The sequence below is a fragment of the Bradyrhizobium sp. SZCCHNRI1009 genome (assembly GCF_032487575.1).
GTDB lineage: Bacteria > Pseudomonadota > Alphaproteobacteria > Rhizobiales > Xanthobacteraceae > Bradyrhizobium.
In genome coordinates this window covers 1-56,909 of sequence record NZ_JAUEUL010000025.1, presented here as the reverse complement: position 1 = coordinate 56,909, position 56,909 = coordinate 1, and the positions used below count along the sequence as shown (strand labels likewise).

Annotated in this window: 54 protein-coding genes (1 of these 54 running past the window's edge); 22 read left to right on the top strand and 32 right to left on the bottom strand. The window is 65.3% G+C overall.

Features of this window, described 5'->3' with window-relative positions; genetic code table 11:
• Nucleotides 1-674, top strand: the 3' portion of a protein-coding gene (locus QX010_RS28565) for a threonine aldolase family protein (protein ID WP_316183083.1). Its footprint begins 394 nt before the window's first position; the window shows 674 of its 1,068 coding nt (coding positions 395-1,068); its start codon lies beyond the left edge, outside the window; the stop codon is at nt 672-674.
• 52 nt (nt 675-726) lie between these two features.
• Here QX010_RS28565 and QX010_RS28560 read toward each other — a convergent pair whose 3' ends face one another.
• Together QX010_RS28560 and grxD are read right to left on the bottom strand one after the other, a co-directional pair.
• Nucleotides 727-1,296 carry an O-acetyl-ADP-ribose deacetylase gene (locus QX010_RS28560; RefSeq protein WP_316183112.1) on the bottom strand — a complete coding sequence of 190 codons (570 nt, stop codon included), beginning with the start codon at nt 1,294-1,296 and terminating at the stop codon, nt 727-729.
• A complete protein-coding gene (grxD, locus tag QX010_RS28555; RefSeq protein ID WP_006609190.1) occupies nt 1,293-1,631 on the bottom strand; it encodes a Grx4 family monothiol glutaredoxin in 339 nt (112 codons plus the stop codon). Before grxD ends, QX010_RS28560 begins: the two co-directional genes overlap by 4 nt.
• Nucleotides 1,632-1,936: 305 nt before the next feature.
• On the opposite strand from grxD, the gene egtB reads away from it, so the two are divergent.
• Together egtB and egtD are read left to right on the top strand one after the other, a co-directional pair.
• A complete protein-coding gene (gene egtB / locus QX010_RS28550; protein WP_315801198.1) occupies nt 1,937-3,187 on the top strand; it encodes an ergothioneine biosynthesis protein EgtB in 1,251 nt (416 codons plus the stop codon).
• Between the two features lie 54 nt (nt 3,188-3,241).
• A complete protein-coding gene (gene egtD, locus QX010_RS28545) occupies nt 3,242-4,213 on the top strand; it encodes an L-histidine N(alpha)-methyltransferase (protein ID WP_315801199.1) in 972 nt (323 codons plus the stop codon).
• On the opposite strand, the gene QX010_RS28540 is transcribed toward egtD, so the two are convergent.
• Complete coding sequence (locus QX010_RS28540; protein WP_316183082.1) at nt 4,189-5,391, bottom strand: low temperature requirement protein A; 1,203 nt, start codon at nt 5,389-5,391, stop codon at nt 4,189-4,191. The two genes, egtD and QX010_RS28540, sit on opposite strands and share 25 nt — an antisense overlap.
• Before the next feature lie 39 nt (nt 5,392-5,430).
• Nucleotides 5,431-5,670 (bottom strand): BolA family transcriptional regulator, encoded by a 240-nt coding sequence (locus tag QX010_RS28535; protein WP_315714834.1) that lies wholly within the window; start codon nt 5,668-5,670, stop codon nt 5,431-5,433.
• 255 nt (nt 5,671-5,925) lie between these two features.
• Between QX010_RS28535 and QX010_RS28530 the strand changes: the two genes are divergently transcribed.
• Nucleotides 5,926-6,291 (top strand): DUF427 domain-containing protein, encoded by a 366-nt coding sequence (locus QX010_RS28530; protein ID WP_316183081.1) that lies wholly within the window; start codon nt 5,926-5,928, stop codon nt 6,289-6,291.
• 80 nt (nt 6,292-6,371) lie between these two features.
• Here the strand turns inward: QX010_RS28530 and QX010_RS28525 are convergent, their stop codons facing one another.
• Nucleotides 6,372-6,545 (bottom strand): DUF1328 domain-containing protein, encoded by a 174-nt coding sequence (locus QX010_RS28525; RefSeq protein WP_009031962.1) that lies wholly within the window; start codon nt 6,543-6,545, stop codon nt 6,372-6,374.
• Nucleotides 6,546-6,974: 429 nt separating this feature from the next.
• Here QX010_RS28525 and QX010_RS28520 point away from each other — a divergent pair, with 429 nt between their 5' ends.
• On the top strand, nt 6,975-8,171 hold the full coding sequence (locus QX010_RS28520; RefSeq protein ID WP_316183080.1) for an acyltransferase: 1,197 nt from the start codon (nt 6,975-6,977) through the stop codon (nt 8,169-8,171).
• Between the two features lie 293 nt (nt 8,172-8,464).
• Here the strand turns inward: QX010_RS28520 and purL are convergent, their stop codons facing one another.
• Nucleotides 8,465-10,675: a phosphoribosylformylglycinamidine synthase subunit PurL gene (gene purL, locus QX010_RS28515; protein ID WP_316183079.1), complete on the bottom strand. Its 2,211-nt coding sequence runs from the start codon at nt 10,673-10,675 to the stop codon at nt 8,465-8,467.
• 198 nt (nt 10,676-10,873) lie between these two features.
• Here purL and QX010_RS28510 point away from each other — a divergent pair, with 198 nt between their 5' ends.
• Nucleotides 10,874-11,356, top strand: coding sequence for a PaaI family thioesterase (locus tag QX010_RS28510; protein ID WP_315801205.1), 483 nt, complete (start codon nt 10,874-10,876; stop codon nt 11,354-11,356).
• Nucleotides 11,357-11,456: 100 nt separating this feature from the next.
• Here QX010_RS28510 and QX010_RS28505 read toward each other — a convergent pair whose 3' ends face one another.
• From QX010_RS28505 to purC, 6 genes are all read right to left on the bottom strand, one after another.
• Nucleotides 11,457-12,194 (bottom strand): tetratricopeptide repeat protein, encoded by a 738-nt coding sequence (locus QX010_RS28505; RefSeq protein ID WP_316183111.1) that lies wholly within the window; start codon nt 12,192-12,194, stop codon nt 11,457-11,459.
• 236 nt (nt 12,195-12,430) lie between these two features.
• Nucleotides 12,431-13,678: a DUF1236 domain-containing protein gene (locus QX010_RS28500; protein WP_316183110.1), complete on the bottom strand. Its 1,248-nt coding sequence runs from the start codon at nt 13,676-13,678 to the stop codon at nt 12,431-12,433.
• A 196-nt stretch (nt 13,679-13,874) separates the two neighbouring features.
• On the bottom strand, nt 13,875-14,576 hold the full coding sequence (gene purQ / locus QX010_RS28495; RefSeq protein WP_315801206.1) for a phosphoribosylformylglycinamidine synthase subunit PurQ: 702 nt from the start codon (nt 14,574-14,576) through the stop codon (nt 13,875-13,877).
• Between the two features lie 9 nt (nt 14,577-14,585).
• The gene (locus QX010_RS28490) at nt 14,586-15,002 is read right to left on the bottom strand and encodes a hypothetical protein (protein WP_315801207.1); all 417 of its coding nucleotides are present in this window, start codon (nt 15,000-15,002) and stop codon (nt 14,586-14,588) included.
• Nucleotides 15,003-15,019: 17 nt separating this feature from the next.
• Nucleotides 15,020-15,262 carry a phosphoribosylformylglycinamidine synthase subunit PurS gene (gene purS / locus QX010_RS28485; protein ID WP_315801208.1) on the bottom strand — a complete coding sequence of 81 codons (243 nt, stop codon included), beginning with the start codon at nt 15,260-15,262 and terminating at the stop codon, nt 15,020-15,022.
• Between the two features lie 13 nt (nt 15,263-15,275).
• Nucleotides 15,276-16,043, bottom strand: a complete 768-nt coding sequence (gene purC, locus QX010_RS28480; RefSeq protein WP_016843454.1) for a phosphoribosylaminoimidazolesuccinocarboxamide synthase — start codon at nt 16,041-16,043, stop codon at nt 15,276-15,278.
• 310 nt (nt 16,044-16,353) lie between these two features.
• Here purC and QX010_RS28475 point away from each other — a divergent pair, with 310 nt between their 5' ends.
• Nucleotides 16,354-16,677, top strand: a complete 324-nt coding sequence (locus QX010_RS28475; RefSeq protein ID WP_316183078.1) for a DUF1476 domain-containing protein — start codon at nt 16,354-16,356, stop codon at nt 16,675-16,677.
• 67 nt (nt 16,678-16,744) lie between these two features.
• Here the strand turns inward: QX010_RS28475 and cynS are convergent, their stop codons facing one another.
• The 7 genes from cynS to QX010_RS28440 all read right to left on the bottom strand — a co-directional run bounded on the left by cynS (nt 16,745) and on the right by QX010_RS28440 (nt 23,557).
• On the bottom strand, nt 16,745-17,233 hold the full coding sequence (gene cynS / locus QX010_RS28470; RefSeq protein ID WP_315779742.1) for a cyanase: 489 nt from the start codon (nt 17,231-17,233) through the stop codon (nt 16,745-16,747).
• 51 nt (nt 17,234-17,284) lie between these two features.
• Nucleotides 17,285-18,190, bottom strand: a complete 906-nt coding sequence (locus QX010_RS28465) for an ABC transporter ATP-binding protein (protein WP_316183077.1) — start codon at nt 18,188-18,190, stop codon at nt 17,285-17,287.
• Nucleotides 18,191-18,436: 246 nt separating this feature from the next.
• Nucleotides 18,437-19,276, bottom strand: coding sequence for a nitrate ABC transporter permease (gene ntrB, locus QX010_RS28460; RefSeq protein ID WP_316183076.1), 840 nt, complete (start codon nt 19,274-19,276; stop codon nt 18,437-18,439).
• A 178-nt stretch (nt 19,277-19,454) separates the two neighbouring features.
• Nucleotides 19,455-20,840 (bottom strand): CmpA/NrtA family ABC transporter substrate-binding protein, encoded by a 1,386-nt coding sequence (locus tag QX010_RS28455; RefSeq protein ID WP_316183075.1) that lies wholly within the window; start codon nt 20,838-20,840, stop codon nt 19,455-19,457.
• Nucleotides 20,841-20,936: 96 nt separating this feature from the next.
• Entirely contained in the window at nt 20,937-21,812 is an 876-nt protein-coding gene (locus tag QX010_RS28450; RefSeq protein WP_315801214.1) for a sulfurtransferase, read from the bottom strand.
• A gap of 47 nt (nt 21,813-21,859) precedes the next feature.
• On the bottom strand, nt 21,860-22,981 hold the full coding sequence (locus tag QX010_RS28445; RefSeq protein WP_316183074.1) for an acyl-CoA dehydrogenase family protein: 1,122 nt from the start codon (nt 22,979-22,981) through the stop codon (nt 21,860-21,862).
• 33 nt (nt 22,982-23,014) lie between these two features.
• Nucleotides 23,015-23,557: an OsmC family protein gene (locus tag QX010_RS28440; protein WP_315801216.1), complete on the bottom strand. Its 543-nt coding sequence runs from the start codon at nt 23,555-23,557 to the stop codon at nt 23,015-23,017.
• Nucleotides 23,558-23,813: 256 nt separating this feature from the next.
• Between QX010_RS28440 and QX010_RS28435 the strand changes: the two genes are divergently transcribed.
• Nucleotides 23,814-24,494 (top strand): TetR/AcrR family transcriptional regulator, encoded by a 681-nt coding sequence (locus tag QX010_RS28435; RefSeq protein WP_315801217.1) that lies wholly within the window; start codon nt 23,814-23,816, stop codon nt 24,492-24,494.
• Nucleotides 24,495-24,524: 30 nt separating this feature from the next.
• Here the strand turns inward: QX010_RS28435 and QX010_RS28430 are convergent, their stop codons facing one another.
• The 4 genes from QX010_RS28430 to QX010_RS28415 form a co-directional block, all read right to left on the bottom strand.
• Nucleotides 24,525-24,749, bottom strand: coding sequence for a hypothetical protein (locus QX010_RS28430; protein ID WP_316183073.1), 225 nt, complete (start codon nt 24,747-24,749; stop codon nt 24,525-24,527).
• A gap of 30 nt (nt 24,750-24,779) precedes the next feature.
• Nucleotides 24,780-25,898 (bottom strand): DUF2336 domain-containing protein, encoded by a 1,119-nt coding sequence (locus QX010_RS28425; RefSeq protein ID WP_316183072.1) that lies wholly within the window; start codon nt 25,896-25,898, stop codon nt 24,780-24,782.
• 155 nt (nt 25,899-26,053) lie between these two features.
• Nucleotides 26,054-26,899 carry a hypothetical protein gene (locus QX010_RS28420; protein WP_316183071.1) on the bottom strand — a complete coding sequence of 282 codons (846 nt, stop codon included), beginning with the start codon at nt 26,897-26,899 and terminating at the stop codon, nt 26,054-26,056.
• A gap of 253 nt (nt 26,900-27,152) precedes the next feature.
• Entirely contained in the window at nt 27,153-28,352 is a 1,200-nt protein-coding gene (locus QX010_RS28415; RefSeq protein ID WP_316183070.1) for a TrmJ/YjtD family RNA methyltransferase, read from the bottom strand.
• 302 nt (nt 28,353-28,654) lie between these two features.
• Here QX010_RS28415 and QX010_RS28410 point away from each other — a divergent pair, with 302 nt between their 5' ends.
• Both QX010_RS28410 and QX010_RS28405 read left to right on the top strand, forming a co-directional pair.
• Nucleotides 28,655-29,869 carry an NADP-dependent isocitrate dehydrogenase gene (locus tag QX010_RS28410; RefSeq protein ID WP_316183069.1) on the top strand — a complete coding sequence of 405 codons (1,215 nt, stop codon included), beginning with the start codon at nt 28,655-28,657 and terminating at the stop codon, nt 29,867-29,869.
• A gap of 99 nt (nt 29,870-29,968) precedes the next feature.
• Complete coding sequence (locus QX010_RS28405; RefSeq protein ID WP_316183068.1) at nt 29,969-30,475, top strand: DUF3455 domain-containing protein; 507 nt, start codon at nt 29,969-29,971, stop codon at nt 30,473-30,475.
• A gap of 6 nt (nt 30,476-30,481) precedes the next feature.
• Here QX010_RS28405 and QX010_RS28400 read toward each other — a convergent pair whose 3' ends face one another.
• The gene (locus QX010_RS28400) at nt 30,482-32,140 is read right to left on the bottom strand and encodes a copper resistance D family protein (RefSeq protein ID WP_316183067.1); all 1,659 of its coding nucleotides are present in this window, start codon (nt 32,138-32,140) and stop codon (nt 30,482-30,484) included.
• A gap of 2 nt (nt 32,141-32,142) precedes the next feature.
• The gene (locus tag QX010_RS28395; RefSeq protein ID WP_316183066.1) at nt 32,143-32,508 is read right to left on the bottom strand and encodes a copper resistance protein CopC; all 366 of its coding nucleotides are present in this window, start codon (nt 32,506-32,508) and stop codon (nt 32,143-32,145) included.
• A gap of 312 nt (nt 32,509-32,820) precedes the next feature.
• Between QX010_RS28395 and ilvD the strand changes: the two genes are divergently transcribed.
• On the top strand, nt 32,821-34,662 hold the full coding sequence (ilvD, locus tag QX010_RS28390) for a dihydroxy-acid dehydratase (RefSeq protein WP_316183065.1): 1,842 nt from the start codon (nt 32,821-32,823) through the stop codon (nt 34,660-34,662).
• 286 nt (nt 34,663-34,948) lie between these two features.
• A complete protein-coding gene (locus QX010_RS28385; RefSeq protein WP_316183064.1) occupies nt 34,949-35,452 on the top strand; it encodes a hypothetical protein in 504 nt (167 codons plus the stop codon).
• A 102-nt stretch (nt 35,453-35,554) separates the two neighbouring features.
• On the opposite strand, the gene QX010_RS28380 is transcribed toward QX010_RS28385, so the two are convergent.
• From QX010_RS28380 to QX010_RS28360, 5 genes are all read right to left on the bottom strand, one after another.
• Complete coding sequence (locus QX010_RS28380) at nt 35,555-36,583, bottom strand: fatty acid desaturase (protein WP_316183109.1); 1,029 nt, start codon at nt 36,581-36,583, stop codon at nt 35,555-35,557.
• 623 nt (nt 36,584-37,206) lie between these two features.
• Nucleotides 37,207-38,289 (bottom strand): AI-2E family transporter, encoded by a 1,083-nt coding sequence (locus QX010_RS28375; protein ID WP_315801229.1) that lies wholly within the window; start codon nt 38,287-38,289, stop codon nt 37,207-37,209.
• A 481-nt stretch (nt 38,290-38,770) separates the two neighbouring features.
• Nucleotides 38,771-39,544, bottom strand: coding sequence for a hypothetical protein (locus tag QX010_RS28370; RefSeq protein ID WP_316183063.1), 774 nt, complete (start codon nt 39,542-39,544; stop codon nt 38,771-38,773).
• 94 nt (nt 39,545-39,638) lie between these two features.
• Nucleotides 39,639-40,037, bottom strand: coding sequence for a hypothetical protein (locus QX010_RS28365; protein WP_316183062.1), 399 nt, complete (start codon nt 40,035-40,037; stop codon nt 39,639-39,641).
• Between the two features lie 50 nt (nt 40,038-40,087).
• Nucleotides 40,088-40,843: a hypothetical protein gene (locus tag QX010_RS28360; protein ID WP_316183061.1), complete on the bottom strand. Its 756-nt coding sequence runs from the start codon at nt 40,841-40,843 to the stop codon at nt 40,088-40,090.
• Nucleotides 40,844-41,045: 202 nt separating this feature from the next.
• Between QX010_RS28360 and QX010_RS28355 the strand changes: the two genes are divergently transcribed.
• From QX010_RS28355 to QX010_RS28310, 10 genes are all read left to right on the top strand, one after another.
• Nucleotides 41,046-41,375 (top strand): PepSY domain-containing protein, encoded by a 330-nt coding sequence (locus tag QX010_RS28355; RefSeq protein WP_316183060.1) that lies wholly within the window; start codon nt 41,046-41,048, stop codon nt 41,373-41,375.
• 58 nt (nt 41,376-41,433) lie between these two features.
• Nucleotides 41,434-42,096 carry a response regulator transcription factor gene (locus QX010_RS28350; RefSeq protein ID WP_316183059.1) on the top strand — a complete coding sequence of 221 codons (663 nt, stop codon included), beginning with the start codon at nt 41,434-41,436 and terminating at the stop codon, nt 42,094-42,096.
• Nucleotides 42,093-43,406: an ATP-binding protein gene (locus QX010_RS28345; protein WP_316183058.1), complete on the top strand. Its 1,314-nt coding sequence runs from the start codon at nt 42,093-42,095 to the stop codon at nt 43,404-43,406. Before QX010_RS28350 ends, QX010_RS28345 begins: the two co-directional genes overlap by 4 nt.
• A gap of 918 nt (nt 43,407-44,324) precedes the next feature.
• Nucleotides 44,325-45,500, top strand: coding sequence for a transporter substrate-binding domain-containing protein (locus tag QX010_RS28340; RefSeq protein ID WP_316183057.1), 1,176 nt, complete (start codon nt 44,325-44,327; stop codon nt 45,498-45,500).
• A gap of 14 nt (nt 45,501-45,514) precedes the next feature.
• Nucleotides 45,515-46,138, top strand: coding sequence for an ANTAR domain-containing response regulator (locus tag QX010_RS28335; RefSeq protein WP_316183108.1), 624 nt, complete (start codon nt 45,515-45,517; stop codon nt 46,136-46,138).
• A 240-nt stretch (nt 46,139-46,378) separates the two neighbouring features.
• Entirely contained in the window at nt 46,379-47,254 is an 876-nt protein-coding gene (locus tag QX010_RS28330; protein ID WP_316183056.1) for a nitrilase family protein, read from the top strand.
• Between the two features lie 46 nt (nt 47,255-47,300).
• Complete coding sequence (locus QX010_RS28325) at nt 47,301-48,464, top strand: substrate-binding protein (protein ID WP_316183055.1); 1,164 nt, start codon at nt 47,301-47,303, stop codon at nt 48,462-48,464.
• Between the two features lie 62 nt (nt 48,465-48,526).
• On the top strand, nt 48,527-49,363 hold the full coding sequence (locus QX010_RS28320) for a branched-chain amino acid ABC transporter permease (protein ID WP_315801235.1): 837 nt from the start codon (nt 48,527-48,529) through the stop codon (nt 49,361-49,363).
• A gap of 43 nt (nt 49,364-49,406) precedes the next feature.
• Nucleotides 49,407-51,170 (top strand): branched-chain amino acid ABC transporter ATP-binding protein/permease, encoded by a 1,764-nt coding sequence (locus QX010_RS28315; protein WP_316183054.1) that lies wholly within the window; start codon nt 49,407-49,409, stop codon nt 51,168-51,170.
• The gene (locus QX010_RS28310) at nt 51,167-51,868 is read left to right on the top strand and encodes an ABC transporter ATP-binding protein (protein ID WP_315801237.1); all 702 of its coding nucleotides are present in this window, start codon (nt 51,167-51,169) and stop codon (nt 51,866-51,868) included. The genes QX010_RS28315 and QX010_RS28310 overlap by 4 nt, the downstream gene beginning before the upstream one ends.
• Here QX010_RS28310 and QX010_RS28305 read toward each other — a convergent pair.
• Complete coding sequence (locus QX010_RS28305) at nt 51,865-54,987, bottom strand: CusA/CzcA family heavy metal efflux RND transporter (protein WP_316183053.1); 3,123 nt, start codon at nt 54,985-54,987, stop codon at nt 51,865-51,867. The genes QX010_RS28310 and QX010_RS28305 overlap by 4 nt on opposite strands.
• A gap of 42 nt (nt 54,988-55,029) precedes the next feature.
• Entirely contained in the window at nt 55,030-56,268 is a 1,239-nt protein-coding gene (locus tag QX010_RS28300) for an efflux RND transporter periplasmic adaptor subunit (protein ID WP_410051987.1), read from the bottom strand.
• Nucleotides 56,269-56,909 lie beyond the last annotated feature (641 nt).

Below are 56,909 nucleotides of genomic sequence, written 5' to 3'. Positions count from 1 at the left end.
CCGCGCTGCATCCGCGCAGCCGCTACCAGCCGCCGCAGACCGTGGTCAGCGTCGAGCAGACCGCCAATATCGGCGGCGGCACGATCTGGAAGAAGGCTGATCTCGACGAGATCGTCGAGATCGCCAAGGCGAATGCAATGGCGACGCATATGGACGGCGCGCGGCTGCTCAACGCGACCGTCGCCACCGGCATTCCCGCGGCCGAGATGACCGCGGGCTGGGACTCGGCCTGGATCGATTTCTCCAAGGGACTGGGCGCGCCGATCGGCGGCGTGCTCGCCGGCAGCGCCGCCTTCATCGACGAGGTCTGGCGCTGGAAACAGCGGCTCGGCGGCGCGATGCGCCAGGCCGGCGTCGTCGCGGCGGCCTGCATCTACGCGCTCGATCATCACGTCGGCCGGCTCGCCGAGGATCACGCCAATGCGCGGGCGCTGGCGCGCGGGCTGTCGCAGATCCAGGGCGTCGAGGTGCAGGAGCCCGAGACCAATCTGGTGTTCTTCAAGCCGGATGGCGCCGGCGTGTCAGGCGACAAGATGGTGAGTGAACTACGCAAGCGCGGCGTGCTGCTGGCGATGATGGACGGCCGCATCCGTGCCTGCACGCATCTCGACGTGTCAGCCGCTATGATTGAGGAAGCGGTCGGCCATGTCAGGGAGATCGTGCGCGGCGCATGACGATCATGACGCGAGGGCTGCGTAAACCAGCCGGCCACACAGGCGGCCGCCGTTATCGCGGCGCCTCCTTGCGAGCGCGGCTCTCGATCGCCTTACTCAACGCCTCGTCGTGCAGCTCGGCGCTCGCCTCGGAGAAGCAGCAGAACACGATCTGCGACAGCGAGGTTTCGCCGCTGATGGCCTCGATCGTTGTGGCGACCGCAATCGAGGCGGCGCGATCAGCGGGAAAGCGAAAGATGCCGGTCGAGATTGCGGGAAAGGCGACGGAACACAGCAGGTGGTTGTGACACAGCTCAATCGAGCGGCGGTAGCACGAGGCCAGCAGCTCCGGCTCACCGCGGTCGCCGCCCTGCCAGACCGGGCCGACCGTGTGGATCACATGACGGGCGGGCAACCGGTAGCCCTTGGTGATCTTGGCCTCGCCAGTCTTGCAGCCATGGAGCATGCGGCATTCCATGACGAGGTCGGGTCCCGCCGCACGGTGGATCGCGCCGTCGACGCCACCACCGCCGAGCAGAGACGTGTTCGCGGCGTTGACGATGGCGTCAACGCCGAGCTTGGTGATGTCGGTGACGACGACCTCGAATCGGGTCGTGCCGATCTTTCGGACCGGATAGCTCAGGCGGAGGCCGCCGTGCCGACCGGGATGCCCTTGTCGGTGAACAGCTGCTGCAGCTCGCCGCTCTGGAACATCTCGCGGACGATGTCGCAGCCGCCGACGAACTCGCCCTTCACATAGAGCTGCGGAATCGTCGGCCAGTTCGAGAACGTCTTGATGCCGTTGCGCAGCTCGGCGGATTCGAGAACGTTGAGGCCCTTATAGCCGACGCCGACGTGGTCCAGGATCTGCACGACCTGGCCCGAAAATCCGCACTGCGGAAACTGCGGCGTCCCCTTCATGAACAGGACGACGTCGTTCGACTTCACTTCATTGTCAATGAATTGCTCAATGCTCATCTTCGCTTCCTCTAGGGCGCCTCAAGGAACGCCTGGGGCTCGGTCCGCGCTGATCGCCATCGGACGGATTTCGCCCGCAGCCGATCGCCACTCTTCTATATGTAGCGCAAACCGTTGTTCAGCCAAAGTAAAATGCCGAGGATCGGCCCGCGACCCAGGCCCCCCGGCCGGACCATAGGCTGACGGCAGCAATATTATAGCCGCCACGAGGGTTTCATCCCGTAACCAAGCCCCTATTTAGGACGAACTGTCGAAAGGAACTTGTTCCGTCGAACATCGTTTTCTGCTGGCAAACGGAGACCCTCGTGACCAGTTCTGCCTCCGCTACGGCCTCCATCCCCGACACTGATACGCTTCAGACCGGGTCCGGCTCCCTCGCCGGGCGCCTGACCGAGGCGTACCTCGCCGTTCGGGGCGAGACCGAGCGGCGTGCGGCGCCGCTGAGCCCGGAAGATCAGGTCATCCAGTCGATGCCGGACGCCAGTCCGGCCAAATGGCATCGCGCCCATACGACCTGGTTTTTCGAGCAGTTCGTGCTGGGCGAGCACTGCCGGGGATATATCCCTTTTCACGCCGATTACGCGTTCCTGTTCAATTCCTATTACGTCAGTGCCGGCCCGCGCCACACGCGGGGCGAGCGCGGCCTGATCACCCGGCCGGGCGTGGCCGACATCACGGCATATCGGCAACACGTCGACGCGGCGATGGCGGACTTCCTGGGCAGCGCCGAGCCTGCCACATTGGCCGCTGTGGCGCCGCTGGTGGAGGTCGGCCTCAATCACGAGCAGCAGCACCAGGAGCTGATGCTGACCGACATCCTGCACGCATTCGCGCAGAACCCGACGGCCCCGGCCTATGATCCATCCTGGACCTTTCCTGCCCCGGCAGGCCGGGGCGCGGATTGGATTCACCTCCCCGAGGGCATCCATACCGTCGGACACGCCGGTGATGGTTACCATTTCGACAATGAGGAGCCAGCCCATCGCGCACTCGTCGGGCCGGTGGGCATCGCGCGCAATCTCGTCACCAATGCCGAGTGGCTCGCTTTCATGGATGACGGCGGCTACCGGACCGCCACGCTCTGGCTCATGGACGGCTTCGCCGCCGCCAGTCGCGAGGGCTGGCAGGCGCCCGGCCATTGGTACAAGGTCGAGGGCGAATGGCGCATCATGACGCTGGGAGGGCTGCGGCCGGTCGATCCGGATGCACCCGTGTGCCACGTCAGCTACTATGAGGCCGACGCATTCGCACGCTGGCGCGGCAAGCATCTGCCGACCGAGATGGAGTGGGAGGTCGCCGCGCGCGGCAACCAGCTCAGCGACGCCTTCGGCATTGTCTGGCAGTGGACCCGCAGCGCCTACAGCCCCTATCCCGGCTATCGTGCCACGGAAGGCGCGCTCGGCGAGTACAACGGCAAGTTCATGGTCAATCAGCTGGTGCTGCGCGGCTCATCGCTCGCGACGCCGGCGGGCCACAGCCGCGTCACCTATCGCAACTTCTTCTATCCACATCATCGCTGGCAATTCACCGGGCTCCGGCTCGCGGACTACGCCTGAGCTATCAGCATTCGTTGCCCGACAGTCGCGCGTGTGCGCGTCCAGGAGAGTATCATGAACGTGCACGTCAACGCGCTGCTCGATGCCCATCTCCCCGACGACAAGACGTCGGCCTTTGCGACAGACGCAGTCGCAGGCCTCACCCAGCAGCCCAAGCAGCTATCGCCGAAATATTTCTACGACGCCGCCGGATCAGACCTGTTCGAGCAGATCACGCGCCTGCCGGAGTACTACCCGACGCGCACCGAGCTCGGCATCCTCAGGGATCGCGGCGCCGAGATCGCGGCGGTCATTCCCGACGATGCTGCGCTGATCGAGTTCGGCGCCGGCGCCACCACCAAGGTGCGGCTGCTGCTGGAGAGCTGCCGCTTCGCGGCCTACGTGCCGGTCGATATTTCCGGCGAGTTCCTGACCGCACAGGCCGACAGCCTGCGCCGCGACTTCCCGCAGCTGGCCGTGCACCCGGTCATCGCGGATTTCACCACCGCATTCAAACTGCCTGATGCCATCGAAGGCAAGCCGAAGGTCGGCTTCTTTCCGGGATCGACGATCGGCAATTTCGAGCCGCATGAGGCGTGCCGGTTCCTGCGCTCGGCACGCGAGATCCTGGGGACCGGCGCGCTGATGATCGTCGGGGTCGACCTGGAGAAGGACGAGCGCGTCCTGCATGCCGCCTACAACGACGCCGCCGGCGTGACCGCGCGTTTCAATCTCAATCTGCTGTTGCGGATCAACCGGGAGCTCGGTGGCAATTTCGACCTGTCCGCCTTCGTTCACCGCGCGATCTACAATCGCGAGCAGCACCGCATCGAGATGCATCTGGTTGCACGAAAGCCGCAGACCGTGCGGCTGCTCGGCACCACCCTCTCGTTCCGGGCCGGCGAGAGCATCCACACCGAGAACAGCTATAAATACAGCATCGAGCGCTTCGGCGCGCTGGCCCGCGGCTCCGGCTGGAAAGTCCAGACCGTGTGGACGGATGCGGAAAAAATGTTCTCGGTTCAGGCGCTCGTCGCCGAGGCGTGAGGCTCCGGCTTCGACCGCAGCGACAGCGTCTCCCACAGCGCGACGATCGCCAGCAGCGCGCTCGTCAGCGCTGATAGCACGAGCGGCGACAGTTCGGTCGCGAACCAGCCGAGCCCGATCAGCGCCAGCAGGCCAGCGCCGTGCGACAGCTGCAGGAAGCCGCGGATGTTGAACTTGAAGAGGATGGTCCCGAGCAGAAACACGAACGGACCGCCGATCGTTGTCGCCGCCGTATTCAGGTCGGTATGCCCGAGGGGGTGCTTCAGGATGATCTCGTCCGATACCGCCGAAACGATGATGCCGGCGACGATCGGCATGTGCAGGTAGGTGTAGGCCGAGCGCGCCATAAGCCCGGATTGCGCCGACTGCGAAATCACCTCCGATCCCGCCTCAGCGCCGCGGTTGAAATACACCGCCCACATCGCCACCGTGCCGATGAAGGCACTGGCAAAGGCGGCAATGTTGGCTCCGGTCCAGTCGAGCTCGGCAAAGGTCGCGCCGGTGACGACGATGGATTCGCCGAGCGCGATGATGATGAACAGCGCACAGCGCTCCGCCATGTGGCCGCCTTCGACCATCCAGTCCTCGACGGTGGATGCACCCAGCCCGGGGACCCAGAAGCGGACGGCCGGCGACACATATTCCAGGGTGAGCGCCGCCCCCCATAGCCCCATCCGCGCCGGGCCCTCGGCAAGGCCGCCGAGCAGCCAGAGCACGGCGGAGGCACTGAGCCAGGAGAGAATGCGGGCGGCGTTGCGACGGACGGCCAATCGCTGCGGCGGCGTCGCGGTCAGCCAGAACGCGGTCCGGCCGACCTGCATGGCGGCGTAGGCCATGGCGAACCACAGGCCGCGGTCCTCGAACGCCCGCGGGATCGACATCGACAGAACGAGGCCCGCCAGCATCAGCGCGAACAAGAGACCTCGGACGAGCGCCTTCTCGGGATCGAGCCAGTTGGTCACCCAGGCGGTGTAGACCCACACCCACCAGACCGCGAGAAACAGAACGGCCGTCTGGGCGGCGCCGAGCGGCGAGAAATGGCCGATCAGATAGTGCGAGATCTGCGTGACCGCGTAGACGAAGACGAGATCGAAGAACAGCTCGACGAAGGTGACCCGACTGTGCCGGTTCGGCTCGATGACGCGAAACAGCGCACCACGCGGATTGTCCACCGCCATCTCCCCCGGATGCGTGCTGCGCGATCTGCCCCTGAATGGTCAGCGCTGGTCCGGCACCCCGGTCTGCAGCGCCAGAGCATGCAGCACGTCACCCATCTGGCCGCGCAGCGATTGATAGACGAGCTGGTGCTGCTGCACGCGGGATTTGCCGCGGAACGATTCCGAGATCACCGTCGCGGCGTAGTGGTCGCCGTCGCCAGCGAGATCGCGAATCGTCACCTGGGCGTCAGGGATGGCAGACTTGATCATCTGCTCGATATCGTGGGCATCCATGGGCATCCCGGTGCATCTCCTTGTGTCGGGCCGGCGCCGCATCCCGTAGACGATGTAGCCCGCAGGGCCCGCGGCTTGGCTGCAGCTCCCATCAGTGGCCCGCCGAGCACGGCGAATCAAGGCATTCTCGCGGGACCGTGATAGTGAAATCTAGCGCGAACCGCTTTCGAGGTCACGCGCGGAACCACTATATACCGGGATCAGACGAGATACGTCGGACTGGGTGACGCACCCAAAAGGCCGAATCGGGAGGACGACGACATGAAGCTTCCAGGACCGGATCATCCGATCACCGTCACCCCCAACCCAAAACGCGTACGGGTGATCGCCGACGGCGTCGTGATTGCCGACACGACCCGCGCGTTGACGCTGAAGGAAGCGAGCTACCCCGCGGTTCAATACGTGCCGCGGGCCGACGCCAACATGGCGGCCTTGCAGAAGACTGATCGTGTCACCCATTGTCCGTACAAGGGGGATGCGAGCTATTTCAGCGTCGTCGCCAACGGCAAGACATTGGACAATGCGATCTGGAGCTACGAGGCGCCCTTCCCGGCGATGACCGAGATCTCGGGCCACCTGGCGTTCTATCCGGACAAGGTGCGGATCGAGGAGGTCGCAGCTGATTGAACCCGGTGACAGCCCGCCGCGCGGCGGGCGCGAGGCGATACCGGCGCGGCGGTTGTTTCGATCACTGACCTGATGGCGTGCTACACTCTGAAAATCGTAAGCCCGAGAATCAGGAGCACGAGGAAGATCACCAGGAAGATATAGAACAGGATCCGCGCAATGTCGGCGGAAGCTGCCGAGATGCCGGTGAAGCCGAGAATACCGGCCACCACCGAGATCACGAAGAACAGCAGCGCCCATTTGAGAAGTGTCACGGTATGGTCCTCCGGTTCTGCGCCGTGCCGGCGCGGCGCCTCACTAACGATGAGGCGGGGAACCGGTTCCTTCGGCCATCGGTCCCGGCGCCGAAGAAATGCGCAACCCACGACCGTCCCGGCCGTAACTTCATAGGTCGTCGGTTCGTAAGGATATCGGGAGCGGAAATCGGCATGTGTGAGAAACCGGCTTGCGGACCGCGGCACTTGCTGATTTGCAGCACCAAAGACGACATCTGGTAGTCCGGCGCCGTCATTCGCCCGCTTGCGGGCGACTCCAGCGAATGACGGTGCCATAGGTCACACGAGCTCATCCACTCATTCCGGCTCGCGCAGCCTTGGACGACGTTTGCATGACGCCCCGCGGCGAGGGGGATGCGAACGTCCCATCCGCTGCACGGGCCGGGCAGCAGCGACGCCGGGGGGCGTATGGTCATATCGGTTACACAATCGGCGGCGGCCGCGAAGATCGAGCTTCAGGCCCGCCCGCGCGCCCGGGCGCGCAACGCCGCGCTCGATCACGCCCGGACATTCCTGACGCTGGTGGTGCTGCTCCACCACGCCGTGATTCCCTATACCTATTTCGGGCACACCGATCCGACGTTCTTCCTCGGCTTCGATGCCATCGTGCTGGCCACCGACAGCTTCTTCATGGCCATGTTCTTCTTTCTGTCGGGCCTGTTCGTGTGGTCGGGCCTTGCTCACAAGTCGACGCTGCAGTTCCTGCGTGACCGGCTATTGCGCCTTGGCCTGCCGTTCGCCATCGCAGCCCTGACCGTCATTCCGCTTGCCTATTACGCGATCGAGCTGCGCGCCAATCCGGACGCCACCTTCGCTGCCTTCTGGTGGAAGACGGTCACGGTCGGTCCATGGCCGAGCGGGCCGATCTGGTTCATCTGGGTGCTGCTGGCGTTCGACACCTCGGCAGCCCTTTTGTACCGCGTCTCGCCACGCCTGCTGGATCCGATCAATCGGCTGTCGCAGCGCGCCTTCGAGCATCCGCGCGACTTCTTCTTTGCCTTCCTGCTGATCACAGGCGGACTCTACATCCCGTCCCGGCTCTATTTCGGCCCGACGTTCTGGTTTGAAGCCGGACCGCTCTCGGTGCAGGCCAGCCGCGTCCTGCTCTACGCCGCCTATTTCTACGTCGGGGCTGGCATCGGCTCGGCCAATGTCGAACGTGGCCTGCTGGCCGCAGAAGGGCAGATGTCGCAGCGCGGACTCGGGGCCTGGATCGTGGTTACGCTGGTGCCCTATGCGCTGCTCTGGGTGCTCATCACGATCAAGCGCCAGGTGCTGGGCAATCCCCCCGTGTTGCCGCAATGGTACGAGGCAGCCTATGGCTTCCTGTTCGTCATCTTCAGCGCCGCGATCCTGTTTGCGATCCTGTCCTATTTCCTCAACAACCGCCGCTCGGAATTCTCCGTGCTCGATCGCATGCAGGCCGACGCCTATGGCATGTTCCTGGTGCACTATCCGATCGTGCTGTGGATCCAGTACTGGCTGTTCGACTTCGGCCTGCCGGCCATCGCCAAGGCCACGATCGCCTTTGTCGGCAGCATGCTGCTGAGCTGGGGCGCGACCTGGGTGCTCAGGCAGATTCCGGGGGCGAAGAACGTGTTGTAGGACGGTCCTGCCTCCTCCGTCATTGCAAGGAGCGCAGCGACGACGCAATCCAACCTCCCGCCGGAGCTCTGGATTGCGTCGCTGCGCTCGCAATGAGCGCGTGGAAAGGCACCGCGCTGACAACGTACTCCGCTGTCGTCCTGCGAACGCAGGGACCCATAACCGCAAGATCTTGTTGTTGGCGCAGGTCAACGACCAGTCCCGCCGACTACTCCGTACACCGAGTGGGTCCCGGATCGGCGCCACGTCGGCGCGGTGCGCCGCCGTGGCTTGTCCGGGACGACAACGGTGTGTCAGGCAGCCGCCCCGCCCATATATTCTGGTAGCCAGCTCTCGAACCGGCTCTTCAGCGTATCCACTTCCACCGAGGCCTCGCCGGCGATCGCCAGCGCAGTGCCGCCTGTCGTGCCGATGCGCGTGCACGGCACGCCGGCGCCGCGCATCTTGGCGAGCACGCGGCCAGCCTCGGTCTCCGGCACCGTCACGAGATAGCGCGCCTGGTCCTCGCCGAACCAATAGGCATGTGGCACGATCGAGGCAGGCGCGGCCAGCAGCCGCGCGCCGATGCCGGAGGCCATCGCCATCTCGGCGAGCGCGACGAGCAGACCACCGTCGGCCAGATCATGCGCAGCCGTCGCCGTGCCCGCATGGATCATGCCGCGCACGACATCGCCGATGCGCTTCTCCGCGGCCAGGTCGACCGGCGGCGGAGCGCCCTCCTCGCGGCCGCAGACGTCGCGCAGGTAGACCGACTGGCCGAGCCAGCCATGGGTCTCGCCGATCAGCAGGATCGCCTCGCCCTCGGCCTTGAAGGCGATGCTCGCCGACTTGGTGAAATCATCGAGCAGGCCGACGCCGCCGATCGAGGGCGTCGGCAGGATCGCGCGGCCGTTGGTCTCGTTGTAGAGCGAGACGTTCCCGGAGACGACGGGGAAGTCGAGCGCGCGACAGGCCTCCGAAATGCCCTTCAGGCAGCCAACGAACTGGCCCATGATCTCGGGCCGTTCCGGGTTGCCGAAATTGAGATTGTCGGTGATCGCAAGCGGCCGGCCACCGACCGCGGTGATGTTGCGCCAGGCTTCGGCGACGGCCTGCTTGCCCCCCTCGAACGGGTCGGCCTCGCAATAGCGCGGCGTGACGTCGACGGTGAGCGCCAGCCCCTTCGGCCCGTCCTGCACGCGCACCACGGCGGCATCGCCGCCCGGGCGCTGCACGGTGTTGCCGAGGATCACATGGTCGTACTGCTCCCAGATCCAACGCTTGGAGCACAGATCGGGCGTTGCGACGAGCTTCTCCAACGCCGGGATGATGGCCAGGGGCGCCTTGACCTCGCGGGCGTGGATCACCGGCAGCGCCGATGAGGCCACGTGCGGGCGATCATACAGCGGCGCCTCGTCGCCGAGCTCCTTGATCGGCAGGTCGGCCATGACGTCGCCGCCATGCTTCACCACGAACCGCTTGCTCGGCGTGGTGTAGCCGACCACCGCGAAATCGAGCCCCCACTTGCGGAAGATCGCTTCCGCCTCCTTCTCCTTCTCGGGCTTCAGCACCATGAGCATGCGTTCCTGACTCTCGGAGAGCATCATCTCGTAGGCGCTCATGCCGATCTCGCGGGTCGGCACGGCATCGAGATCGAGATCGACGCCGAGGTCGCCCTTGGCGCCCATCTCGACCGCCGAGCAGGTCAGCCCGGCCGCGCCCATGTCCTGGATCGCGATCACGCAGTCGGCGGCCATGATCTCGAGGCACGCTTCGAGCAGCAGCTTCTCGGCGAAGGGATCCCCGACCTGCACCGTCGGGCGCTTCTCCTCCGAGGAGTCGTCGAATTCGGCCGAGGCCATCGAGGCGCCGTGGATGCCGTCGCGGCCGGTCTTGGAGCCGAGATAGACGATCGGCATGTTCACGCCGGAGGCGGCCGCATAGAAGATCTTGTCGGCGTCGGCGAGGCCGACCGCCATCGCGTTGACCAGGATGTTGCCGTCATAGCGGGTGTGGAAGCGGGTCTGGCCGCCGACCGTCGGAACGCCAAACGAGTTGCCATAGCCGCCGATGCCGGCCACCACCCCGGACACCAGATGCCGCGTCTTCGGATGCTCCGGCGCGCCGAACGACAGCGCGTTCAGGCAGGCGATCGGGCGTGCGCCCATGGTGAACACGTCGCGCAGGATGCCGCCGACGCCGGTCGTGGCACCCTGGTACGGCTCGATGTAGCTCGGATGATTGTGGCTCTCCATCTTGAACACGACCGCCTGGCCGTCGCCGATGTCGATCACGCCAGCATTCTCACCCGGGCCCTGGATCACCCAGGGCGCCTTGGTCGGCAGGCCCTTGAGATGGATGCGGGACGATTTGTACGAACAGTGCTCGTTCCACATCGCCGAGAAGATGCCGAGCTCGGTGAAGGTCGGGACCCGCCCGATCAGCTTCAGGATGCGCTCATATTCGTCGGGCTTCAGGCCGTGGGCGGCGACGAGCTCGGGGGTGATCTGCGGTTCATTGCGCATGGAGAAATGCCTTTGCCCCGTGGGCCGCTGGTCCCTTAAACCCTGCTTCATAGATACAGAGGCAGAAGCGGAAAAGGCCTTTTACGGCCCTATTCCGCCCTGTCCAGAGCTTTGGCCCGGACCCGCCAAGCGGGATATTTGCAGATTGGCGGCCAATCGGATTTAAGACGGTAAATCAACAGTTAAAGGCCCTTGCACGTGCACGATCTGACCCGTTCCGCCTTCGAGAACCGCCCCGGCATCCATATCGCGACCGACGGCGAGTTCGCCGGCTGGCGCACCTGGATGCGCGACAGCTACGAATCCCATACCGGGCCGTTCTGGCACCGGATGGAGGACGACGGTTCGATCCGCTGCGCCTTCCGGGTCGAGAAGAAGCATTTGAACGGCGGCGGCAACGTCCATGGCGGCTGCCTGATGACCTTCGCGGATTACTGCCTGTTCGCCTTCGCCGCGCCGATCATGCAGGGCCCGGGCGTCACGGTCTCGTTTTCGTCCGAATTCCTCGACGCCGCGCGCGAGGGTGAATTGATCGAGGCCACCGGCGAGGTCACCCGCGCCGGCGCGTCGCTGATCTTCCTGCGCGGCATGCTGCATTCCGGCACCAAGCCGCTGTTCTCGTTCTCAGGGACCATCAAGCGCGTCAAGCGGCGGACGCCGGAGGCGGCGAACTCGCCGTAGCCTGATTTGATTTGTAGCTCGGATGAGCGCAGCGACATCCGGGATCTCACGCGCTCCCTCGGTGAACCCGGATGTCGCTGCGCTCATCCAGGCTACGGCCTCACCCCGCCAGCTGCTTCTCGGCGATCGAAATCCACTCGGCCTGCGCCTTGCGCACATGGCGCGGCGCGCGCTTCATCTGGATCAGCAGTTCGGTGAACACGACCTTGGCTTCATCGATCCGGCCGACCAGCTTGAGCAAGCTGCCGTAGCGGACCTTCGCCTCACTGCCCGGCGCATAGTCCAGCAGCGCCTGGTACTCCTCGATGGCCTCATCGGTGCGGCCAGCTTCCTGCAAAGCCCGTGCATAAAGCAGATGCGCCTCGGCCGAATTGTAGTCCGGCCAGGCCTTCTGCAGCTCGTCGAGCGTCGCCAGCGCATCCGCGGGGCGGCGGCGCGCGAACTGCGCCTTGGCCTTGCCGAGCGCGAACAGCGGCTCGTGGCCCATCGGCAGGCTCAGGATGTGATCGTAATGCTGCTCGGCCTCGTCATAGCGACCGACGGCGACGCATTCCTCGGCGAGCGCGGCGCGGTTGGCAATCGTATCCGTCACGGCGACGCGATCCGACAACTCACGATAGTATTTCTCAGGGTCCAGCTTGTTGGCGACGCGCTTGCGCGCCTTCTGGACGTCGTGGCTGCCCAGCCATTCCGGCACCAGCTCGACGACGATGTAGGCGAGCGCGCCGATCAAGGGGACCAACAAGATGATGAACGCCCAGGGCTGCATCCGCCCGGTCCGCGACGCATGATAGATCAGCGAGATCTGAAGAACTATAATGACGAGTGCAACCGGCACGGCGGTCCCCACGGCCAATCCCTACACGCCAACGTTGATAGCGTGGCCGCGCGCGGCCGACAATCCCGTCCGCGCCAGCTCAATTGACGATGCCGGTTTGACGCATGAGGACAACGGCCGGTTCGAGCAGCGGAGCAAGGCTCGTTCGATGGCCGTACGGAAGGCGATCCTGTCGCGAAAAAGGGCGGAAGCGCGTCGCGCCCCCGCCCTCGAGCCGCCGTCGTATCGCCACGCCGCTATTGCTGCTGGTCGATGACCTGCACCACCTTCTGATCGCGCGGGTCGACCAGCACGACCTGCTCGCCGATCGCCAGATACTGGTAGTTGGCGAGCTCCGGATTGCTGCGCGCGAGCTCATCGGGCACCCGGCGCAGGCTCAGGCAGCTCGTTCCGGACGAGGTCGATGACGATGTCGTCGATCCGACGGTGCCGGTCTCGGTCGCGGCGCGGCGCAGGATCTGGCGCTGATCGTCGGACAGCACGATGCGGGTCGAGCTCACGCCGTAGCCGCCGCGCTCATAGCCGCGATCGGCGCGCATGCCGTCCTGGGGGATGACATCGACGATCTCGCGGCTGCGCGGATCGACGATGGCGATCTCGTCATGCACGACGGTGTACTCGTAGCCGCGATATTCCGGAACGATGGTGACGATGTCCGACGGCAGCGGACGCGGCCGCACGCGCTCGGGCAGGCGCTCGCCGACGTTGATGCGGATGTCGATGTCGGTGCGGGCACGGTCGAAGTCGTGATCACGCTTGAGCTGGTCGACCACGCGGGTCTTCTGTTGCTCGTTGACCGAAACCTGCGTGCTGGAGCGGGTGTTGTTGGTCTGGGTCTGGTTGCTGGCCTGCCCGGTCGCGTCCGGCTTGCCCGCAGCGGCACCGGCCGGACCGGTCTGCTGGTTCTGCTGCGCGGTCGTGCTCTTGCTGTCCGTTGCGCCCGGCTGATTGGCCTGCTTGCTGCGGCCGGTCTGCTTGTCGGCCGCCTGGTCCGACGTGCCGGCCTTGCGCTCGTCCTGGCTTTGCCGGCTCTTGTCGCTGCCGCTGCGCTCGGCCTCGCGGTCGGACTTGCGATCCGTGGCGCCCGACTTGGTTTCGGCGGCGCGATCCTCGCCCTTGCGCGGCTCGTCGGCGCGTCCCTGCTGTTGCTTCGACTCAGCCTTGCTCTTGCTGTCAGACTGCTTGTCGGCCTGCTTGCTGTCGGCCTGCGACTTGGTCTCGGCGCTCTCCTTGGCGTCGCGCTCGCGCTGTGCCGAGGCCGGCCCGCGCTCGCCCTTGCTCTGCTCCGCGCTCTGTTTCGCATCGTGCGCCGGGCGCTCCTGCGCCTGCTCGCGCGCGGCCGATGACGGCTCGCTGCGACCCTGCGCGCTCTGCTTCGCCTCCGACGCGCCGTGTTCCACGGCCGCGCCAACGCTCTTGGCCTCGCTGCCGGGCCGGATCGCTTCGCGTGCGGTCGGGGCAGCGGCGCCACCCTCGCGCTTCATCTCGGACTGCGCCGATGCGGCACCTGATGCCGTGCCGATCGCCAGAATGATCGCGGCCGTTCCCAGCCAATGTTTCGTCGTCATATGAGAACCTCCTTGGTTCCTGTCCCGTGGAATCGGGCGGACAACGCAAACAGCCGCCGGGCGTTGCCGGACGGCGCGAGAAAAAACTACGGAACGATTTCGATGAACGGCGTCAGGCCGCGCGGTCGAGATGGGCGACGAGGCCGGCAAACAGGCCACGGCCGTCGGTGCAGCCCATGATGTCTTCGACGTGATTCTCGGGATGCGGCATCATGCCGAGCACATTCCCGTTCTCGTTGACGATGCCGGCGATCGAATGCGCAGCGCCGTTGATGTTGCTGAGGTCGCCAACCTCGCCATCGGCCGAGCAGTAACGATAGAGCACGCGCCCATCGCCATTGAGCCGCTTCAAGGTCTCCTCGTCGGCCGCATAATTGCCCTCGCCGTGAGCGACGGGCACGCGGATGACCTGTCCCGCATTGTAGCCGCGGGTGAACGGAGAATCCGAGCGCTCGACCCGCAGATGCACGTCCTTGCAGATGAATTTCAGCTTATCGTTGCGCATCAGCACGCCCGGCAGCAGGCCGGACTCGCACAGGATCTGGAAGCCGTTGCAGACGCCGAGCACGAGGCCGCCCTTGGCGGCGTGATCGCGCACCGCGTCCATGACCGGCGCCCGCGCCGCGATCGCGCCACAGCGTAAGTAATCGCCATAGGAGAAGCCGCCGGGGACGACGACGAGATCGGTGCCCTTCGGCAGCGACGTCTCGGCGTGCCAGACCATCGCCGGCTCATGGCCGGAGATCATGCGCAGCGCGCGCGCCATGTCGCGCTCGCGATTGATGCCGGGGAAGACGAGGATGGCGGATTTCATGCTTGCGACCTATTTGCTGGCTTCCTGCAGAGCCTTCTCGAATCGCGCGAGATTGGCTCGGCTGGCGTATTCGTCGTTCGACGAACTGATCAAAACGTATTGTGATGTAGCGCTGTCGACGATACCGGAGAGTCTGTGGCTCGTCGTTCGCACCTCGGGCGGCTCGCCCGAGAGCTCAGCGGCCATCTCATCCCACTTGCGCAGGATGCCCGGAAGCAGCGCCGAATGGGGCGGCTTGCTTTGGCAAACAAGCCGAGACCCAGGCACACAGTCGACACGTGCGCATACGAAGACATGCAGGCCGTTCGGTCCAGCGGTGTAGCGCCATCCGTCCATAGTGACCGGAGCCGCTGCGCTCGCCATCGATACCGATAGAAGGAGACCGACTGCCGCGACGCCCAGTCTGACTTCGTTTCGGCGGATCATGTCTCCCCCTCAGCGCCCTACCCCAGCAGCTCCACCCGGTAATTCTCGATCACCGTGTTGGCGAGCAGCTTGTCAGCGGCGGCCTTCAGGGCCGCCTCCGCCTGGGCCTTGTCTGCGCCGGCGAGCTCGATGTCGAACACCTTGCCCTGGCGCACGGACGCGACGCCGTTGACGCCGAGCGACTTGAGGGCGCCCTCGATCGCCTTGCCCTGCGGATCGAGGATGCCGGATTTCAGCGTCACCGTGACACGCGCTTTCACGTCTTTATCCCTTTTAGCTCTTGACCAGGACCGGGCCGGAGCCCGCCGGACGCTCGTTCTCGATGAGGATGCCGAGCCGCTTGGCGACCTCGGTATAGGCCTCCAGAAGGCCGCCAAGATCACGGCGGAAGCGGTCCTTGTCGAGCTTCTCGTTCGACTTGATGTCCCACAGCCGGCAGGAATCGGGGGAAATCTCGTCGGCGACGATGATCCGCATCATCTCGTTCTCGAACAGCCGGCCGCACTCCATCTTGAAGTCGACCAGACGAATGCCGATGCCGAGGAAAAGGCCGGTCAGGAAGTCGTTGACGCGGATGGCCAGCGCCATGATGTCGTCGATCTCCTGGGGGGTCGCCCAGCCGAACGCGGTGATGTGCTCCTCCGACACCATGGGGTCGTTGAGCTGGTCGTTCTTGTAATAGAATTCGATGATCGAACGCGGCAGCTGGGTGCCTTCCTCGATGCCGAGGCGCTGCGACAGCGAGCCCGCCGCCACGTTGCGCACGACGACCTCGAGCGGGACGATCTCGACCTCGCGAATCAACTGCTCGCGCATGTTGAGCCGGCGGATGAAGTGAGTCGGGACCCCGATGTCGTTGAGGTGCTGAAACAGGTACTCCGAGATCCGGTTGTTGAGGACGCCCTTGCCTTCGATCACCTGATGCTTCTTGGCATTGAAGGCGGTGGCGTCGTCCTTGAAGTGCTGGATCAGGGTGCCCGGCTCGGGGCCTTCGTACAGGACCTTGGCCTTGCCTTCATAAATGCGACGCCGACGGCTCATTGGGATGTACCGTGTTTTGTTGAAATCCATGAAATGGTGGGCTCCGGATGACTTTGGACAGGACCACGACGGAGCTGCCGCGAGGGCCCGGACGGACGGAAACAGAACAGGAACCGGGCCTGTGGGAAACCTATCTCATTGGTGTCCCGAGCACAATCGATCCAGACCTCGGGGGCGGAGTTTTACCGCCCTTCCCTGCGGCCTCGTACCCGTTGTATTGGCAAGATGTTCCAATTATTTAGGCGTGCGGCCACCGCCCCGCAACCGCCTGCGCGGTTAACCCTCTTCGGCAACACTGGAAGTTCCGACCATGACCACGTTCGACAAGCGCGAGGACGCCTTCGAGAAGCAATTCGCCCATGACGAGGAATTGAAGTTCAAGGCAGAAGCCCGCCGCAACAAGCTCCTCGGCCTGTGGGCCGCCGAAAAGCTCGGCAAGTCCGGCGCTGACGCCGACGCCTACGCCAAGGAGGTCGTCGCGGCCGATTTCGAGGAAGCGGGCGATGCCGACGTGCTGCGCAAGGTGCTGGGAGACCTCAACGCCAAGGGCGCCGCCGTCACCGAGGCGGACGTGCGCGCGAAGATGAGCGAGCTGCTGTCGACCGCCGTGGCGCAGGTCAAGGCGGGACAATAACGGGCGAGTTGCGAATGGCGAGTAGCGAATAGGGCAAGAAGATCCCTATTCGCCACTCCCTATTCGCCTATTCTTCCTTGAAACCGTACTCCGGCACGTTGCCGCTGGCGCCGTAATATTTGTACGGCAGGAACTTGCCCGACATCGTGATCTTGACGCGGTCGCCCTTGGCATTGGGCAGGCGCTCCATCACCATGTCGAAATCGATCGCCGACATGATGCCGTCGCCGAACTCCTCCTGGATCAGCTCCTTCCAGGCCGGGCCGTTGATCATCACCAGCTCGTAGAAGCGATAGATCAGGGGATCGGTCGGCGGCATCTGCACGCCCTCGCCGCGCATCGGCGTCTCGTTCAGCATCGCGATCTCGGACTTCGACAGGCCGAACAGCTCGCCCGCATTGGCGGCCTGCGGCTTGGTCAGCTTCATCTGGCCGAGAATGGCGCCGACGATCAGCACCTCGGAATAGCCACCGATCGTCTCGCAGATGTACTTCCAGCTCCAGCCCTTCTCGCGCTTGATGTCGAGCAGCTTTTCGGTGAGGTCGGATCGCTTCATGCTTGGTCTCCCTTGATGGGTCTTCGTTGATGGGTTTGTTCCGGCTGGCCGTCAGCGGGCGACCGCCAGCGGCGTATCGCTCTCGACCGGTTTGGACGCGACGATCGCCGGCTCGGTGCGCCCGATCTTCACCACCGGCACCTTGCGCGGATCGTGATCCGGCACCTCCGCGGTGAAGGTCCTGCTGCGGCTGACCAGGAAATCGATGATGTGGTTGCGTAGCGCGTAGTACAGCGGATGACGATGCAGGTCGCCGCGCAGCCGGTCCTTCGGCAGCGGGTTCTCGACGATCTCCGCCAGCACCGCGCCGGGACCGTTGGTCATCAGCACGATCTTGTCGGCGAGATAGATCGCTTCGTCCACGTCGTGGGTGATCATGAACACGGTCTGCCCGGTCTCGACGCAGATGCGGCGGACCTCGTCCTGCAGGGTGCCGCGCGTCAGCGCATCGAGCGCGGAGAACGGCTCGTCCATCAGCATGATCTTCGGCGTGATCGACAGCGCCCGGGCGATGCCGACGCGCTGCTTCATGCCGCCGGACAGCTCCGAGGGACGCTTGTGCTCGGAGCCGGCAAGCCCGACCAGCTCGATATATTTCAGCGCATGCGCCTTGACCTTGGCGCGATCCCATTTGCGCCATTTCGACGAGACGGCATAGGTGACATTGCCGAGCACCGTCCGCCATGGCAGCAACGCATGACTCTGGAAGATGACCGCGCGGTCGAGGCTCGGGCCTTCGATGGCCTGGCCGTCGACGATGACGGCGCCTTCGCTCGGTGCGTCGAGGCCGGCAAGAACATTCAGCACCGTGGTCTTGCCGCAGCCGGAATGCCCGATCACGCAGACGAACTCGCCGCGCGCCATCGCGAGCCACAGGTTCTCGAAGATCGTCGTGCTCCGCGCCCCGTCGTAGCGCTTGGCGATGCCCTCGATGGAGATGAACTTGTCTGAGGTCATCGAGCAGACTCCGCGAGGACGGTGCGCTCCCTCTCCCCGTTCTTCACGGGGAGAGGGTTGGGGTGAGGGGCAGCCGCACGAAAGGTGCCTATGGAAAGAGATGATTCGGGGCACACGCGCCGGGAGTGTCCGTGGATGGACCTGTACCCCCTCACCCGGATTGCATCTACGATGCAATCCGACCTCTCCCCGCAAGCGGGGAGAGGTAAGACGGCCGCTCTGCTTGGGATCACGACCGTCATCCCCCTACTCCGGAAACGTCACAAGCCGCGCGACACGGGCCAGGATCTGATCGAGCATCATGCCGACCAAACCGATCATCAGGATCGCAATGATCACGTTGGTGATCGAGAGGTTGTTCCACTCGTTCCAGACGAAGTAGCCGATGCCGGTGCCGCCGACGAGCATCTCGGCGGCGACGATGACGAGCCAGGCGATGCCGATCGAGATCCGCATGCCGGTGAGGATCGTCGGCGCCGCGGCCGGCAGGATGACGGTGAAGGCGCGGCGGAAATTCCCGACCTCGAGCGTGCGGGCGACGTTGATCCATTCCTTGCGCACGCCGGCGACGCCGAAGGCGGTGTTGATGAGCATCGGCCACACCGAGCAGATGAAGATCACGAAGATCGCCGACAGGCTGGAATCCTTGATGGTGTAGAGCGCCAGCGGCATCCAGGCGAGCGGCGAGATCGGCTTCAGGATCTGGATGAACGGATCGAGCGCCTTGCTCATCAAGGGCGACATGCCGATCAGGAAGCCGAGCGGGATCGCGACCGCGACCGCGATCAGGTAGCCGAGCATCACCCGCCCGAGCGAGAAGGCGAGCTGGATGCCGAGCCCCTTGTCGTTCGGCCCATTGTCGTAGAACGGCCGCCGGAGATGCTCCCACAGCTTGGCGCCGACATCGAGCGGCCCGGGCATCGCCGACTTGCCTTGCGTCGCGGTCATGCCCATCAGCTTGGCGTATTCCGGGCTCATGTTGGCAGCCGTGCCGGTGCTGCGCGTGGCGATGTGCCAGGCGCCGAGGAAGACGGCGAGCAGCACGATTGAGACGACGGCGGCGCGCAGACGAAGTGAGGCGGTCATGCCGTCGCTCCACCACCGGCGTCATCCCTGCGAACGCAGGGACCCATAACCACCGAAATCAATGGATGGATAAGATTGTCGCTACTGCTCCTGCCACAAGCCAGGTTACGGCGTATGGGTCCCCGCGTTCGCGAGGACGACACCGGTGGTGTGGCCGGCAGCGTGCCCATCGCTCCCATCACGACGCCTTCTTGATCTTGAAGCTGGCAACGTAGTCGTCCGGCTTGGTCGGATCGAACGGCTTGCCCATCACCGAGAACGATTTGTAGGAGTCCTTCGGCGGCGTCAGGCCCATGTCGATCATGACCTTGCGGGTGTCGGTGGCGAGATAGATCTGCTCGGCGACCGCCTTGTAGTCGACGTCGCCCTTGATCTGCCCCCAGCGCTTCATCTGCGTCAGCATCCACACCGCGAAGGACTGCCACGGGAACGGATCGAAATCGACGCGTTTCGGATCGGTCTTCACGCCGCCGAGGCCATCGGCGTAGGTGCCGGTCAAGACCTGCTCCATGACGGTCACCGGCGCATTGATATAATTCGCCGGAGCGATCGCCTCCGCGATCTGCTTGCGGTTCTCGGCCTTCGACGCGTACGCGGTGGCATCGACGATGGCGCGGGTGAGCGCCGCGAAGCTGTTCGGCGCCGTCGTGATGAACTCGCGGCTCGCCGCGAAGCTGCAGCAGGGGTGACCGTCCCAGATCTCCTTCGACAGCACGTGCAGGAAGCCGACGCCGTCGAAGATCGCCCGCTGGCAGATGTTGTCAGGCGCGAGAAAACCGTCGATGTTGTCGGCGCGCAGGTTCGCGACCATCTCCGGCGGCGGCACCGAGCGCAGCTGCACGTCGGTGTCGGGATCGATGCCGTGCTCGGCGAGATAGTAACGCAGCAGATAATTGTGCATCGAATAGTCGAACGGAATGGCGAACTTCATGCCCTTCCAGTCCTTCGGGTCACGCTTGTCCTTGTGCTTCATCGCCAGCACGATGCCCTGCCCGTTGATGTTCTCGATCGCGGGCACGGTGAACGGGATCGGCTGTGCACCGAGGCCGAGCGAGATCGCGATCGGCATCGGCGCCAGCATGTGCGAGGCGTCGTATTCCTTGTTGATGGTCTTGTCGCGGATCACGGCCCAGCCGGCGGTCTTGACGACCTCGACGTTCAGCCCAGCCTTAGCATAGAAGCCGAGCGGCGCTGCCATGATGATCGGCGTGGCGCAGGTGATCGGGATGAAGCCGACCTTGAGATCCTTCTTCTCCGGCGCGCCCGCTTCGGCGAAAGCTTCAGTCGCCGTCTTCAGCGGAAAGAATTGCGAGACGGCAGCGAGCGCGGTGGCGGCGCCGACCGACTTCAGGAACGCGCGGCGGGTGGCAGCTTGCGGAAACACCGCGCGCAGCACGGCGGACGCGACCACGTTCTCGTAGCGCTTCTCGGTGGACTCCGCCACGGGCTCGCAGCGCAGCGCCAGCATGGCGTGCTCATGTTCGGCCGGGCTGCGATGCTGGCCGCAGATACAACCAGCATTCACGCGTGAATCGGCATCGAACGGATCATCGAAAATCGACATGTGCTGCGCCCCTTTGTCACACCTGCGCTATCAGCGCCTTCGAACTGCTCATCCGGCCGCGTTTTTCAGCGGCCGGACGTGCTCAACATGCAGCTTCTATGCCGCCTTGCTGGTCATCGCCGGCATCGGAAGACCTTCCTCGATCGGCAGCGACGGATCGCGCGACCATTCGTTCCACGAGCCGAAGTACATCCGCACATCCTTCACGCCGGCGTTCTTCAGCGCCAGGAAGGTGTTCGAGGCCCGCGCGCCCTTGAAACAGTAGAGATACACCGGCGTGTCGACGGTGATGCCGACGGTGGCGCATTCGGCGAGGATCTCGTCCTTCGACTTGAAGCGCGGCCCCTCTCCGGTCGGCTTCATCATGCGGTACCATTCGAGCCAGACGGCACCGGGGATGCGGCCCTTGCGCGGACAGAAATCCTTGCCATAGGGCGAGGAGGAATCGCCGATCCATTCGTCGACATCGCGGACGTCGAGGATCGCGATCGCGGGATTGCCGACGGCGGCCAGCATCGCCTTGGCGTCGATCAGGATGCTCCCCGCCTCCGGAACGATGCTGAACGATGCCTTCGCCGGCGACGGCACGTCGGTCGTCACGGGCAGGCCGGCGGCGACCCAGGCGTCGTAGCCGCCATGCAGCACCTTGATCTTGGGATAGCCGAGCATTGTGAGCAGGAAATAGCCGCGGCACGACTGGCCGAAGCCGGAGTTCATCGACTGCTCGTAGACCACGGCGGTCTCCGCACCCGACAGGCCGGCGGCGCCGAACGCATCGGCAAACTTCGTCTTCAGCTCCGTGATGCCTTCCGGCGTGGAGGTCGCGAGATAGGTGAAGATCTCGTGGACGTTGACCGCGCCGGGAAGATGTCCCGCGGCATAGGCATCGGGATTGCGGGTGTCGATCACGACACACGGCTCGGTCTTGATGAACTCGGCGAGTTCACCGGCAGTAATCAGAACGTCCGTCATGGCAGGCCTCTCCTGGTGGGATTTGTTGGTTGCCGTTCTCGCCGGCGTCAGCCGTCGGCGAGCATCTTGCGGAGCTGCTTGGTCGCGGGGGTCACGATCGCGACGAAATAGGCCTCGCGCAGGCGACGTTCGGCGCGATTGCCCTTGAGGTAGCCGCGGGCTCCGCAATGGAGCATCGCGGCATGAGCCGCAGCGACGCTGGCCTCGCCGGCCCGCAGGCGCAGCGCGACGACCTTGCGCCAATAGGTCTCGTCGGCGTTGAACGGATCGCTGGCGAGCTCCGAAGTTTCCTTTGCGAGCTCGTCGGCGAGCGCGCTGAAATCGACCGGCTGCTGCGGCAGATAGCGGTTGACGTGACCGAGCGGCGCCTCGACCTCCTGCATGATCTTGATGCAGTCCTTGATCAGGCCGAGCGCCATGCCGGCCTGCAGCAGGATGAATCCGGCGCGGATCTTCTTGACGAAAGGACCGGCGGGATCGGCCAGGATCAGCTCGTCCGGCACGAACAGGTCGCGAAACTGGATGCCATAGGTGCCGGTGCCGTCCATCGCCAGGAACGGCTGGCATGGCTGCAGGGTCACCGCCGGATCGGAACAGTCGGCGATGAACATCACGATCTCGCCCGGCGCGTCCTCTCGCTCGAAGATGGTGCCGAACATGTGGTCCGGTCCGAGGTTCGAGACCCAGGGCAGCACGCCGCGCACGACGTAGCCGCCCTCGACCTTGCGGCCCTTCAGCTTGAGCTTCTCGATGCCGAAGAAGCTCTTCATCGGGTTCGACAAGCCGGTGCCGCCGAGCAACCGGCCGCTCGCGGCGTCGTCGAGCAGACGGTCGACGAGCGCCTTGTTGGGCGAGTTGGCGATGTACCAGACCAGCGTGTTCTGGCACCACGCCATGAAGGCAGAGGCGCCGCAGACCTCGCCGATCGCGCCGATGGAGTCGATCGCGCAGTTGAGATCCGCCGCGCCATTGTCCGGCACGTGGCTGCTCCACGCGCCGACCTCGCCGAAGCGGCGGAGCACGTCGGCCGGGTACACCGTCCCGGCGTCGATGCCAGAGGCCAGCGGCGCGAGCTCCTTGCGCGCGATCGCCGTGACCTGCTCCACGGTCGACGGCACGGGCATCACGCCCGCGCTGTCGACTGCCAGATGCTGTCCGAGTGAACCCATGACGTCCTCCGCTACTCGCAGGCCCTCGGCCGATCAGATTCCGACTTCGAGATTGACGGGGCGGGTAAACGTGTTGGCGACCGGCGACCACTTCTTGACGTGATCGATCAGCGCCTTGACCTCCTCCTGCGGAATGCCCTCGCACTCCATGTCGACCTTGACGCGGACGTCGGTGAAGCCGACCGGCTTCTCGCTGACGTCGCCGGTGCCCCAGACTGCGGTGATGTTGAGATCGCCCTCGAGCTCCAGCTCGAGCTTGTTGACGATCCAGCCGCGATGCACCGCATTGGCGTGCAGGCCGACGGCCAGGCACGAGCCGAGCGCGGCGAGCGAGGCTTCCGACGGATTGGGCGCGGTGTCGTCACCGAGCAGCCCCGGCGGCTCGTCGACGATGTAGGGCGCGAGGTTGCGGATGTAGTTGGCGTGGCGGAACTTGCCCTCGGCGACGGTCTTGCACTTCAGGGTCTTGATGACCTTGGGGTTGGCCTTGCCGTTGACGATGAGCTGCTCGAGCCCACCTCTGTCGATGGGCGCGAGGCAGCCCGTCAGCGCCGTCTTCTGAACCACAGCGGTCATCTCATTTCTCTCCCTGGGATGAGGATACCGAACGGTCTGTATCCTGCACGAAGCGTGCCAGAGAGGCCGAAAATCAAAAGCCGGAGTGATCCTCGCGGCTTACGCGATCATCGCGGCAAGCGGCGACCGCTGCGTCCCCTCCGTTGCCCAAGCGCGGTGCAGAATGCCGCCCTCGGAGATCAAATTGCGCGCAACGCTGCCTCGCGCACGTCAGCGGTCTTGCTGACTCACGCGCACAGCGATTAAGCTTGCAGGCATGGCAAAGTCAGTTGCGGGCAAACAAACCGGCAAGAAGCAGGCGATCGCGAGGACGATCGCGGCCGGCGATGACGAATCCGCGCGCGGCCGTCTGCTCGGCGCCGCCACGCGGCTGTTCTGCAAGAACGGCATCAATGCCACCGGCATCGATGCGATCATCAGCGAGGCCGGCACCGCGAAGACCACGCTCTACAAGCTGTTCGGCTCGAAGACCGCGCTGGTCACCGCCGTGCTCGAAAGCGAAGGCAAACAGTGGCGCGAATGGTTCATCGCGGAAATGGAGAGCGGCGGCGGTGACGCCGAGACCAAGCTGGCACGCATCTTTCCGGCGCTGAAGAGCTGGTTCGGCGAGGAGCGCTTCTACGGCTGCCCCTTCATCAATGCGGTCGGCGAGCACGACAAGGATCAGAAGCAGTTTCGCACCATCGCGATGCGCCACAAGAAGGTGGTGCTGGCGCATATCGAGAGGCTCGCCCGCGAGATGGGCGCCGCCGAGCCGGAGAGCTTCTCGCATCAGCTCGCATTGCTGATCGACGGCGCGATCGTGGCGGCCATGGTGTCACGCAATCCCGAGGTCGCGGACACGGCCGGCCTGGCCGCGAAGGCGCTGATCGAGCCGGCGAAGCTGAAGGCGGCACAGCGCAACAGCAAGGCGAACCCGCAGCTCGCGACGGCGTGAGCCGCCCTGCTCCGCGACCGAGCGTCTGGATTAGCGGAAATACTCCGTCACCAGCTTCAGGTCGGCCTGGTCTGCGCACGCGCCGTTGAGGCTGGCATCGATGACGCGGCGGCAGGCGGCGACCGCAGCCTCATCGCCGAGCTCGTTGGCCGCTTCGAGCACGTGCCAGGCCGCATCGGCCGCCGCGCGGTCCGCACGCGCCTCGCGATGGCCGAGCCGTTGCTCTCTGCGAAGAGGGAGTTCCGTGCCGTTCATCCGCGATCACCTCCGTCCATCGCTGCAGGTTCAATACGCCGCCGCGCGCGGCGTGGACGCCTTGCCGCCTTTGCCCGGATTCTTGCGGGACTGATAGAATTCGAGCACGCTGCGCGACGTCTGCGACTGGAGCTTGGCATAGTCACGCTCCAGCTCCTGCAATTCACCGGCCGTGATGCGATGTTCGCGGGCACCGAGGAAGGCGAGCGCCATCATCGTATCCCAGGTGAAGCCGAGCGCCTTGGCGAGCATCAGCAGCATCTCGCGGTTACGGTCAAACAAGGCGCGCTCGACGACGTCGACCGGCAGTCCCGACAGCAGCGCGAGGCCGATCGTCACCTCCTCGACCTTGTGCGCCGTCGCATAGCTGGCGATCGTGCTCTCGTGCAGATTGCCGAGGCGGTGCTGGATCGTCACGGTGCGCTTGGCGACGAAGTAGTTGCGCGAGCCGGGCCCGAACTTCGACTGCAGGTCGCCGGCGATGTTGGCGACCGAGCTGTTGATTTCACCGAGCAGTTCAGGGCGCTCGCCGGCCAGCCGCTTGCCGACGTCGTCCGAGGCCTTGGCGATGAGCTGCTGGAACAGATGGCGCGGGATGTCGAGCCGGCGGCCGAGATGCTCGGCGAGGATCGAGTCGTTCTCGGCCCGCTTGACCATGTGCAGGAAGCCGGCGCCGGAGAACTGAGCGCCCTGATTGCGCGCCACCGCCGTGGCGACGGCGCGGTTGCCGCGCGTCGCCAGCACATCGGTCACCGCCGGGCTCAGCGTTCGGCGTTCGGCGATCGCGAGCAGATGGTCCTGGCTCTTGGTGCTGGCGTTCTCGACCAGCGTGGCGTCATCGAGCCGCTCGGATTCGCGCAGCACCGGGCCGGCGACCCAGATCTCGTCGTCGAAGGCGAGCTTGCGGATGACGCTGGCCGGTGAATATTCGATCCTGGCGAGGCGATCGGCGAGTTTGGCGCGCGCTTCGACCTCGATCTCGTCAGCCAGCCGGCCGATGACCTCGCCGAAGGTGGCGATCTCCTCCTCGCAGTACCGTCCCGCGATCAGCAGGTCGGTCGCATGCCACAGCGCGCGCTCCCGGCTGTCGGCGGTCCCCCGCGCGATCGCATCCTCGAGGTCCCGCAACACCGATCTGGTTTCGTTCATGATGAAAGGCCGCACCGCTGCAACAATGGAAGGGCAATGCGCAGATCATACCGTTCGAACCCGAGCGTTCCGTAACCCGCCGCGTGCGGATTTGACCGGGCATTTTCACTCAAATGCGCGCGTGCGCGTTAAGCATGCGCGCACGCGCATGCTGTCTACGGCATGACGTGGAGCGCGCGCGCCTCGGCCTCGGCGACCGACCGTTCGCGCGACGTCCACCGGCACTCGGCGAGAGCCCGGTCGATCAGCTGCATGGCGTCGCCCTCGCGACCCTGGTGGAGCATCAACTCGCCGGCGAAGAAGCTCGCCTCGCAGCGCCGTGCCTGGCGCGTGGCGGGAGCACCGCGGTCCGCCGCCGCAAGCACGGCCTCTGGCGTTTCCTGGCCGAGAAACAGGCGGACGATCGGCGCCGGCCATTTGCCCATGTCGAGCCGCTTGGCGTGGTCGGCAAGCTCGCTCGCGAGCCCGGCACGGCGGCGCGCCAGGTCCAGCCACAAGGCCGCATCGGCATTGTTGGGATCGATCTCGCTGAGCCATCGGAAGTCGTCCTGCGACTGCTCCAGGAGACCCGCCTGGAAGCTTGCGATCCCCAGCGCGCGATAGGCTTGCGCGCGGTAGCCGTTGCGACCGAACGCCCGCCCGAATGCCGACGCGGGCTGCGGCTCGCTATCGCGGAGATCGGGGGCGGCGCGATCGAAGGCGGCGAGCAGGCCGGCCGAGGATTCCGCGATGACGATCTTGTAGTCGTCGATCGCATGCTCGACATCTCCCTTGTGGAAATAGGCGCCGGCGCGTGCGAAACGCGCTTCGATCACCTGTGGCGTCGCCGGCTTGCCGTGCTCGATCACGACAGTGCAGCCGGCGATGCGCTCGTCGGCGCCGAGATCGGCTGCGGTCGTGCACCGCTTCGGTGCCGCCGTCTCGGCGCTCGCCGACAAGCCGAAGATCGAACCGATGATCGACGCACAACACAAAAACGAGCGCCATCGTCGCGTAGCCATGAATGCCCCCTTAGGTCTTGCTCTTGGTGCTGCGATCTAATCAGAACCGATCGGATGAGCCACAATCTGGAATTGCGTTCATCAAACATCGTTCAGCCGGTGTAAACGGGATCGCAGACTCGGGGCCTGCCGGGCGCGGATGAGTTGCGCGAGCCTCGCAAACCACGCGACAACTCAATCGACGATTGCGCGTGGTGCAGAGGCGCGAAGCCATTGATAGCCGCCACGCGGCACGCGATGCGACCGTCGGCGACTACTTGGCTGCGCCGATCAGCGCCTGCAGCCGCACCAGCTCGGCCTCCAAATTCGCCTCGACATCCGCGGCCTTCACCTCGGTGACGCGATAGTCGCGGCTTTCCAGCCATGCCCGCCGTGCTCTGCGATCGGCGACGACGCCCTCGCTCTCGTCGGGGCCGACGAGCTCGATGGCCAGGCGGTGGATGAAGGAGACGAAGTCGGGGATGTGGCGGCCGACCGGGGTCTGGCGCTTGAACTGGCCGGCGAAGCGGCGGTCGCGCGACAGCGCGTGCCACAGCGCCCGCTCGGCGTCGGTGGGATTGCGGCGGAGCAGCCGCGCCAGCCCGCGCAGCGAGCCGCGCGAATCCGGCAGGTTGGCGACGGTACCCTGCTCGGCGATCAGCGCGCGCAGCCGCGTCGCCTGCTCGCTGTCGAGCACGCCGCCCTTGGCCGGTCCCTTGCGCCCCTCGGCGATCGCCATCACCACGCCGTGCAGGGTGTGGATGTCCTGCCGCGACGGCTCCATGCGGAAGAAAATGTTGCGCAAATTGACCAGCATGGTCTCGCGCTTCTCCGGCGGGCGCAGGAATTCGACCCGGTCGAGCTCGCGCACCAGGTTCTCGAAGAACGCCTCCATCTGCCCCTGGCTGGCGCGCTCCGAGCGTTCGGGCATGGCGAAGGGCAGCGCGCCGGATGTCACCAGCTTGAACCACTCATAACCCATCAGCAGCACCGCCTGCGCGAGGTTCAGCGAGGCAAAACCCGGATTGACCGGATAGGTGATGATGCGGTTGGCGCGGGCGACCTCCTCGTTGGTCAGCCCCGCCCGCTCGCGGCCGAACAGGATGCCGGCGCGGCCGCCGGCGGCAATCTGGCCCTGCATCTCCCGCGCGGCCGCCTCCGGGCCCATCACCGGCTTGGCCTGGTCGTGGGCGCGGGCGGTGGTGGCAAACACCAGGTCGAGGTCGGCGATCGCCTCCGGCAGGGTGTCGAACAGCCGGACGTGATCGATGATGTGGTCGGCCCCGGCGGCCGCCCGTTGGGCGGCGATGTTCGGCCAGCCGTCGCGCGGGTTGACCAGTCGCAGCTCGGACAACGCAAAATTGCCCATCGCCCGCGCCGCCATGCCGATGTTCTCGCCGAGCTGCGGCTCGACCAGGATCACCACCGGGCCCGTGATCTCCAATCCCGCCTTCGTCTTGTCGGTGCCCGACACGCTCGATCCTCGATGTCCAGATCCGGTTGAAGGGCGCGCCCGCGCGCCCTGCCCGCTCCGTTGGCCCGGCTGGCGAGAATTCTCAAGCAAAATAATCGGCTTAGCCAAGAATTTTACGGTTTGCGCGAAACCGCAGCCGGCCGCCTCGCCGCCGTTGCCCACCGCATGAGCGGGCTGCGAAAATCAGCACCGGACGCATACCGGGTGCGCTTCCGCCCGCGGTGCAGCAGTGCTATGACGCGCTTGATTTCACAAGCGCTTTCCATTCCTGGCGCGCTGTTCCCAAGAAGGCCCCATCGATCATGGCAAAAATCAAGGTGACCAACCCGGTCGTCGAGCTCGACGGCGACGAGATGACGCGGATCATCTGGCAGTACATCAAGGACAAGCTGATCAACCCGTTCCTTGACATCGATCTGCAGTATTTCGACCTGGGGATGGAGAGCCGCGACAAGACCAACGACCAGATCACGATCGATGCCGCCAACGCCATCAAGAAGGTCGGCGTCGGCGTGAAGTGCGCCACCATCACCCCGGACGAGGCCCGGGTGAAGGAGTTCGGCCTCAAGGAGATGTGGAAGTCGCCGAACGGCACCATCCGCAACATCCTCGGCGGCGTCGTGTTCCGCGAGCCGATCATCTGCAAGAACGTGCCGCGCCTGGTCCCCGGCTGGACCAAGCCGATCATCATCGGCCGCCACGCCTACGGCGACCAGTACCGCGCCACCGACTTCAAGTTCCCCGGCAAGGGCGTGCTGACGATGAAGTTCGTCGGTGACGACGGCACCGTGATCGAGAAGGAAGTCTTCAGGGCGCCCGGCGCCGGCGTCGCGATGGAGATGTACAACCTCGACGAGTCGATCTACGACTTCGCCCGCGCCTCGCTCAACATGGGCCTCGCCAAGAACTACTCGGTCTACCTGTCGACCAAGAACACCATCCTGAAGGTCTATGACGGCCGCTTCAAGGACATCTTCCAGGAGGTGTACGACAAGGAGTTCAAGGACAAGTTCGAGGCCAAGAAGATCACCTACGAGCACCGCCTGATCGACGACATGGTCGCCGCGGCGCTGAAGTGGTCGGGCGGCTATGTCTGGGCCTGCAAGAACTATGACGGCGACGTGCAGTCCGACACGGTGGCCCAGGGCTACGGCTCGCTCGGCCTGATGACCTCGGTGCTGATGACGCCGGACGGCCAGACCGTCGAGGCCGAGGCCGCCCACGGCACGGTGACCCGTCACTTCCGCGAGCACCAGAAGGGCAAGGAGACCTCGACCAACTCGATCGCCTCGATCTTCGCCTGGACCCGCGGCCTGTCGCACCGCGCCAAGCTCGACAACAATGCCGAGCTGGCGAAGTTCGCGACCACCCTGGAGAAGGTCTGCGTCGACACCGTCGAGTCCGGCTACATGACCAAGGACCTCGCGCTGCTGGTCGGCGCCGACCAGCGCTGGCTCTCGACCACCGGCTTCCTCGACAAGATCGCCGAGAACCTCACCAAGGCGATGGCGGCGTAAGTTTCCCCACTTTCGCCTTCTGGTTTCGTCACCTATCAACGGGCCGCGCCGCCAGCGCGGCCCGTTTTCGTTTCACTCCTGCCGTCGAGGAACCTGATCATGCGCTTGACCTCATCGCTCGCTCTGCTGGTGCTCGGTGCCCAGATCGGCTCCTCCCACGCCGCAGAGACCACGATTCCCGACGCGCTGGTCGCCGCCGGCGAAAAGGCCGTGCTGACGCTGCATGCCGAAGGCGCGCAGGTCTACGACTGCAAGGCCGACAAGGACGGCAAGCTCGCCTGGACCTTTCGCGAACCGATCGCCAGTCTGTTCGAGGACGGCAAGACCGTCGGCCGGCACTACGCCGGCCCGAGCTGGGAGCATCAGGACGGCTCGATCGTCGGCGGCCGCGTGCAGGGCACCGCGGTCGGCGCCACCGACAACGATATCCCCTGGCTGAAGCTCGAGGTCGTCTCCCATCGTGGCGCGAAGGGCGTGCTCTCGGATGTGACCACCGTGCAGCGGATCAACACGGCCGGCGGCAAGCTGGCAGGCGCCTGCGACGCCGCCGGGCAACTCCGCAGCGTCGCCTATTCCGCGGACTACGTGTTCCTGCGGAAGCAGTAAGGCGCCTCACGCTTCGCGATAATCCAGCAGGATCAATCCCACCAGCACGAACGCCACCGGCCAGACCCAGGCGGCGACGCGGCTGATGCGGCCGTCCATGCGCAGCTCCAGCCAGCGCGCCCAGCCGGCGGTGATGCCGCACAGCGCCAGCGGCGTGTGGCTCATCTCGATCAGGAGCTGGTCCTTGATGTTGGCGATGGCGTGCGAGTGCGTCAGCAGCAGCGCGCCGCCGGCGGCGACCGTCAGCGGAAACACCAGCGCCGCCCGCCCCGCCTGCTGCCCGCGCAGCCGCACCCGCCATTCGAACAGGCCGAACAAGATGATCAGCACCACGAACAGCCGGTGCTGCGCCACTTCCGGATCGCGCCACGAGGCCCAGAAACCGATCGGGCCGAGCGGCCAGGCCATCTCGTCGGCGCGCAGGAACAGGAACGCCGCCATCACCAGGAACAACAGCGGCCAGTGCCGCGCCCACCTGCCCCAGGCAAAGCGCTCGATCAGCGCGAGCAGGCCGATCAGCACGACGAAGATGCCGGCCCAATGGTGGTTGTATTCCGACCAGGCGATGTCGGCGGCGCTGCGCGGCAGGATCACGCCCTCGCCCGGCACATAGGCTTGCGGCGCCGTCAGGCGCTGCGCGTCGGCGGCGTCGATCCTCGCCTGCAGCTGCGAGATCGTGAGCTGGTCGACCGAGGGGCTCGTCAGCCGCGGCCATTGCGGCGCGGCGCGCTCGACGATCTCGCTTAAGCTCAACCGGTCCTGGCTGAGATCGATGCCGGGCGGCAGCGACGTCAGCGAGCCCGCGGTCAGGAGCACCGTCAGCCCAATGCCGAGCTCGACCTCGACGAAGCGCTTCATGCGCGAGAGCGGTGCTGCGGGATCACGGCGGCGCAAACGTTCGACGGCGAAGAAGTTGCCGGCGCCGAGCGCCAGCAGCATCAGCAGCATCGCGACCTTGGCCGACATCATCACGCCATAGGCGGTGCCGTAGATCGCCTCGAACGAGCCGAGATAGGCGATCGCCATCACAATGCCGCCGAGCACGATCGCCGCCACCGAGACCATCGACATCAGCGAGTAGCGCCGTCCGATCAGGCGCTGATCGTCATCCGCCTTGCAGCCGTTCAGCGCCATCAGGAAATACGGCAGGCCGCCGATCCAGATTCCGGCGCCGAGCATGTGCAGGAAGTCGGCGGCGAGCAGCGGCCAGCGCACCTCGAGCCGGCTCGCCGCGTGCGTCAGGTTGAGCTGCAGCAGCAGCGCGGCACCAGCCAGCACGGCCAGTGCCACGACGCGCCAGGCGGCCCAGCTGCCGGTCCGGGCGAGCGCCGCGATGCCGAGCGCGCAGGCGGCAACGGCCATGCCGGAGCGCGCGAAGTCGGCGCCGACCGCCTCGCCGAGCGAGAGGTCGAGCGTCCCGATCAGCGCCGCCATGTTGACCGCGAGCGAGGCCAGCACGACCGCGAACCAGCCGAACGCGCTTCGGCGCAGGAAGCGCTGGCTGCGCTTCCCCACGACGATCGCGTCGGCGGACAGCCTTTGCTGTAGCGGGCGAAGCAGCAACAGCAGAAACGCCAGGCCGCCCACGGTGAAGGATTGTGCCAGCAGGGTCAGGCCGCGCAGCACCACCGAGAGATAGCCGAAGATGTCGAGGAAGAGCGACACGGCTAGCGCACGTTGAAAGGAATGTCGCCACGGGTGATGTGGCCATCGACGCTGAGCACCTGCCATTGCAGATGCCAGGCGCCGGGGCTGAGCGCCCTGGCCTCGGCGTCGATCTCGTCGGCCGGCGCGTCGGCGGCCGGCGTGAGCGCCTGCTCGGCGCCGTCGGGCGCGCGCAGCTTCAGCCGCGAGCGGGCGTGATCGATGCGGCTGTTGAAGCGCAGCCGGATCAGTGTCGGCTGCTTCTCGATGGTCCCGCCCGCCGCGGGCTGCGACGAGACGATGATAGCATGGGCCGAGGCGGCGCCGGGGGCGGCCAGAAGCAGCGCGGCAAGGGTCGGCAGGTGACGGAATCGGATGACGGACGACATGGGACGCGCGGGCGGAGGCTGCGGCGGGAACGTTCGGGCTGGACCGGGTCGAACAAAACTCTACCGTTCAAATCTAAGCGCCCTTCCTGTTCCCCGCGTAGCCACAAAGTCGTGACTGCGCCGAACGGGGACCTGCGGCTGTGGACAGCCGCGCGCCGGCCCTGCCCGCGGAGCATCCCGGAACGGCGAAATTTAGGGTCGAATCATCAAGCACTTCGCTGTATGCCTCGCCGCATCATTCCGTCTGTCCGGCCCGGCCTGCCGGCCCGCGGACCAACATTGCCTTTCGAGGAACGCCTGAGGAAACCCGTCATGCCCGCCTATCGCTCCCGCACCTCCACCCATGGCCGCAACATGGCCGGCGCCCGCGGCCTGTGGCGCGCCACCGGCATGACCAACGAGGATTTCGGCAAGCCGATCATCGCCGTCGTCAACTCCTTCACCCAGTTCGTGCCGGGCCATGTCCACCTCAAGGACCTCGGCCAGCTGGTCGCCCGCGAGATCGAGAAGGCCGGCGGCGTCGCCAAGGAGTTCAACACGATCGCGGTCGATGACGGCATCGCGATGGGCCATGACGGCATGCTCTACAGCCTGCCGTCGCGCGAGCTGATCGCCGACAGCACCGAATACATGGTCAACGCGCATTGCGCCGACGCCATGGTCTGCATCTCCAACTGCGACAAGATCACGCCCGGCATGCTGATGGCCGCAATGCGGCTCAACATCCCCGCGGTGTTCGTCTCCGGCGGTCCGATGGAGGCCGGCAAGGTCAACATCGAGGGCAAGCTGCGCAAGGTCGATCTGATCGATGCGATGATCGTGGCCGCCGACGACAAGGTGTCCGATGCCGACGTGGAGGTCATGGAGCGCTCGGCCTGCCCGACCTGCGGCTCCTGCTCCGGCATGTTCACGGCCAACTCCATGAACTGCCTGACTGAGGCGCTCGGCCTGTCGCTGCCCGGCAACGGCTCGGTGCTGGCGACGCATGCCGACCGCCGCGGCCTGTTCGTCGAGGCCGGTCACCTGATCGTCGATCTCGCCCGCCGCTATTACGAGCAGGACGATGCGTCCGTGCTCCCGCGCTCGATCGCCAACTTCAAGGCGTTCGAGAACGCGATGAGCATGGACATCGCGATGGGCGGCTCGACCAACACCGTGCTGCATCTGCTCGCCGCCGCGCATGAGGGCGAGATCCCGTTCACGATGACCGACATCGATCGCCTGTCGCGCAAGGTCCCCTGCCTGTGCAAGGTCGCTCCCGCCGTGGCCGACGTGCACATGGAGGACGTGCACCGCGCCGGCGGCGTGATGGGCATCCTCGGCGAGCTCGCCCGCGCCGGCCTGCTGCACACCGAATTGCCGAGCGTCCATTCGGCCTCGCTGGCATCAGCGCTGGAGCGCTGGGACATCCGCAGCACGGCGAGCGAGAGCGTCAAGAACTTCTACATGGCCGCCCCCGGCGGCGTGCCGACGCAGGTCGCGTTCAGCCAGGACCGCCGCTACCAGGAGCTCGATCTCGACCGCGAGAAGGGCTGCATCCGCGACCTCGCGCATGCCTATTCCAAGGATGGCGGCCTGGCCGTGCTGACCGGCAACATCGCGCGCGACGGCTGCATCGTGAAGACCGCGGGCGTCGATGCCTCGATCCTGAAGTTCTCGGGTCCTGCGCGCGTGATGGAGAGCCAGGACGCCGCGGTCGAAGCGATCCTCACCAACAAGATCAAGGCCGGCGACATCGTCGTCATCATCTATGAGGGCCCGCGCGGCGGCCCGGGCATGCAGGAGATGCTGTATCCGACCAGCTATCTGAAGTCGAAGGGCCTCGGCAAGGCGTGCGCGTTGATCACCGACGGCCGCTTCTCCGGCGGCACCTCGGGGCTGTCGATCGGCCATGTCTCGCCGGAAGCCGCCGAGGGCGGCCTGATCGGCCTGGTGCAGGACGGCGACCGCATCGAGATCGACATCCCCAACCGCACCATCCATCTCGCAGTGTCGGATGAGGAGCTCGCCCGGCGCCGCGCCGCGATGGAGGCCCGGGGGGACCAGGCCTGGAAGCCGGCCAAGCGCGCCCGCAAGGTCTCGACCGCGCTGAAGGCCTACGCCGCGTTCGCCTCAAGCGCCGCGAAGGGCGCCGTGCGCGTGGTGAGGGATTGAGCCTTTAGCCCGCAGGACGGAGAAAGCATCTGCCTTCGCTCGACAGAGTGAAGGCAGATGCGTGCCTGCCGTCCTACTATGAGGCCGATTACTACGACCGACGGGCGGTGGGCACGGCGCGTCCGCTGACACTCCGCACCAGCCTTTTACTCAATCTGAAATTGCATTCAACTCGTGATGGTTGATTCAGGTCAACGCCCGATCTAGCGCCGTGCCGATACTGTGTCAGCATAGGGCCGCACGCGTCCCGGCGGTCACGTCCGGCCCGCATGGATGGGAGACGATCATGTCACAACAGCCGCTCCTCGACGAGCCGCGCCTCGCCTACCAGATCATCGTCACTGCGCCGGGCACGAAATCGCAGAACTGGCACGGCGTGCTGTACGATCAGAAGGGCGAGCCCGTGACGATCGCCGCCGGCGCGACGGTCAAGACCGGCGTCGGCGTGTTCGTCGGCGTCCCCGAGGACCGTCCTTTCCATCCCTTTGGTGCGATCCACGCCGACACCATTGCCTGGATGAAGACGGCGCAGGGCAACGTCATCATGGACACCGAGCCCTGGGCCTACCGGCTTCATGTCGGCGCGGAAGGCTCCAAGAACGAAGGCTGGCAGGGCGAGTTGCTGCATGGTCGGGGTGTGGTCGGGCCCCAGCCCGGCAAGTTTGAAACGCCGATGGGACCGTTCATCTGGTTGGAACGGACTCACCCCTGGGGCCTCGGCGGCTGGTTCCACGCATCCTGGTCGGCGGCCCAACGACAGGCACCGGCCAAACAAAGCGGCGCGGCCTGAGACGCGCGCGGTCGCGCCTGGGTTTCCATCTGACGGCTCAACCCGCCGGCTCAGAACTTGTATGTGGGCAGGTCGCTCGCGCGCCCCTGCCTAATCTACGTACTATGGCTGTGACCCAGCGAGCTTCGGTGTCGTTGTCCGAAGCTCCAATGCTCCGGCCTCCGCTCCGGCGTCGCGGAACGACACCAGCCGGCGCTGCTGTTCGTCCCACAGCACCAGTCGGACACAGCGCAGGCTCTCGGGCAGCGTGATGCGGCCGATCTCGCGCAGTTCGGGATGATCGCGCAGCACGACCGGCAGCCGGTAATAGGGAATTCGGCTCGAGAGATGGTGGACGTGGTGGATGCCGATGTTGGCGGTGAGCCAGTGCAGCCATGCCGGCAGGTCGTAATGTGAGCTGCCGTAGAGCGCAGCCTGCTGCTGCGTCCAGCGCTCGCCCCGCTCCCAGACGGTGTGCTCGAACTGATGCTGGACGTAGAACAGCCACACCCCGGCCATGGCGGCGAGCAGCATGATCGGGAGATGCACGACCAGGAACGCCTGGATGCCGATCAGCCACATCAGCCCGGCGACCACCAGGGCGATGCCGAGATTGGTGGCCATCGTGCTGACCCAGGGCGACCAGCCAGCCCGCATGAGACCGAACGGAAGACGGTGCTGCAGGAAGAACAGGTAAGCGGGACCGGCCACGAACATGACCAGGGGATGGCGGTAAAGCCGGTAGCGCAGCCGGGCCCAGCTCGACCGCGCCTGATATTCCCGCACGGTCAACGTATCGATATCGCCGATGCCGCGCCTGTCGAGGTTGCCGCTGCTGGCGTGGTGGATCGCATGCGTGCGCCGCCACCAGTCATAAGGCGTCAGGGTCAGCACGCCCAGGATGCGGCCGACCCAGTCGTTCGCCTGACGCCCGGCGAAGAAGGTGCCGTGGCCGCAATCGTGCTGGATCATGAACAGACGCACCAGAAAGGCGCCGGCAGGAATCGCGATGAGCAACGACGCCCAGGCATGGCCGAGCGAGAACGCGAACCAGGCGGCCGTCCACAGCGCCACCAGCGGCACGGCCGTGATGACCAGCTCGGTCACGCTGCGCAGGCGGTTTGGCGTGCGATAGCTGCTGAGAATCTGCATCCAGTACCTTGCGTCGGCCGCCGCGCGGCCCTCGTCGTCGCCGGCGCGCAGCGTGGCGCGGTCCTTGGGCGGCACAGTCGCCATCGCGACTGGCTGATCGAACTGCAATGTCGTCTCCACCTTGTGTTCTTGGCGATCGCGCATGGCGCGACCGCGGCCAAATGGACCCCTGCGGACCGCCGCAGGCGTTCGAAACCAGAGCTTTCGCGGATTCAACCGGGGGTCGAAGCCAAATGATTCATCGTGCGCCCGACGATGAGCCGGTCTGGAAGAGCAGTCTGAGACATGCCCGCAGGAAAGAGGTCAAGGGCGCGCAGGACAGATCGTACAACGTAACCCGCCGGACTCCGCATTGCTAGGAGATGGCGGATTACGATCCGTTAATTCCCTCTTGTTTGCCGCGACGATATGGCGCTGCGCCGTTTTCTCCGGGTTATTGCGGGGTGGGCCCGGGCTCCGCAGCCGCCACTGCACGAGACGACGAGCGCAGCGATGATCCCGCCAATGACGGCCTTTTGGTGGTCATGAATCCGGGCCGGCCCCTGGCGCTTCTGCCCGGGAATGACGGGAGCAGAATTCGAGTCATCCTCACGGTGGCGGTCATCGGCCCATCGTGACGTGCCTCATCGTCCAGTACCCTGCGTGGTGTCGTGCACGAACGCCCCATCGCCGCGCGCGTCGGAGAACATGTTCCAGATCGCGATAAACATTGCGGCGATGACCGGCCCGATGATGAAGCCGTTCAGACCGAACGCCTCGATCCCGCCGAGGGTCGAGATCAGCACGACATAGTCGGGCATCTTGGTGTCCTGGCCGACCAGGAGGGGACGCAGCAGATTGTCGACAAGCCCGATCACCAGGGCGCCATAGGCGATCAGGATCACGCCATGCCAGACCGATCCGGTGGCCAGCAGATAGAGCGCGACCGGAAACCACACCAGCCCTGCTCCGACAGCCGGAAGCAGCGACAGAAACGCCATCACGACGGCCCATAGCAGCGGCGCGGTGATGCCGAGGAACCAGAAGATCAGACCGCCCAGAGCGCCCTGCGCCAGCGCCACGACCAGATTGCCCTTCACCGTCGCGCGAATGACGACCGTGAACTTGCCCAGCAGCGCGTGCCGCTGCTCCGCGCGCAGCGGAATGGCGTTGGCGATACGCGCCGACAACGCCTCCTGGTCGCGAAGCAGGAAGAACAGCAGATACAGCATGAGGAACAGATTGACGAAGAACTCGAAGGTCCCTTGGCCGATGTTCAGCGCCTGGCCCGCAATCATCTGGCTGCCTTTCAGCAGGCCGGCCGACAGCCTGTCCTTCAGTCCGGCCAGGCTGCCGAGTCCAAAACGGTTGAGGAGATCGACCACCCATGTCGGAAGCGCCTCCAGCATCTTCTGGAAATACTGCCCGAGGTCCAACTGGCCCGACTGCGCCTGGCCGTAGACACCGGAGGCCTGCTGCGCCAGCGCCGCCCCGATCAGCGACAGCGGCAGAATGACGATCAGGACGACCAGCAGTACGGCGACGGCTGCGGCAAGCCCATCTCTGCCGTGCATCGACCGCGACAATCGGCGGTGGAGGGGAGAAAACACGATGGCCCCCACGACGCCCCACAGCACGGCGGGGTAGAATGGCAGCAGGATCCAGCCGAGCAGCAGCGTGATCACCACGAGCAGGAACAACAGAACTCGGTCTTCGAAGCTGCGCATGTCAACTTTCCAGTCTGGCCGCGACATCTGGACGCGTGCCGTGGTCTTTCGAGCATCGCGAGTCGGCTATCGCCGAATCCAACAGGGGTCAACGCGGGCAGGCGCCATTCGGGCTCCAAGCTGGTCGCGAGATCGATGCGGCACGTTGCATGACATCCACCATCGCGTCGCGCTCATATCACGCGCGGTGTCAGGGACGCCCCCGCCTCCCCGCCGTCATTCCGGGGCAGCGGCGAGAGCGTGCGCCAAAACGCGGATTTCGCCTGAACCCTCAACAACAACGCCAATTTCAAGAGTTTCCGCGAAAAATCAATCGCTTCTGAACACCAGCAGATCAGTTCACAGGGCGGGGGTTGGCGCAGCGTAACCCGCCGAAAGCTTGGCGCGAGAAGATGGTGGATTGTGCTACGGCAATCCGCCCTGCGCGCTGCTATGAGGTCGTAGGGCGGGTCGCGCCGAAGGACTTCCGAGATGGCGTGCGTTAGACCCGGCTGCTCAAGCGCTCGCCTGGGCAGATACCGGCTCGCTGCGGGAGGAGCGCGATGCATCCGATGATCACTGCCGCCAGGATTGCCGACGCGTAGTATCGGCTGAACGCCAGCCCGCCGTTCGCGATTGGCTTGTCCAGAAAATCGCCGAGCGTCGCACCAAGCGGTCTGGTGAGAATGAAGGCGGCCCAGAACAGCGTCGTGCGCGACAGCGAGGTGAAGTAGTAGGCAGCCGCGATCGCCGCCAGGCCGGCGCCGAAGACGAGCGCGCCGCGTTCGTAGCCGAGACCGTTGGTGTCGGCCACCCAGTCCCCAAGCGCGGTACCCAGCGTCTGAGAGAACAGGATCGATATCCAATAGAACGCCTCGATGCGCGGCGTCGAAACGGTGTTGACCGAGATTGATCCTTCCGACCGGTACCAGACGAGGAGGGAGAGCATCAACAGCGCGAAAAGAAGGGACGAGCCGCCAGCATATCCGATTCCCAAGGAGCGGTCGGCAAGGTCGGCCACGGTCGTGCCGGCCGTGGTCGTGGCGATGACGACCGACCAATAGAGGAAGGGGCGAAATTGTCTTGCCGCGATCTGGGCGGCGACAACAACGAGGAACAGGGCGATGAATATGGCGCTGCTTACCCCGTATCCAAGTTTCATCGACATCGAAGCGGCGTCGCCACCCGTCTCGCCAAGCGTCGTCGCCAAAATCTTGATGACCCAGAATATCAGGGTCACTTCCGGAACCTTGCTCGTCTCGATGCCGTCGTTCATGCGGGGGTCTTTCACTTGATTGTAGATCGCTCCGGTGCGCCGGAACGTGGCGGCACATCGCGAAATGGGCCGCCACCGGCTCTGGAGACGCGGGCTAGGCCTTCATGGAGTCCATCACCGAAAGCAGATCGGCGAGGGCCGTCTTGCACTTCGCTGCGTCCGGCTTGGTCTCGCGGACGGCTTCGAGCGCCCGGTCGATCGCCTTGTCGACGGTGTGCCAGTCGGCTGCAGCGCGCGGTTTCAGGCCAGCCTCCGACTCGTCCCATTTGGTCTCCAGATCCTTGATGCGGGTCTTGGCGCCCGAAAGGTCTCCCTTGTCGACGAGAGCCGCGACTTCGGCGGCGATGCTCCTGAAGGCAGTCAGGTCGCCGAGCTTCGACTGCGCCGCTTCCGCGCGCGGCACCAGGAAAGCGCCTCCGCCGGCGACCGGGGCCAACTGGGCGATGGACAGGGCGAGGATGACTGCGGTGCTCGTGAACAGGGTCTTCTTCATTGTTACACTCCGATGGTGGTCTGGGTTGGATCGGTTTGCGGGGAACGAGGTCATTCGCTCAGGAAGGCCTCGGTCTTCCGGGGGCGGTCGCCTTCGAAGGACAACCATGCGACCAGCCCGATGATGACGGTGAGGAAAGCCAGGCTGGTATGGATGGTGCCTAGTCCGAGTCCGCCATATTCGCGCGACTGCGAAAGGAGGTCTCCGAGCGAGGCTCCGAGTGGGCGGGTCAGGATGTAGGCGAGCCAGAAGGTCAGCACGGCGTTCGCGCCCAGCATGGAGGCAGCGGCGACGGCGGCGATCAGACCCGCAAAGGCAAAGACGCCGACGTTGAAGCCAAGCCCCAAAGCCTCGGTCGCGAGGTCTCCCGCGGCGGTACCCAGCGCGAACGTGAAGAGAATCGCGGACCAGTAGAAGGCCTCGCGCCTCGTCGTGAAGATGGTATGGATCGAGAGCGTTCGTTCGAACGCGTACCAGACCGCGAAGATCGCAGCCAGGACGATGGCAAACGCCACCGTGCTGACATACAGACTGACCTCGAGCTTGTCGGTCAGCGCATCGGTGATCTGGGTGCCGACCACACTGACCAGGACCACGGTCAGCCAGTAGATCCAGGGCACGTACCTGTTCATGCTTAGCTGGACCGCGAGCGCCGCTGCGAGAAGGCCCGCCATGACGAGGCCGGTCACCGTCGTCCCCAGCCCGACATGGACGGCAAGATAGTCAGCGCCGGTTTCGCCGACGGTGGTCGACATGATCTTGATCACCCAGAAGACGAGGGTGACCTCGGGGACCTTGTTGAGCATCCTGTGGCCTGTCGATTCGTTCCCGGGCATTTCCGCACAACTCCTGTTCGATCTGGTCTGGCGACGTTGCGTCGTTGCCATGCAAGGTGCCTGCTCAGACTTAGCTCCGCCTTAGAGGATCGGGCCTCCGAACGCGGCTAAGTCGCTCCTAAGTCGCGATCGTCATGGTGCGCCGGAGGGGGACATGAAACGGAGAAACGGAATGCTACGTTCACCAATCGCCGCCTGCTCGATCCTTCTGTTGACGGTCGTCGCGGCTTCGGCGGAAACTCCGAGCACGGCCGCGAATGATGCCGGTCCGATCGCATCGGCCAGGGTCTCGCTGCCGTCCGCGATCGACATCGCCGAGAGGCACGCCAAGGGCAAGGCGGTCCGGGCGGAATACGAAAAGCAGAAAGATGGAAGCTGGGTCTACGACGTCGAAGTGAAGGCCGACAACGGAGTGACCGACGTCAAGGTCGATCCGGAGAAGGGAACGATCGTGGCGTCTGCGGCGGACAGGGACGACGAGGACAACGACAAGGCCGATTGATCGAAGGTGCTCGGCGGCCGGCAGGCTTATCTTCCGGTCGCCGTTCGGGGACGGACAGATGCGTGTATTGCTCGTGGAAGACGACGCGATGATCGGTGCCGCGGTTTCGCAGGCGTTGAAGGACGCCGCCTACGCGGTGGATTGGGTGCGGGACGGCGAACTCGCGATCGACGCGGTGCGAAGCGAGACCTACGATATCGCGCTGCTCGATCTCGGCCTGCCCGAGATCGACGGCCTGGAGATACTGCGGAAAGTCCGCAGCGGCGGCGCGCGCCTGCCGGTGATCATACTGACCGCGCGTGACGCCCTGGACGACCGCATCAGAGGTCTCGATCTCGGAGCCGACGACTATCTCGTCAAGCCGTTCGAGATCGGGGAGTTGCTGGCGCGCATGCGCGCGGTGACGAGGCGCGAGGGCAGCGGCGCGGCGCCAATTCTGACGAACGGAAAGCTCCAACTCGACCCGGCGACGCGCGAAGCCTCCTATTTCGAGGAAAAGGCGGTTCTCAGCGCGCGCGAATTCGCGCTGCTTCGGGCGCTGCTCGCACGGCCTGGAACGATCCTGTCCCGAAGCGAGCTGGAGGGACATATCTACGGATGGAGCGAAGAAGTAGAAAGCAACGCCGTCGAGTTCCTGATCCACGCCGTGCGAAAGAAGCTCGGCAATACGTCGATCAGAAACGTTCGAGGCGTCGGCTGGATGGTGGATCGCTCCACATGATCGGATCGCTGCGCGGCCGCCTCTTCGCCGGACTCACTGCCGTCATCGTCGTTGCAGGAGCGGTCGGAGGAGCGTTTGCATATGTCTGGGCTTACGACGAGGCCATCGAGATGCAGGACTCCGTCCTCAACCAGATCGGGGTCTTCGCGCTGAGCTCCCCGATCAGGCAGAGCCAGCCGCTCAATGGGGTCGACGCCGAGTCGGAGATCGCCGTCGTCGAATTGGGCGAGCTCCCGCATGGTCCGGCCGACAATCGCCGGTTCTGGGGTCTTCGGGATGGATTGCACAACGATACGTATCAGGGGCAACCGGTGCGCGCTCTGCTCCGGACGCGTCCCGACGGGACCCGGCTCGCAATCACGCAACGAACGGAAATCCGGACCGAGCTCGCGAGCGATATGGCGCTGCGCACGCTGCTTCCCATCCTCGCGCTGATCCCGTGCCTGATGCTGGTCATCGCGATCGTGATCGCCCGCTCCCTGCGGCCCATGGTCGTTCTGGCCGGCGAGCTGGATGCGAGGAAGCCTGACGATATCGAACAATTGAAGGCCGCGACCGCCCCCAGCGAGTTGCAACCTTTCCTCGACTCCATAAATGGTCTGCTTCGGCGCATGCGCGCCATGATGGAGCAGCAACGGCGCTTCATCGACGATGCGGCCCACGAGCTCCGGACGCCGATTACGGCTCTCAGCCTGCAGGCGGAAAATCTCGACCTCATGGAGATGCCGGCGGCGTCCCGGGAACGCCTCGCCGCTTTGAAAAGCGGTATGCGGCGAACGAAGCATCTGCTGGAGCAGCTTCTGGCCCTCGCCCGTCACGACGCCGAAACGCCGGCAACCAACGAGCCGGTACAGCTGGACAGGATCACGAAGGGCGTGGTGGCCGATCTTCTGCCGGAGGCCGCGACCCGCGACATAGACGTCGGCTTCACGATGGCCGAGACGGTCGTGGTGGAAGGCACGCCGTTCTTCGTCATATCGGCCGTTCGGAACCTGATCGAAAACGCGATCAAATTCACCCCAGACGGCGGCAGCGTCGATATCGGTATCTATCGGGAGGGCGAAGCAGCGATCGTGCAGATCGAAGATACCGGGCCAGGCATCCCGCCATCGGATCTCGACCGCATCTTCGAGCCTTTTTTCCGGTCGAGACAGGCCGGCGGCGAAGGATCGGGGCTCGGTCTCTCGATCGTCAAACGCATCGTCGAGAGGTATCGCGGATCGATTTACGTCGAAAATATCGTGGAGGCGGATCGCTCCGGCCTTCGCGTCATTCTACGCTTGCCCGCCTCGGACAAGGTGCCCGCATAGTGACCTGCTTCCCTGGTATTGTTCGGTTCGGACTATGACGGCGCGGCGCGCCGCCTACCACGTGAATCTCACCCGGCAGCGGTTGCAGGCAGCCCCGCTGCACGAAAATCCGCACCGCATGCGGCCTTTGAACCAGGCACCTCGTCACCCCAGGCTCGACGGGTCCGTACGAAAGATGACCACGGACGGCCAGGCGCGGCTGGCTAGGGATTCCCGGCTTAGCCGCCGGCACGGCAGCTTCGTAAACAGCGTCCCAATGTGCGGCGAAGCGGTGCGCTGAAACGCGGATTTGGCCTGAACGCTCAACAACAACGCCCATTTCAAGAGCCTGCGCGAAAAATAAATCGCTTCCGAAAATCAGCAAATCAGGCGTATGCTGCCCGCGTTCCGGTCCGGATGAGGGACGTACGCGTCGTCACGATACGTTGGGCCGGCAATGCGGTGGACGTGAGGGCATCGGCGCGCATCATGTGCGGACGAACGATGCACTTGCGGACGTGAAGTCGCGTGGTCCTGACACCCCGAAGCTGGTGTCCCCGCGGCGGCGTGCGAGAAGCGCGTCGTCGCGTACGGTGGCCAACAAGCCCGGTGCACCGAGGAGAGCGCGTATAAGCGTTAAAACCTCCGCGCAGGGAATGCCGGGATGTCTCGGCTGACCTGTGGTGACTGCCGCCTGCTTTTTTTCTGCAGGCGGGCCATGGGTGCGGCCAGCGCCCGGCATTCCCTGCGCCCTCATCATGTCACGAGGGCCCGCCTATCGCATGACCCGGACGCACTGGGCGTCGCGGCGATGCTGCGGCTCGTCCTGATCCGGATCCTCGTCTGCGGCCTCCGCCCCGGTTGCCAACCGCGCGATGAGTCGCAATAAACAGCGCTTCCGAGCCGGCGCGACCGGCCCGTCGACCTGGAGGCATGATGATGACGACGAGACCGACCGCAAAATCATCCGACAAGGATGTCTGGCGCGTCGGCGTGCTGTTCTCACGCAGCGGCCTGATGGAGGTCACGGAGTCCGAGCATTTCTTCGGCACCGCGCTGGCGATCCAGGAGATCAACCGGGACGGCGGCGTGCTCGGCCGCGAGATCGAGGTCATCGCCTATGATCCGGGCTCGCAGCCTGAGACGTTCCGCAAGCTCGCCGATCGGCTGCTGACCGAGGACGGCGCCTCCGTCATCTTCGGCTGCTCGACCTCGGCCGAGCGCAAGGCGGTGCTGCCGGCGATCGAGCGTCGTAACGGCCTGCTGTGGTATCCCTCGCTCTACGAGGGTTTTGAATATTCGCCGAACGTGATCTACACCGGGCCGGCGCCGAACCAGAACGCGTTCCAGCTTGCCGAATACATCGTGCGCAAGCATGGCCCGCGCGTCTACCTGATCGGCTCGGACTACATCTATCCGCGCGAATCCAACCGCATCATGCGCGACCTCGTCGAGTCCTATGCGGGCCGCGTCGTCGGCGAGCAATATGTGGCGATGGAGGCGACCGATGCCGAGCTCTCGCGCGGCCTCAATGCCATCAGGGATGCCGCGCCCGACGTCGTGTTCTCGACCATCGTCGGCCGCACCGCACAGCGCTTCTATCGGATGTATGCGCAGGCCGGCTTCGACCCGAAGCGGCTGCCTATCGCCAGTCTCACGATGGCCGAGGGCGAGGTCCGCGCCATCGGTCCCGAATATTGCGCCGGCCACCTCACTGCGGCGAGCTATTTCGGTACGCTCGCGCGCGACAGCAACGACCGCTTCAAGGCGGCGTTCGCGGCCGCCTTCGGCGCCGACAAGCCGGTCAGCATGTGGAGCGCCTCGGCCTATGCGCAGATCAAGCTGTTCGCGCTGGCGTTGGCGCAGGCGGGCAGCCTCGATACCCAGAAGCTGGTCGAAGCCGCGCTCGGCCTCAGCCTGGAGGCGCCGGAGGGACCGATGCGGATCGATCCCGACAACAACCACGTCTGGACCACGCCGCGCATCGGGCGCGTGCGCGCCGACGGGCAGTTCGACATCGTCTGGGAGAGCAAAAGCCCGATCAAGCCGGACCCGTATCTGTCAGTCTCGCCGATCGGTGGCCGCTGGCTGAGCGAAGAGGCGCTCTCAGCATGAGACCGGATGACCGCATGAAGCCGGGGGTGCGCCGGCTGATCGAGGAGCTGCGCGGCGCGCGCGTGCTGGTGATCCATCCGCGCGATGCCGAGGGCGATGCGCTGATCGACCAGCTCAAGCGCATCGGCTGCAACGTGCGCGGCGTGTGGCCGCCGCCGGCCGCGATCCCGCACGACATCGACACCGTGTTCCAGCTGATCGAGACCTCGGAGGAGATGATCTTTCCGGAAGGCACCAGCGAGCATCCCCTCACCTTCATCGCCATCGTCGACTACGAGAATCCGACCATCCTGAAGCGGCTGCTCGACAGCAACGCGCATGGCGTCGTCAACAAGCCGATCCGCTCGTTCGGCATCTTGTCGTCGCTGGTGCTCGCGCGCTCGCTGCGCGGCTACACGCGCAGGCTCGAGAGCAAGGTGCAGAAGCTGGAGGAGACCTTGAAGGCGCGGCGCGACGTCGACAAGGCGGTGAAGATCCTGATGGGGCTGAAGCAGGTCGGCGAGGTCGAGGCCTATGAGCTGATCCGCGCGCAGGCGACGCAGAAGCGCGTCGCGATGGCGGATATCGCGATCTCGATCATCAATGCGCAGGAGACGCTCGGCGGATTGGGTGTGCTGGATGCGCCGGCCTCGCGCTGAGCGGGTGTTTCCGCGCTCATGCGCTGGGCAGCCGCGGCCCGAAATTTTTGCAGCCGATGGCGTTGACTTCGTATCAAGCATGGGAATTACTTGAGGACGTCGCGGACATCGGATGTCCGCCAATGGCCGGTCGGCCATTTCACATCAGGCTATGCAGCCCTCGCATTGCGCCACAAGGCGCAGTCGGGGGCTTTTTGTTTGGCGCGCGCGACCCTCGCGAACGCAACGGAGACTCGTGCCTTGACGACGGATGACGACAGCAAACTGCGGATCGCCTGCATCCAGATGCAGCCGATGGTCGGCGAGTTGGCAACCAACCTCGCCCACAGCCTCGACCTGATTCACCAGGCCGTGGCGCAAGGCGCCAGGCTCGTGGTGCTCCCCGAGCTCGCCTCCTCCGGCTACGTATTCAAATCGCGCGAGGAGGCCTTCGCCGCCTCCGAGACCATTCCAGGCGGTCCCGCAGTGACCGCCTGGAGCGAGATCGCCGCCGAGCACGGCCTGCATCTCGTGGCAGGGATCTGCGAGCGCGACGGCGCCAAGCTCTACAACAGCGCCGTGCTGATCGGACCGAACGGCTATATCGGCAAGTTCCGCAAGGTGCACCTGTGGAACGAGGAGAACCTATATTTCGAGCCCGGCAATCTCGGCTTCCCCGTCTACCACACCGAGATCGGCCGCATCGGCATGGCGATCTGCTACGACGGCTGGTTCCCCGAGAGCTATCGTCTCAATGCGCTGCAAGGCGCCGACATCGTCTGCGTGCCGACCAACTGGGTGCCGATCCCCGGCCAGGCGCCGGGCCGCGAGGCGATGGCCAACATTCTCGCCATGGCCGCCGCACATTCCAACTCGATCTTCATCGCCTGCGCCGATCGCGTTGGCATCGAGCGCGGCCAGCCGTTCGAGGGTCAGAGCCTGATCGTCAGCTACACCGGCTGGCCTGTCGCCGGTCCCGCGAGCCGGGACAAGGAGGAGATCGTGGTCGCCGACGTCTCGCTCGGCGAGGCCCGCCGCGCCCGCAACTGGAACGCCTTCAACCAGGTCCTGCGCGACCGCCGCTCCGATGTCTATGACGAGATGCTCGGCAGCGAGGTCAAACGGGGGTGGTACTGACTGCTCCACGGCAATTTTCATCTCGACCATTCACGGAGGACAATCGATGACGTCGCGTTTGATCACCACCTCGCTGGCGCTCGCCCTTGCGGCGGGAACGGCACTCTCGCCTGCTCTGGCCGCCGATCCGATCAAGATCGGCGTTCCCGTCGGCCTGTCGGGCGCCAACTCCGTCGTTGCACCGTCGGTGGTGCAATCCGCCGAGCTCGCGGTGGAGGAGATCAACGCCAAGGGCGGCGTGCTCGGCCGCAAGCTCGCGCTCGAGGTCGCCGATGACGCCTCGGGCGCGGCCGGCGCCCAGAAGGCATTCGACGCGCTGATCTTTCAGAAGAAGGTCAACGTGCTGATCTCGATGGAGACCAGCGCGGCCCGCAACGCCGGCCTGCCGATCGTCGCCCGCGGCAAGACGCCCTACATCTACACCTCGTTCTACGAGGGCAAGTCCTGCAGCCCCTATCTGTATGTCAACGCCTGGGTGCCGGACCAGCAGGTGCCGCCGATCGTCGACTACTTCAACAAGGAGAAGAAGGCGAAGAACTATTTCCTGATCGGCTCCGACTACGCCTTCGGCCGCGGCATGCTCGGCTTCACCAAGAGCTACATCGAGAAGACCGGCGGCAAGGTGGTCGGCGAGGAATATCTGCCGATGGACGGCTCGGACTGGACCTCGATCATCTCCAAGCTCAAGACTTCCGGGGCTGACGCGCTGATCACCTCGACGGCGGGCGGCGCGCCGAACGTGACCCTGACCAAGCAACTGCGCGCCGCCGGCGTGAATCTGCCTTACGGCAACCTCGCCGTCGACGAGGGCACCGCCAAGGGCATGGGTGCTGATGCCGCCGGCATCTATCTGTCGGCCTCGTACGTCACGGGCATCGACACCCCCGCCAACAAGACCTTTTTGGCGGCGATGGCCAAGAAGTTTGGTGCCGAGCTGAAGACGCCGAACGATCTGTCGGTTCCGGAGTATGAGGCGGTGTACGCCTACAAGGCGGCGGTCGAGAAGGCCGGCAGCACCGACCAGGACAAGGTGCTGAAGGCGCTGGCCGAGGTCTCGGTCGACGGCCCGCGCGGCACGATCAAGATGGACAAGCAGCGCCATGCGCCGCTGACGATGTATCTCGGCCAGGTCCAGGCCAACGGCAGCGTCAAGGTGATCCAGAGCTTTGCGAACGTCGATCCCGGAGCGCAGTGCCCGGGCAAGTCCTGATCGCGTATCCTCCCGCGGGGCGGACGCGCGTCCGCCCCGCAACCTCTCGACCGGGAATGACCATGCTGACCGTCGCCCTCGATGCCGTCACGACGGCCGCCATGCTCTTCATCATCGCCGCCGGCCTTCTGATCGTGTTCGGCGTGATGAAGATCATCAACTTCGCCCATGCCGCCTTCCTGACCGTGGGCGCTTATGCAGCCCTGGTCGGCGCGCAACTGGGCCTGCCGTGGTTTCTGATCCTGCCGCTCGCCTTCGTCGCCGGCGCGGTCTGCGGCGGCGTGACGGAGATCGTGATCGTCCGCCGGCTCTACAAGCGTCCGCTCGATGCGATCCTCGCCACCTGGGGCCTCGGCATCGTACTCGGGCAGCTCATCACGCTGATGTTCGGCCGCGAGGTGCAGTTTGTGCAAGCGCCGATCTCGGGAACGGTGCATCTGTTCGGCGCCGATTATTCGGCCTACCGGCTGGTGATGATCGCCGCGGCCATCATCGTCGGCCTGCTGTTCACCGCTCTTCTCAACGGCACGCGGCTTGGTCTGTCGACCAAGGCCGTGATCATGAACGAGATGCTGGCGCAGGGCCTCGGCGTCGACTCCTCACGGGTCAGGCTGATCACCTTCGCACTCGGCAGCGGGCTCGCCGCGCTGTCGGGCGCACTGATCACGCCGCTGTCGAGCGTCGACCCGAACATGGGCGTGCCCTGGCTGATCGGTGCGTTCATGCTGGTCATGGTGTCCGGCGGCTCGCTGCTGGCGCTGGCCGGCTCCTGCGCGGTCCTCGGCACCCTTCAGGTCCTGGTTTCGACCTTCGTCAATCCGATCCTCGGCGGTCTCACCATCGCGATCTGCGCCGCCGTCGTGCTGCGGATCCGCCCGGAGGGTTTTGCCCGTGCCTGATGCGCGCCCCCTCGCCTCTCCTGTGTCCCCAACGAAGCGCGCGATGCCGCTCCTGATCGTCCCCGCGTTGCTGGTCGCGCTCGCCGCCGGCGTGATCGTCGTGGCGCCGCTGCTGCTCGATACCTACCTCGTGAACATCCTGGTGCGCGCCTGCTTCGTCGCCATCGCGGCGATCACCGTCGACATCATGTGGGGCTATTGCGGCACGCTGACGTTCGGCCAGTCCGCCTTCTTCGGCATCGGCGCCTATGCGCTCGCGATCATGTTCACCGAATATGGCTTCGGCCCCTGGCAGATCTGCGCCGCGATCGGCGCAGCCGTGGTGGTGGCGGCCGCTGTCGCCGCCTTCACTGGCTGGCTGTCGTTCTACCCTGGCTCGACGCCGCTCTACGCCTCCGTGATCTCGCTGGTGGTGCCGATCGTGCTGGTGCAGATCCTCTATTCCGGCGGCACATTCACCGGCTCGTCGAGCGGACTTGTCGGCTTCGAAAGCTTCGATCTGGAGATCGAGACCTGGCTGCGACTCGCTGGTTTCGGATTGCTGGCGACGGCGACGCTCGCGCTCGTCGTGATGCGCAGTGACACCGGACGTCTGCTGGCGGCGCTGCGCGACAACGACGCACGCTGCACCTATCTCGGCATCGACACGTCGCGGCTGCGTATCACGGTGCTGGTATTGTCCGCGATCGTCTCCGCGCTGGCCGGATTCTTTTATGCCGGATTCGGCGGTATCGCCGCGCCCGAAAACGCGAGCTTCAGCTTCGGAACCAACCTCGTGATCATGGTCGCGCTCGGCGGCCGCGGCACCGTGATCGGTCCGGTGATCGGCGCGCTGTGCATCGAGGTGGCGAGCGCCTACCTTGCCAATAGCCTCCCCTATGTGTGGGAGCTGATCGTCGGGCTTGCGCTGATCATCGTGATCCTTGTCTTCCCGGACGGCCTGCTTGGCGCTGTGATGCGCCTGGTCAAGCGCGGCGGTTCGGGACGGCGCACTGCGACGACGCTGCGCCCGGCCGCTGCCGCCACGGCGGTCAGCAATCCGGACGCCGTTGCCATCGAAGTTCGCGCGCTCGGCAAGCATTATGGCAGTCTCGCAGTGCTGGACGGCGTGCAGTTCACGGCATATCGCGGCGAATTGCTGAGCCTCGTCGGTCCCAACGGGGCTGGCAAGACCACCTTGATCCGCTGCCTGTCCGACGGCCGCGAACGCTCGACCGGCGACGTCGCGATCGCCGGCCACGACATCGTACGGCTGCCGCCGGATCGCGTCGTTCGGTTTGGCCTGGGACGCAAGTTCCAGACGGCATCGGTGTTCGAGACGCTGACCGTCGCAGAATGCCTGCGCGTCGCGCGGACACATGCTGATCCTCCCGCACTGACCTCGCGCGCGGTGACGCTGGCGCTGCCGCCTGCAGCCATGTCGGTCGTCGAACGCTCCGGGCTCAGCGAGCGGCTCGATGAGGAAGCGCGCAATCTGAGCCACGGGCTCAAGCAGGCACTCGAGCTCGCGATGGTGCTGTCGCTCGAGCCCGACGTGCTGCTGCTGGATGAGCCAACCGCCGGACTGACGCGCGCGGAACGGCAGAGCTTCGCCGACATCCTCACCGCCCTCGCCCGCCGCGACCGGCTCTGCATTCTCCTGGTCGAGCACGATCTCGATTTCGTGCGCGAGATCTCCTCGCGCATCATCGTGCTGCACCAGGGGCGCCTCGCGCTCGACGGCTCGGTCGACGAGGTCGTGAACAGCGAGCTGGTGCGCGAAATATACACCGGACAGCATGTTCCGCATGCGGAGGCCCTCGCATGAGCAGCGTTCTGGATGTTCACGAGCTGGCAAGCGGCTACGGCTCGTCGGAGGTGATCAGCAATGTCGGTTTTGCGCTCGGCAAAGCCGAAACCCTCGCCATCGTGGGCAAGAACGGCATGGGCAAGACCTCGCTGCTCAAGGCCATCGTCGGCTTCCTGCCGGCCTGGCGCGGCCGAGTGAGACTTGCAGGCAAGGACGTGACGCGGATAGCGCCGCATCTGAAGCGGAAGATGGGGCTGGTCTATGTGCCGCAGGAGCATGCGCTGTTCCAGGATCTGTCGGTGCGCGACAATCTCAGGCTCGGCGTGCTCACGGACGACGACATGACCGCGCGTTTCGAGCAGGTCGGCGGCTGGTTTCCGGTGCTGACCAAGCGGCTCAGCCAGCGGGCCGGCACGCTGTCCGGCGGCGAGCAGAAGATGCTGATCGTGGCGCGCGCGCTGATGGCGAAGCCCGACGTGCTGCTGCTCGACGAGGTCACGGAAGGTCTGCAGCCGTCCGTCGTCGACCGGCTGTCCGAGGTGCTGGTGCGGGCTCGCCGCGAGATCGGCACCTCGATGATCGTGGTCGAGCAGCATCTGCCGTTCGCGCTCTCGATCAGCGACAGATACCTCGTGTTCAAGCGCGGCGAGATCGTCGATGCCGCCGCTGTCGACCGTGACTCCGCCGCGCGCATCGACGAGCACATGCGGATCTAGCGAACGCCTCGGCGGGAGAACAGCGAGATCAGCACCGGCAGCGTGATTAGGATGACCATCGGGGCCAGCATCATGCCGGTGACCACGACGATCGCGAGCGGCTTCTGCACCTGTGAGCCGATGCCGGTCGACACCGCGGCCGGCATCAGGCCGATGCCGGCGACGACGCAGGTCATCAGCACCGGACGCAACTGCAATTCGCCGGTGCGGATGACGGCCTCGATGCGGTCGACACCCTCGTCGATCAGCTGGTTGAACTGCGACAGGATGATGATGCCGTCCATCACGGCGATGCCGAACAAGGCGATGAAGCCGATCGCCGCCGAGACGCTGAACGGGATTCCGGTCAAGACGAGGCCGACCACGCCGCCGAAGATCGCCATCGGGATCACGCTCATGGCGAGCAAGGTATCGGCCATCGAGCCGAAATTGAACCACAGGAGCACGCCGATCAGCGCGAGGCTGATCGGCACCACGATCGACAGCCGCTTGATCGCATCCTGCAGATTGCCGAACTCGCCGACCCACTCGACATGCGAGCCCGGCGGCAACTGCACCTGGTCGGCGACCTTCTGCTGCGCCTCCTGGATCGCGCTGCCGAGGTCGCGCTCGCGCACCGAGAACTTGATCGGCAGATAGCGCTCCTGCTGCTCGCGATAGATATAGGCTGCGCCCGAGACCAGCTTGATGGTCGCGACCTCGCTCAGCGGAATTTGCGTAATGCCGTTCGGCCCCTGCGCGCCGATGCGCAGATTCTCGATCGCCTCCGCGCTCTTGCGATATTCCGGCGCCAGACGAACGATGATCGGGAAATGCCGGTCGGAGCCGGGCTCGTAGAGATCGCCCGCGGTGTCGCCGCCGATCGCGACCTTGATGGTGGCGTTGATGTCGCCAGGCGCGAGCCCGTAGCGCGCCGCCTTGGCGCGGTCGATGTCGATCTGCACGGTCGGCTGTCCGAGCGAGGTGAACACCGCGAGATCGGTGATGCCCTGCACCGTCGACAGCACCTGCTTGATCTTGTTGGCGGTATCCGTCAGCGCCTGCAGATCATTACCATAGAGCTTGATCGAGTTCTCGCCTTTCACGCCGGAGACGGCTTCGGAGACGTTGTCCTGCAGATATTGCGAGAAATTGAACTCGACGCCGGGGAAGCGGTCGTCGAGCTGCTTCAGCAACTCCGCGGTAAGCTGATCCTTGTCCTTGGTGCCGGGCCAGTCCTTCACCGGCTTCAGCGGCGCGAAGAACTCGGCATTGAAGAAGCCCGCGGCATCGGTGCCGTCGTCGGGACGGCCGTGCTGCGAGACCACCGCATCGACCTCGGGCCGCGCGCGGATGATCTTGCGCATCTCGTTGACGTAGGCGTTGCCCTCCTGCAGCGAAATCGTCGGCGGCAGGGTCGCACGGATCCAGAGATTGCCCTCCTCCAGCTTGGGCAGGAATTCGAGCCCGAGCAGCCGGCCGACCACCACGGTCAGCAGCACGAGACCGATCGCGCCGGTCATCACCAGATTGCGGTTGCCGACCGCCCAGCGCAGCACCGGCGAATAGATCGCGTGCAGCAGCCGCATCAGCCGGGTCTCGGTCTCCTCGACATGTGCGGGCAGGATGATCGCGCTCAGCGCCGGCGTCACGGTGAAGGTCGCAAGCAGACCGCCGGCGAGCGCATAGGCATAGGTGCGCGCCATCGGCCCGAAGATGTTGCCCTCGACGCCGCTCAGGGTGAACAGCGGCAGGAACGCGGCGATGATGATCGCGGCGGCAAAGAAGATCGAGCGCGACACGTCGGCGGCCGCCGACAGGATCGCGTGGCTCTTCATGCCCATCATCGTCTCTGGCGAGATGTGACTCTCCTCGGCCTCGGACAATGGCGTGGTCTGCGTCAGCCGGCGGAAGATCGCCTCGACCATGATGACGGTGGCATCGACGATCAGGCCGAAATCGATCGCGCCGACCGACAGCAGGTTCGCCGACTCGCCGCGCAGCACCAGGATGATGACGGCGAAGAACAGCGCGAACGGAATCGTGGCGCCGACGATCAGCGCGCTGCGCAGATTGCCGAGGAAGATCCACTGCAACAGCACGATCAGACCGATGCCGACCACCATGTTGTGCAGCACGGTGTGGGTCGTGGTGTCGATCAGGTCCTTGCGGTCGTAGATGCGCTCGATGCGCACGCCCGGCGGCAGGATCGTCGAGTTGTTGATCTGGTCGACCAGTTGCTCGACCCGCGCGATCGTCGGCGAACTCTGCTCGCCGCGCCGCATCAGCACGATGCCCTGGACGATATCGTCGTTGTTGTTGAGGCCGGCGATGCCGAGCCGCGGCTTCTCCGCCACCGTGACGTTGGCGACGTCCTTCACCAGCACCGGATTGCCGCCGCTCTGCGACACCATGGTATTGGCAAGGTCGTCCATCGAGCGGATCAGGCCGACGCCGCGCACGACCGCCGACTGCGTGCCGATCTCGACCGTGTTGCCGCCGACATTGATGTTGGAGTTGCCGACCGCCTGCAAGAGCTGCGGCAGGGTCAGACCGTTGGCGACCAGCTTGTTGAAATCGACCTGGATCTCATAGGTCTTGGTCTTGCCGCCCCAGCCGGTGACGTCGATGACGCCAGGCACGGCGCGGAAGCGCCGCTGCAGCACCCAGTCCTGCAAGGTCTTGAGGTCGAGCACGCTGTAGCCGGGCGGACCACGCAGCCGGTAGCGATAGATTTCGCCGACCGCGCTCAAGGGCGAGATCTGCGGCGTGACGTTGCCCGGCAGTGGTGACAGCTGCGACAGCCGGTTCAGCACCTGCTGCAAAGCTTCGTCGTAGGTGTAGTCGAACGAAAACTGCAGCTTGACGTCGGACAGGCCGTACAACGAGATCGTTCTGATCGTGCGCAGGTTCTTGATGCCCGCAACCTGGGTTTCGATCGGGATCGTGATGTAGCGCTCGATCTCCTCGGCCGAGAGACCCGGGCTCTGCGTCACGATGTCAACCATCGGCGGGGTCGGATCGGGATAGGCTTCGATGTTGAGCTGGCGGAACGCGATCAGGCCGCCGATCAGGACGGCGACGAACATTCCGACCATCAGGAAGCGCCGCTGGACGGCGATGGCGACGAGGCGGTCCATTCAGATCGGCACTTTCAGGAAGGCAGGCGGGAGGCGCGCATCTCAGCTGCCCGAGGCTGCGCGATCGATGAACAGGCTTCCCTTGGTGACGATCTGCTCGCCTGCGCTCAGATTGCTTTCGACGGCGACCTGATCGCCATTGATCAGACCGGTCTTGATCTTGCGCAGCTCGATCGACTTGTCGGGACGGGCGACCCAGACGCGAACCTGGTTGCCTTCGTAGATCAGCGCCTGTCGGGGCACCGCGACGGCGGGTTGCTCGCCTGGCGAATAGATCGTCACATTGGCGAACATCTCCGGCTTCAGCAGGCCGTCCTTGTTGTCGATGGTCGCCCGGACGAGCAGCCGGCGGCTCGCCGGGTCGATCGAAGCGGCGACGTAGTTGATGCTGGCCTTGAGCGGCCGGCCGGGCAGCGCCAGCACGTTGACGAGGATTTCCTCGCCGATGTTCACCAGCGCCGCATCGCTCTCACGGACGAACGCGGTCAGCCAGACGGTGGAGAGATCGCCGATCACGAACACCGGGTCGCTCGCGCCGGAGTTGACGTATTGTCCGGGGCCGACCTTGCGCTGCACGACCGTGCCGGCGATCGGCGAATAGATCGTGATCTCGCGGTCGATCACGCCCTTGCTCTGGAAATCGGTGATCGCAGCATCCGTGAAGCCGAGGATGCGCAGCTTGTTGCGGGCGGCCTCCAGCGCCGTTTGTGACGACCGCATGTCATTCTGGGCCTGAACGGAGGTCGCCTCCGCCTGCTGGAAATCCTTCAGCGGGATGGCCCTGCCTTCAAACAGGTCCTTGGCGCGCTTGTACTGGATGTCGGCGAGATCGAGCGCGGACTTCGCCTTGTTCATCGAGGTGATGGCCGCAATGAAATCGTTCTGGGCCTGCACCGTGTCGGCGGCCTCGATCACGAACAGCGGCTGGCCCTGCTTGACGTTGTCGCCCGGGCGGGCCAACAGCTTGGTGACGCGGCCGGCATAGGGCGAGAACACCGGCGTCGAGCGGTCCTCGTCGACGGCAACCTTGCCCTCGGTGACGTGCTCGGCACGGAAAATCTTGTCGCAGACCGGCTCGATCGTCAGCGTCGCCCATTCCGCCGCCGATGGCGTGAAAGTGGTGCCGTTGCGCTTGGACTGGCTGGAGAGCTCGATATTGTCTTTCGCAGCCGATCCCGACTGGAATTGCGTATAGCCATAGCCGCCCGCGCCGGCCACCGCCAGGGCAGCCAGGCCGATCAGCAGCCGCTTGGTGCTGAGCATCTGCGGGGATGGGTTCATGTCAGACGCCATGGCTGGTCAGATAGGCTCGCTTTATCTGTCGACGATTCCGGCTCTGGCGGTCTCATCGTGGCGCTAATAGTGCGGAACTGGAGCTTTAAACAACCTAAAAATCGCCCAACTCGTCCCTGTTTTGCTTTAAAAATTTGAAAGTTCAACGACAGCCGTTCAGCTTGCATTCAGCTCGTTCCGGGCAATCGCGGTTGCACCGCGGCGCACCATGGACGCATCGACGGCGCCGCGGATCGCCGGGACGGTGTCGCCGGTCGATGAGCCAACCTCCGCGGGTACGCCTCTACTCCGGCCTCACCTTTTGTGCTCCGGCTCGGGCGAGATCGCAACGTCGTGCGTGTTCGCGAAAATCGAGTCATGGTTTCCATGGCCCTGCGATGGCTGACGGCCATGCGATCATCGATGGCAGCCTCGATCAGGTGACTGGGACGCGCACATGAAGACGCAGTCTCGCGGCGCAGATGCGTCCGAGTCTTGCTGATTTTCTTGCCGATCGCTTCACCCTCTCGTGAAGAGGGCGCAGGGAAGGCCAGGCGCCGGCTGGCGCCTGCGGCCCGCCTGCGAAAAGAATGCAGGCGGCAGGTACCACAGGTGCAGCCGAGAACGCCCGGCCTTCCCTGCGCGATGGT

Coding starts and splice junctions, on each gene's coding strand:
- QX010_RS28355 (WP_316183060.1), top strand. CDS start 41,046: ATGCTACGTTCACCAATCGCCGCCTGCTCGATCCTTCTGTTGACGGTC.
- QX010_RS28385 (WP_316183064.1), top strand. CDS start 34,949: ATGTCACAACAGCCGCTCCTCGACGAGCCGCGCCTCGCCTACCAGATC.
- cynS (WP_315779742.1), bottom strand. CDS start 17,233: ATGAAGCGATCCGACCTCACCGAAAAGCTGCTCGACATCAAGCGCGAG.
- QX010_RS28535 (WP_315714834.1), bottom strand. CDS start 5,670: ATGCCCATGGATGCCCACGATATCGAGCAGATGATCAAGTCTGCCATC.
- QX010_RS28345 (WP_316183058.1), top strand. CDS start 42,093: ATGATCGGATCGCTGCGCGGCCGCCTCTTCGCCGGACTCACTGCCGTC.
- ilvD (WP_316183065.1), top strand. CDS start 32,821: ATGCCCGCCTATCGCTCCCGCACCTCCACCCATGGCCGCAACATGGCC.
- QX010_RS28420 (WP_316183071.1), bottom strand. CDS start 26,899: ATGGCTACGCGACGATGGCGCTCGTTTTTGTGTTGTGCGTCGATCATC.
- QX010_RS28320 (WP_315801235.1), top strand. CDS start 48,527: ATGCTGACCGTCGCCCTCGATGCCGTCACGACGGCCGCCATGCTCTTC.
- QX010_RS28325 (WP_316183055.1), top strand. CDS start 47,301: ATGACGTCGCGTTTGATCACCACCTCGCTGGCGCTCGCCCTTGCGGCG.
- grxD (WP_006609190.1), bottom strand. CDS start 1,631: ATGAGCATTGAGCAATTCATTGACAATGAAGTGAAGTCGAACGACGTC.
- QX010_RS28490 (WP_315801207.1), bottom strand. CDS start 15,002: ATGATCCGCCGAAACGAAGTCAGACTGGGCGTCGCGGCAGTCGGTCTC.
- QX010_RS28450 (WP_315801214.1), bottom strand. CDS start 21,812: ATGACGGACGTTCTGATTACTGCCGGTGAACTCGCCGAGTTCATCAAG.
- QX010_RS28380 (WP_316183109.1), bottom strand. CDS start 36,583: ATGCAGATTCTCAGCAGCTATCGCACGCCAAACCGCCTGCGCAGCGTG.
- QX010_RS28305 (WP_316183053.1), bottom strand. CDS start 54,987: ATGGACCGCCTCGTCGCCATCGCCGTCCAGCGGCGCTTCCTGATGGTC.
- purC (WP_016843454.1), bottom strand. CDS start 16,043: ATGAGCCGTCGGCGTCGCATTTATGAAGGCAAGGCCAAGGTCCTGTAC.
- QX010_RS28520 (WP_316183080.1), top strand. CDS start 6,975: ATGGTCATATCGGTTACACAATCGGCGGCGGCCGCGAAGATCGAGCTT.
- QX010_RS28440 (WP_315801216.1), bottom strand. CDS start 23,557: ATGACCGCTGTGGTTCAGAAGACGGCGCTGACGGGCTGCCTCGCGCCC.
- QX010_RS28430 (WP_316183073.1), bottom strand. CDS start 24,749: ATGAACGGCACGGAACTCCCTCTTCGCAGAGAGCAACGGCTCGGCCAT.
- QX010_RS28455 (WP_316183075.1), bottom strand. CDS start 20,840: ATGTCGATTTTCGATGATCCGTTCGATGCCGATTCACGCGTGAATGCT.
- QX010_RS28360 (WP_316183061.1), bottom strand. CDS start 40,843: ATGCTCAACAAGGTCCCCGAGGTCACCCTCGTCTTCTGGGTGATCAAG.
- QX010_RS28370 (WP_316183063.1), bottom strand. CDS start 39,544: ATGAACGACGGCATCGAGACGAGCAAGGTTCCGGAAGTGACCCTGATA.
- QX010_RS28310 (WP_315801237.1), top strand. CDS start 51,167: ATGAGCAGCGTTCTGGATGTTCACGAGCTGGCAAGCGGCTACGGCTCG.
- QX010_RS28300 (WP_410051987.1), bottom strand. CDS start 56,268: ATGAACCCATCCCCGCAGATGCTCAGCACCAAGCGGCTGCTGATCGGC.
- QX010_RS28395 (WP_316183066.1), bottom strand. CDS start 32,508: ATGTCGTCCGTCATCCGATTCCGTCACCTGCCGACCCTTGCCGCGCTG.
- QX010_RS28540 (WP_316183082.1), bottom strand. CDS start 5,391: ATGGCGGTGGACAATCCGCGTGGTGCGCTGTTTCGCGTCATCGAGCCG.
- QX010_RS28405 (WP_316183068.1), top strand. CDS start 29,969: ATGCGCTTGACCTCATCGCTCGCTCTGCTGGTGCTCGGTGCCCAGATC.
- ntrB (WP_316183076.1), bottom strand. CDS start 19,276: ATGACCGCCTCACTTCGTCTGCGCGCCGCCGTCGTCTCAATCGTGCTG.
- QX010_RS28335 (WP_316183108.1), top strand. CDS start 45,515: ATGAAGCCGGGGGTGCGCCGGCTGATCGAGGAGCTGCGCGGCGCGCGC.
- QX010_RS28365 (WP_316183062.1), bottom strand. CDS start 40,037: ATGAAGAAGACCCTGTTCACGAGCACCGCAGTCATCCTCGCCCTGTCC.
- purL (WP_316183079.1), bottom strand. CDS start 10,675: ATGCGCAATGAACCGCAGATCACCCCCGAGCTCGTCGCCGCCCACGGC.
- QX010_RS28425 (WP_316183072.1), bottom strand. CDS start 25,898: ATGAACGAAACCAGATCGGTGTTGCGGGACCTCGAGGATGCGATCGCG.
- QX010_RS28475 (WP_316183078.1), top strand. CDS start 16,354: ATGACCACGTTCGACAAGCGCGAGGACGCCTTCGAGAAGCAATTCGCC.
- QX010_RS28410 (WP_316183069.1), top strand. CDS start 28,655: ATGGCAAAAATCAAGGTGACCAACCCGGTCGTCGAGCTCGACGGCGAC.
- QX010_RS28340 (WP_316183057.1), top strand. CDS start 44,325: ATGACGACGAGACCGACCGCAAAATCATCCGACAAGGATGTCTGGCGC.
- QX010_RS28530 (WP_316183081.1), top strand. CDS start 5,926: ATGAAGCTTCCAGGACCGGATCATCCGATCACCGTCACCCCCAACCCA.
- QX010_RS28465 (WP_316183077.1), bottom strand. CDS start 18,190: ATGACCTCAGACAAGTTCATCTCCATCGAGGGCATCGCCAAGCGCTAC.
- QX010_RS28350 (WP_316183059.1), top strand. CDS start 41,434: ATGCGTGTATTGCTCGTGGAAGACGACGCGATGATCGGTGCCGCGGTT.
- purQ (WP_315801206.1), bottom strand. CDS start 14,576: ATGAAATCCGCCATCCTCGTCTTCCCCGGCATCAATCGCGAGCGCGAC.
- QX010_RS28375 (WP_315801229.1), bottom strand. CDS start 38,289: ATGCGCAGCTTCGAAGACCGAGTTCTGTTGTTCCTGCTCGTGGTGATC.
- QX010_RS28435 (WP_315801217.1), top strand. CDS start 23,814: ATGGCAAAGTCAGTTGCGGGCAAACAAACCGGCAAGAAGCAGGCGATC.
- QX010_RS28500 (WP_316183110.1), bottom strand. CDS start 13,678: ATGAAGCGCGAGGGTGGCGCCGCTGCCCCGACCGCACGCGAAGCGATC.
- QX010_RS28445 (WP_316183074.1), bottom strand. CDS start 22,981: ATGGGTTCACTCGGACAGCATCTGGCAGTCGACAGCGCGGGCGTGATG.
- egtD (WP_315801199.1), top strand. CDS start 3,242: ATGAACGTGCACGTCAACGCGCTGCTCGATGCCCATCTCCCCGACGAC.
- QX010_RS28315 (WP_316183054.1), top strand. CDS start 49,407: ATGCCGCTCCTGATCGTCCCCGCGTTGCTGGTCGCGCTCGCCGCCGGC.